General features: G+C 50.5%; 44 protein-coding genes and 1 pseudogene (2 of these 45 cut by a window edge). 9 read left to right on the top strand and 36 right to left on the bottom strand.

Annotated features, from left to right (window positions below):
• The 3 genes and pseudogenes from KXG62_RS05875 to KXG62_RS05865 all read right to left on the bottom strand — a co-directional run.
• Positions 1 to 393, bottom strand: partial view of an ABC transporter substrate-binding protein gene (locus tag KXG62_RS05875; RefSeq protein WP_218090991.1) — the start only. The gene continues 915 nt to the left of window position 1, outside the view; only the first 393 of its 1,308 coding nucleotides appear in the window; the start codon lies at positions 391 to 393; its stop codon lies beyond the left edge, outside the window.
• 377 nt (positions 394 to 770) lie between these two features.
• Positions 771 to 1,805, bottom strand: a pseudogene (locus KXG62_RS05870) (IS630 family transposase).
• A gap of 161 nt (positions 1,806 to 1,966) precedes the next feature.
• Entirely contained in the window at positions 1,967 to 2,875 is a 909-nt protein-coding gene (locus tag KXG62_RS05865) for an aminoglycoside phosphotransferase family protein (protein WP_218090990.1), read from the bottom strand.
• A 1,064-nt stretch (positions 2,876 to 3,939) separates the two neighbouring features.
• Here KXG62_RS05865 and KXG62_RS05860 point away from each other — a divergent pair.
• From KXG62_RS05860 to KXG62_RS05840, 5 genes are all read left to right on the top strand, one after another.
• On the top strand, positions 3,940 to 5,088 hold the full coding sequence (locus KXG62_RS05860) for an ABC transporter substrate-binding protein (protein WP_246627314.1): 1,149 nt from the start codon (positions 3,940 to 3,942) through the stop codon (positions 5,086 to 5,088).
• Between the two features lie 178 nt (positions 5,089 to 5,266).
• A complete protein-coding gene (locus KXG62_RS05855; RefSeq protein ID WP_218090988.1) occupies positions 5,267 to 6,493 on the top strand; it encodes a multidrug effflux MFS transporter in 1,227 nt (408 codons plus the stop codon).
• 647 nt (positions 6,494 to 7,140) lie between these two features.
• The gene (locus tag KXG62_RS05850; RefSeq protein ID WP_218090987.1) at positions 7,141 to 7,296 is read left to right on the top strand and encodes a hypothetical protein; all 156 of its coding nucleotides are present in this window, start codon (positions 7,141 to 7,143) and stop codon (positions 7,294 to 7,296) included.
• Positions 7,293 to 9,257 carry an ATP-dependent DNA helicase gene (locus tag KXG62_RS05845; protein WP_218091038.1) on the top strand — a complete coding sequence of 655 codons (1,965 nt, stop codon included), beginning with the start codon at positions 7,293 to 7,295 and terminating at the stop codon, positions 9,255 to 9,257. Before KXG62_RS05850 ends, KXG62_RS05845 begins: the two co-directional genes overlap by 4 nt.
• 229 nt (positions 9,258 to 9,486) lie before the next feature.
• The gene (locus KXG62_RS05840; protein ID WP_218090986.1) at positions 9,487 to 10,308 is read left to right on the top strand and encodes a sugar phosphate isomerase/epimerase family protein; all 822 of its coding nucleotides are present in this window, start codon (positions 9,487 to 9,489) and stop codon (positions 10,306 to 10,308) included.
• 113 nt (positions 10,309 to 10,421) lie between these two features.
• Here KXG62_RS05840 and KXG62_RS05835 read toward each other — a convergent pair whose 3' ends face one another.
• The 25 genes from KXG62_RS05835 to mdcA form a co-directional block, all read right to left on the bottom strand.
• Positions 10,422 to 11,528, bottom strand: coding sequence for a metallophosphoesterase family protein (locus KXG62_RS05835; RefSeq protein WP_218090985.1), 1,107 nt, complete (start codon positions 11,526 to 11,528; stop codon positions 10,422 to 10,424).
• A 148-nt stretch (positions 11,529 to 11,676) separates the two neighbouring features.
• Positions 11,677 to 12,984: an MFS transporter gene (locus tag KXG62_RS05830; RefSeq protein WP_218090984.1), complete on the bottom strand. Its 1,308-nt coding sequence runs from the start codon at positions 12,982 to 12,984 to the stop codon at positions 11,677 to 11,679.
• A gap of 96 nt (positions 12,985 to 13,080) precedes the next feature.
• Positions 13,081 to 14,469, bottom strand: coding sequence for an aminotransferase-like domain-containing protein (locus KXG62_RS05825; protein WP_218090983.1), 1,389 nt, complete (start codon positions 14,467 to 14,469; stop codon positions 13,081 to 13,083).
• A gap of 295 nt (positions 14,470 to 14,764) precedes the next feature.
• Positions 14,765 to 15,763, bottom strand: coding sequence for a glycoside hydrolase family 130 protein (locus KXG62_RS05820; protein ID WP_218090982.1), 999 nt, complete (start codon positions 15,761 to 15,763; stop codon positions 14,765 to 14,767).
• Between the two features lie 25 nt (positions 15,764 to 15,788).
• Positions 15,789 to 16,412, bottom strand: coding sequence for an SGNH/GDSL hydrolase family protein (locus tag KXG62_RS05815; RefSeq protein WP_218090981.1), 624 nt, complete (start codon positions 16,410 to 16,412; stop codon positions 15,789 to 15,791).
• Entirely contained in the window at positions 16,409 to 17,767 is a 1,359-nt protein-coding gene (locus KXG62_RS05810; RefSeq protein WP_218090980.1) for an FAD-dependent oxidoreductase, read from the bottom strand. The genes KXG62_RS05815 and KXG62_RS05810 overlap by 4 nt, the downstream gene beginning before the upstream one ends.
• Before the next feature lie 29 nt (positions 17,768 to 17,796).
• On the bottom strand, positions 17,797 to 18,630 hold the full coding sequence (locus KXG62_RS05805) for a carbohydrate ABC transporter permease (RefSeq protein WP_246627313.1): 834 nt from the start codon (positions 18,628 to 18,630) through the stop codon (positions 17,797 to 17,799).
• A 66-nt stretch (positions 18,631 to 18,696) separates the two neighbouring features.
• Positions 18,697 to 19,593 (bottom strand): carbohydrate ABC transporter permease, encoded by an 897-nt coding sequence (locus KXG62_RS05800; RefSeq protein ID WP_218090979.1) that lies wholly within the window; start codon positions 19,591 to 19,593, stop codon positions 18,697 to 18,699.
• A 72-nt stretch (positions 19,594 to 19,665) separates the two neighbouring features.
• Positions 19,666 to 21,054 (bottom strand): ABC transporter substrate-binding protein, encoded by a 1,389-nt coding sequence (locus KXG62_RS05795; protein ID WP_218090978.1) that lies wholly within the window; start codon positions 21,052 to 21,054, stop codon positions 19,666 to 19,668.
• Positions 21,055 to 21,159: 105 nt separating this feature from the next.
• Complete coding sequence (locus tag KXG62_RS05790; RefSeq protein WP_218090977.1) at positions 21,160 to 22,788, bottom strand: response regulator transcription factor; 1,629 nt, start codon at positions 22,786 to 22,788, stop codon at positions 21,160 to 21,162.
• Complete coding sequence (locus KXG62_RS05785) at positions 22,785 to 24,545, bottom strand: sensor histidine kinase (RefSeq protein ID WP_218090976.1); 1,761 nt, start codon at positions 24,543 to 24,545, stop codon at positions 22,785 to 22,787. The genes KXG62_RS05790 and KXG62_RS05785 overlap by 4 nt, the downstream gene beginning before the upstream one ends.
• A gap of 176 nt (positions 24,546 to 24,721) precedes the next feature.
• Complete coding sequence (locus tag KXG62_RS05780) at positions 24,722 to 25,714, bottom strand: phage baseplate protein (protein ID WP_218090975.1); 993 nt, start codon at positions 25,712 to 25,714, stop codon at positions 24,722 to 24,724.
• 356 nt (positions 25,715 to 26,070) lie between these two features.
• Positions 26,071 to 27,624, bottom strand: coding sequence for an arylsulfatase (locus tag KXG62_RS05775; protein WP_218090974.1), 1,554 nt, complete (start codon positions 27,622 to 27,624; stop codon positions 26,071 to 26,073).
• A 196-nt stretch (positions 27,625 to 27,820) separates the two neighbouring features.
• Positions 27,821 to 29,452, bottom strand: coding sequence for a GMC family oxidoreductase (locus KXG62_RS05770; RefSeq protein ID WP_218090973.1), 1,632 nt, complete (start codon positions 29,450 to 29,452; stop codon positions 27,821 to 27,823).
• Between the two features lie 137 nt (positions 29,453 to 29,589).
• Positions 29,590 to 30,012: a DUF1259 domain-containing protein gene (locus tag KXG62_RS05765; RefSeq protein WP_218090972.1), complete on the bottom strand. Its 423-nt coding sequence runs from the start codon at positions 30,010 to 30,012 to the stop codon at positions 29,590 to 29,592.
• Positions 30,013 to 30,087: 75 nt separating this feature from the next.
• On the bottom strand, positions 30,088 to 30,507 hold the full coding sequence (locus tag KXG62_RS05760; RefSeq protein ID WP_218090971.1) for a DUF1259 domain-containing protein: 420 nt from the start codon (positions 30,505 to 30,507) through the stop codon (positions 30,088 to 30,090).
• 203 nt (positions 30,508 to 30,710) lie between these two features.
• Positions 30,711 to 32,474: a glycoside hydrolase family 2 protein gene (locus KXG62_RS05755; RefSeq protein ID WP_218090970.1), complete on the bottom strand. Its 1,764-nt coding sequence runs from the start codon at positions 32,472 to 32,474 to the stop codon at positions 30,711 to 30,713.
• A 49-nt stretch (positions 32,475 to 32,523) separates the two neighbouring features.
• The gene (locus tag KXG62_RS05750) at positions 32,524 to 35,091 is read right to left on the bottom strand and encodes a family 43 glycosylhydrolase (protein ID WP_218090969.1); all 2,568 of its coding nucleotides are present in this window, start codon (positions 35,089 to 35,091) and stop codon (positions 32,524 to 32,526) included.
• A gap of 54 nt (positions 35,092 to 35,145) precedes the next feature.
• Positions 35,146 to 36,459: an ABC transporter substrate-binding protein gene (locus KXG62_RS05745; protein WP_218090968.1), complete on the bottom strand. Its 1,314-nt coding sequence runs from the start codon at positions 36,457 to 36,459 to the stop codon at positions 35,146 to 35,148.
• A gap of 387 nt (positions 36,460 to 36,846) precedes the next feature.
• A complete protein-coding gene (gene mdcH / locus KXG62_RS05740; RefSeq protein WP_218090967.1) occupies positions 36,847 to 37,776 on the bottom strand; it encodes a malonate decarboxylase subunit epsilon in 930 nt (309 codons plus the stop codon).
• 24 nt (positions 37,777 to 37,800) lie between these two features.
• A complete protein-coding gene (locus KXG62_RS05735; RefSeq protein ID WP_218090966.1) occupies positions 37,801 to 38,406 on the bottom strand; it encodes a malonate decarboxylase holo-ACP synthase in 606 nt (201 codons plus the stop codon).
• An 11-nt stretch (positions 38,407 to 38,417) separates the two neighbouring features.
• Complete coding sequence (locus KXG62_RS05730) at positions 38,418 to 40,136, bottom strand: biotin-independent malonate decarboxylase subunit beta (RefSeq protein ID WP_218090965.1); 1,719 nt, start codon at positions 40,134 to 40,136, stop codon at positions 38,418 to 38,420.
• Positions 40,136 to 40,426: a malonate decarboxylase subunit delta gene (locus tag KXG62_RS05725; protein WP_218091036.1), complete on the bottom strand. Its 291-nt coding sequence runs from the start codon at positions 40,424 to 40,426 to the stop codon at positions 40,136 to 40,138. Before KXG62_RS05725 ends, KXG62_RS05730 begins: the two co-directional genes overlap by 1 nt.
• Entirely contained in the window at positions 40,401 to 41,294 is an 894-nt protein-coding gene (locus tag KXG62_RS05720) for a triphosphoribosyl-dephospho-CoA synthase (protein ID WP_218090964.1), read from the bottom strand. The genes KXG62_RS05725 and KXG62_RS05720 overlap by 26 nt, the downstream gene beginning before the upstream one ends.
• Positions 41,295 to 41,304: 10 nt before the next feature.
• A complete protein-coding gene (gene mdcA, locus KXG62_RS05715; protein WP_218090963.1) occupies positions 41,305 to 42,957 on the bottom strand; it encodes a malonate decarboxylase subunit alpha in 1,653 nt (550 codons plus the stop codon).
• Between the two features lie 146 nt (positions 42,958 to 43,103).
• Here mdcA and KXG62_RS05710 point away from each other — a divergent pair, with 146 nt between their 5' ends.
• The 3 genes from KXG62_RS05710 (at position 43,104) to KXG62_RS05700 (ending at position 46,203) form a co-directional block, all read left to right on the top strand.
• On the top strand, positions 43,104 to 43,982 hold the full coding sequence (locus KXG62_RS05710; protein ID WP_218090962.1) for a LysR family transcriptional regulator: 879 nt from the start codon (positions 43,104 to 43,106) through the stop codon (positions 43,980 to 43,982).
• Between the two features lie 102 nt (positions 43,983 to 44,084).
• On the top strand, positions 44,085 to 45,473 hold the full coding sequence (locus KXG62_RS05705) for a carboxylesterase/lipase family protein (RefSeq protein ID WP_218090961.1): 1,389 nt from the start codon (positions 44,085 to 44,087) through the stop codon (positions 45,471 to 45,473).
• Positions 45,474 to 45,585: 112 nt separating this feature from the next.
• A complete protein-coding gene (locus KXG62_RS05700) occupies positions 45,586 to 46,203 on the top strand; it encodes a TVP38/TMEM64 family protein (RefSeq protein ID WP_218090960.1) in 618 nt (205 codons plus the stop codon).
• 755 nt (positions 46,204 to 46,958) lie between these two features.
• Here KXG62_RS05700 and KXG62_RS05695 read toward each other — a convergent pair.
• Positions 46,959 to 47,123 (bottom strand): hypothetical protein, encoded by a 165-nt coding sequence (locus tag KXG62_RS05695; RefSeq protein ID WP_218090959.1) that lies wholly within the window; start codon positions 47,121 to 47,123, stop codon positions 46,959 to 46,961.
• Positions 47,124 to 47,451: 328 nt separating this feature from the next.
• Here KXG62_RS05695 and KXG62_RS05690 point away from each other — a divergent pair, with 328 nt between their 5' ends.
• Positions 47,452 to 48,288 carry an AraC family transcriptional regulator gene (locus tag KXG62_RS05690; RefSeq protein ID WP_218090958.1) on the top strand — a complete coding sequence of 279 codons (837 nt, stop codon included), beginning with the start codon at positions 47,452 to 47,454 and terminating at the stop codon, positions 48,286 to 48,288.
• A gap of 10 nt (positions 48,289 to 48,298) precedes the next feature.
• Here the strand turns inward: KXG62_RS05690 and KXG62_RS05685 are convergent, their stop codons facing one another.
• The 7 genes from KXG62_RS05685 to KXG62_RS05655 form a co-directional block, all read right to left on the bottom strand.
• Positions 48,299 to 49,594: a helix-turn-helix transcriptional regulator gene (locus KXG62_RS05685; protein WP_218090957.1), complete on the bottom strand. Its 1,296-nt coding sequence runs from the start codon at positions 49,592 to 49,594 to the stop codon at positions 48,299 to 48,301.
• 148 nt (positions 49,595 to 49,742) lie between these two features.
• Positions 49,743 to 51,173: a LamG-like jellyroll fold domain-containing protein gene (locus KXG62_RS05680; RefSeq protein WP_218090956.1), complete on the bottom strand. Its 1,431-nt coding sequence runs from the start codon at positions 51,171 to 51,173 to the stop codon at positions 49,743 to 49,745.
• Entirely contained in the window at positions 51,170 to 52,975 is a 1,806-nt protein-coding gene (locus KXG62_RS05675; RefSeq protein WP_218090955.1) for a family 43 glycosylhydrolase, read from the bottom strand. Before KXG62_RS05675 ends, KXG62_RS05680 begins: the two co-directional genes overlap by 4 nt.
• A 31-nt stretch (positions 52,976 to 53,006) precedes the next feature.
• Positions 53,007 to 54,332: an ABC transporter substrate-binding protein gene (locus KXG62_RS05670; RefSeq protein ID WP_218090954.1), complete on the bottom strand. Its 1,326-nt coding sequence runs from the start codon at positions 54,330 to 54,332 to the stop codon at positions 53,007 to 53,009.
• Positions 54,333 to 54,360: 28 nt separating this feature from the next.
• Positions 54,361 to 55,926, bottom strand: coding sequence for a LamG-like jellyroll fold domain-containing protein (locus tag KXG62_RS05665; RefSeq protein ID WP_218090953.1), 1,566 nt, complete (start codon positions 55,924 to 55,926; stop codon positions 54,361 to 54,363).
• A gap of 107 nt (positions 55,927 to 56,033) precedes the next feature.
• Complete coding sequence (locus tag KXG62_RS05660) at positions 56,034 to 57,002, bottom strand: glycoside hydrolase family 43 protein (RefSeq protein ID WP_218090952.1); 969 nt, start codon at positions 57,000 to 57,002, stop codon at positions 56,034 to 56,036.
• Between the two features lie 269 nt (positions 57,003 to 57,271).
• On the bottom strand, positions 57,272 to 57,671 hold the final stretch of the coding sequence (locus KXG62_RS05655) for a LamG-like jellyroll fold domain-containing protein (RefSeq protein ID WP_218090951.1). The gene runs 2,537 nt beyond the window's last position; 400 of the gene's 2,937 nt are visible here — the last part of the coding sequence; the start codon falls outside the window, past its right edge; its stop codon occupies positions 57,272 to 57,274.

Genomic DNA, 57,671 nt, shown 5'->3' with positions numbered 1-57,671 from the left:
GAAGCGGTTCAAATCATATTGATGCTTTTTGACGTACGGGTTCAAATCCTCTGCAAGATCCAGATCGATGTAATTATTTCTCAAATTCGGAACGTCGGTCCGAATGATGTCCGGAATCGTTCCCGCCGTCACCAAATCGGCGATCTCTTGACCTTTGCCGTTCGTCTTGTATTCGAAAGTGATATGGGGGAACTTCTTCTGCAGCGCCCCCCGGAACCGGTCGTCAAATTCCTCCGCTTTTACGCCCGCCGCGTAAATCGTCATCGTAAACGGCTCTTTCGGCTTTTCCGCTGCCGTTTCTCCAGGCGTGTTCCCATCCCCTTTGTCCGTGCTGCATCCTTGCAGTACGGAAATTGCCATGCACGTCCCGATCAACCAAACTTTTCTGTTCATCCTGACTACCTCCCAAATTCGTATCGCAGAACCAAGGGACGCCCCGTATTCATAAGCCTGGGACGTACGTGAGTGCAGTGATAAGCAAGTAAGCTGTGTGATCCGCAACAGCCTGAAGGGCAGACGGCTGCAGCGAATATTCGCAGGTTTTTGGGTATGCTCGTTTGTACTGGACAGAAGGATCGTTAGTTGTATCGGAATCGAAGTGGATCGGACAAACAGCTCAGACGGAAAAAAAGTGAAGGAAATTGTATTGACACTCTATAATAACTTGTATGTATCCTGTATTTAATTATAGTATAAAACCATCGTACTGTGACATATCTTTAAATTGTCTTTATTTACATGAAGGTAAAGTATATAAACCGCAATTAATATCATAACCTGACCAGCAATCGGTCAATCGTTTCCATGGGGTTCTGGTTGATTCGCTTCATGAATTTGCCCACGTGAAGCTTAATCTTATAGAACTTTTCAAAAAAGACGTTATTGACCACATCGGCTTTGAGCCACAGCCATAGTCCTTCAACCGGATTCAGGTTTGGGCTATACGGCGGCAGAAAGACCAAGTGCAGACGCGGGTGTTCTTTCAAAAAGGGCTGTAACCCGGTCGCATGATGAATACGGCTGTTGTCCAGCACCATGGCGATCTTTCCATCTGAATAAGCTGACAGCAGATCTTACAGGAAGCGAATGAAGGCCGCTACATCGGCTTTTTCTTCTTCCCGGTGATGAACCTGACCCGTTTCGTAATTCATCGCGCCGAACAACTTGGCTCCTTCATGCTTGCCGTACGTTGGCACTTTACGCTGCTTTCCACGCGGAAACCAGTTGTACTGCAGCGCTTGATAAGAACGAATCATGGATTCGTCCTCAAACAGCAGATGATCGATCGCTTCGGCTTCCACCTGCTTCTTGAGCTGTGCAAAGGTATGCTTGCGAAAGAATGCCTGCGCCTGCTCGTCGGCTTTGGCAAGCGTATAGGTCGCTTTGGTGAAGCTGAAGTTCATTCTTTTGAGCATCGCGCTTATGCCGCGCACACTCATTGTGATGCCAAACTCCCGCTTAATCCACTCCGCCACTAGCGGCAGCGTCCAGGTATAGCGCGCTTCAAAGCCCACATCGGCTGGCTGCTGTTGCTCCAGCATAGCGGCCAATTGATGGCGTTGCTCTTCCGTGAGCTTTGGTGGTTGTCCAGGCGAGGCTCCTCTTTCCAGGCCGGCGAGGCCCTGCTCTTGATAGCTCTGCCAATAGATACTAATGGTTTGACGAAACCGACCGAGCAAATCGCCGATTTCCGTAAATGAGTGTCCTTCCAGACGCAGGCGGACGGCTAGAATCCTTTCATACAGGCGTTTATCTGTTGTATCTTTCATCGCTGCATTCAATCGCTTGATTTCATTGTTCTTCATTTTTATCGCCACCTCGGCTTCGTTGTTACATTTCATTACCCGATTTGGCGATTGATGGAGCATTGTTGGTTTATTAATCGCGTTCTATATAGATAAAAACGCGAAATGATGCCCATTAGGCGGGGCGGTCGGGGTTCAAGCGCAAAGATGGGGCTTCGACTTTATGAGCAAGACTCAATAAAGTCGAGATATATTTGGCAATCGTTCAGTGTCTTTAAGATATCACGTGGATCTTCCTTATTCTCGTACATACAGCAAAGAATCAACACCTGATCAATGAATCCGCCATACGCAATTATTCGCGGACTTTCGTTAAATGCTTTACTGAACATTTTGACCATGGTTGCAAGAGATCGTGCCTTTTCATGTTCTGCGGCCCGTCCTACTTCGTTAACGATGAATCGAGCGCTCTCCAGAAAAGGTGCACCCATTACACCTTTTGGATCAATTGCCTTCCAATGGCCGCGGTTGTCTTGAAGTATATTTTCATGATGTAAATCGCCGTGCAGTAGCTTGGGAAGCCGTCTAAGTACCTGTATTTCTTGTAAGAACTTTTTAGCGAACTCCATATATAGAAGCATTCCCTCATCCAAAGTTCTTCCCCGACGCACGCGAATAAAATGATCATTGACCATTTGGCCGTATGTAGGAAACTCATCTCCAGCCTTTGGAAATACACTCAAATGTAGCATAAGGTTAGCGGCTATGCTAATTCGTTCCTCTTCAGAAGAAATCGTTGATAGATCATTTCCTGGTATAACACGCTCTAAAAGTAGTGTACATAGAGACTCTTCCATGGCATAACAATGACAAATAGCGGGCTCTTTAAATCGAGATATAGCTTTGAACTCAGAGGTGGGACCCATACTAATTTTTAATACAACATCCCCAAAGGACTTGCTGGTTCCGAACAGTACTGCGTTGGAGAAATTGTCTAACAACACCAGGTCGCGGAGACCCCACTTCTCGATACACTGATCGATAATGTCTGGCAACCGTGCAAGCCATTTTTCACCGACTTCGCCATATATCTGTTTGACCTTGATGTAGAAGTCATTTGATAAGTTCATTGTGCCGCCCCCATCTGTAATATAATGGAATTATTACCCGTAATGAAGCCGCTAGTTTTTATTTTCAGCAGCCTTAACCCAAGTGCTCCCGGTGGCTTGTGTTGACCATCTGGTTTTTAGTTGATTGTTGTATAATCGGTATACGTCATCTTTCATTTACTTAATTTCCTATAATAATCTTTTAATAGACCGTGATTCCATACTTGTGCTTCGACATAAGGAATAGCACCTCCAGGAAATTTAGTCTTCTCCACTTCAGCCAAAAAATCCTTATTAAAAATAGTCTTAGCTTCTGTAAGTGTAAAAAGGTGCTGTATCTTTTCTGTAATAATGAGTCAAATAATCATACATTTAGTTTCCTCCAGTTTTAGTTTTATCCGTGTCCTTTGTCACGATAACCACCTTAATGAATTACATAAATGGGTATACAAGTCAATGATTATTTACAGCAAGCTTCTGTGCCGAAGTACGTCGATTAGTGTTTCACTCTGCGTGTTCTTGTTTTACGTGTACAGGCCATTCATTCATGTTCGGGTAAACAAACCAATTGCAGAGAAGACTTTATTTACAGAATGAAGGTTAAGATGGTATAGTTATTTTATGGTAAGCAAATGATCGAATATGGACAAATGATCATGTCAGCGATTACATTTTGCATGCCTGCAGCCAGGGACAGGAGATTGCGGCGGATAAGGGCAAATACGGAGCGGAGGTGAACACGGTGCCTAAGAAGCCTGTCACGATCAGCAAAAACAATCTGGCTGCACCAGTCAAGGCATAGGGAAACATTTCCGATCCGGCGATGGACTCGGGGGGAGCAACGTCATTCGAATATTTAAACAAACATTTATCCGAAAGGAAGATTTCAAGTGAACCCATCTTTGAAAGCGTTTACCGCATTATTACTTACTGCTTCCTTAGCTTTATCGGGGTGCAGTTCAACCAAAAGCCCAAGTTCCGCTGCGCCTGACGATTCCGGAAAAAAAGAAGCAGCTCCTGCTTTCACGGTGCCGACGGATCCCGTCACCCTGAAATTATTAGTTCACGGGGTCAGTTTGTCTGATGTGGATTTTCAGACGTTTTACGTAGAACCGTTAAAGAAAAAATACCCTCACATTACCCTTGAATTACAGACAAAAACCAATGGTACAGCCGCAGCATTGGAGAAGCTGATTGCTGCCAACGATTTGCCGGACATCATTCTGCTCGACAACGACTGGTATATGCCGCTCAAGCAGTTGGGGATACCCGAGGATTTAACGGATCTGATCAAGAAGTTCCAGATTGATCTGACCAAGCTGGATCCGCAGACCGTACAAACCGTCCGAGGGTTGGAGCCGGGGAAATTTCCGTTGATGCCGTACTATCAAAGTGCGGGCGCGATGTTCTACAACAAGGATTTGTTCAACAAGTTTGGTGTGCCGTACCCGAAGGATGACATGCAGTGGCCTGCCGTTATGGAACTCGCCCGCAAAATGACCCGGATGCAAGATGGTGTGCAATATATCGGCGTCGACCTCCGGCTGCCGGATCATCTGGTAAGCCCCTACTCGCAGCCGTTCGTCGATCCGAAGACGAACAAAGCGCTGGTCGATATCCCGCTTTATAAAAGGGTATTGGAACTATTCGATCAAATGTACAATATGCCCGGATTCGTATCAGGGAAAACATATGCGTACGCGCCTGACGGCTTTATAAAAGACAAGATGGTTGCGATGGTTCCGGATTGGTACAGTAAAACTTTAAGCGACCTGGTACAGGCTCAGGCGAATGGTATGGCGCCCGATTGGGACTTGGTGACAAATCCGACGTTCGACGACAGCGCGGGTAAAGGACGACATGCGATTGCCGGAGGGCTGGCCATCTCCAAAACAAGCAAACACAAGGATCAGGCGATGCTGGTGCTTCAGATGATGGCTTCCCGCGAGGAGCAAGTCCTGTTGAGCAGCAATGCCAAAGTGACGATCATGAACGATGACGGGGTTAAGAAGGCGTTCGGCACGGCCATTCCAGCCTTAAAGGACAAAAACACAGCCGCCATATTCAAATATCCGGCTTCTGCGACCCCCCCGGCCAATATCGCCGACAAAGAAGTACAGGCCATTATCCGGGCTATGCGCAAGGATATTGCCATCGACAAGAAGGATATTAATACCGTGCTTCGGGAAGCACAGGAAAAGGCCGATAAGAAGATTGCGGAATTGATGCAATAGAAGTAAGGATGAGATAGCCACCCGCCCTACGGGTGGCTTGATTTTTGTGCACCCGCATGAGCGATCACCTCCAACGTGATTTAACTGTTGTCAAAATGAGTACAGTTGTGATATGGTGTAACAAATATAGAGAAAAGAGTTCCGGATATGGAATGAAGAAATAGGAGAAACTTATACGATGACTCACAAGAACAAACAGACTACTGTTAGACTAGCTTTGCTGCTTGGTTTATTTTCGACACTTGGGCCTTTTACCATCGATATGTATTTGCCCGCTTTTCCTCAAATTGTTGAGCGTTTCGGTACGACCGCTTCCCTCGTCCAGCTCAGCCTGACCACCTGTTTATTGGGACTTGGCGTCGGCCAGCTGGTCATGGGTTCGCTCAGCGACGTCTATGGCAGGCGCAAGCCGCTGCTCATCTCTATGGCAATCTATGTTGTGGCAGCTGTAGCTTGTGCGATCTCACCGAATATTTGGCTGCTGATCCTGTCGCGGCTTGTGCAAGGGTTTGTTGCGTCGGCGGGTATCGTCATCTCCCGTGCCATTGCTCGCGATATGTTTAGTGGGCACGAGCTCACCAAATTTTTCTCGCTTCTCTTGCTTGTCGGAAATTTGGGACCGCTGGTGGCACCGGTAACCGGAAGCGGTGTTCTAGCGCTTACAAGCTGGGTCGGCGTATTTATCGCTTTGGCACTGCTGGGAATGTACCTCCTCGCCATGACCAAATGGAGTCTCCAAGAGACGCTGCCTGTCGAGCGGCGCAGTCCCAGCAATTTTACTCAACAACTGCGAAACTATGGATCGCTTTTGCGTGATCGCTCATTTACGGGCTATATGCTCGCACAGGGAATCATGATCGCGGGGGTATTCGCGTACGTTTCCGGAACTCCTTTTATTTATCAAAATATTTACGGAGTTTCCCCTACGGTATTCGCTCTGTTGTTCGGATCCAATGGCATCTCTCTGATTATCGGCTCGCAATTGGTCGGTCGAATGGCTCACCGTGTGTCGGAGCAGACCTTCCTGCTATTCGGTCTATGGCTTGCCGGTGCGGCCAGCATCGCCGTTTTATTGGTTGCGATGTTCCACGGGCCGCTGTATGCGCTCGTGATTCCGCTCGTTTTCTTCGTAGCGGCCATCGGCATTACATCCACGGCAGCTTTTCCTCTTGCGATGGAGAGCCAGGGCCACATGGCTGGCAGTGCGGCAGCACTGATGGGCGTTATCCCCTTTTTGCTTGGGGCTGTCGTTTCTCCGCTTGTCGGCATTGCGGGGGAAAGCACGGCTGTTCCGCTCGGTGTCATTATTTTGACAACAAGCGCAGCCGCGATGCTGTCCTACTTCCTTTTAGTGAAAAGAAGTTCAATTAAAAATGCAGGAAGCTTTGAGGTAAGGAAGCAGTAGGCATCATTCTGAAACAAGATAAATGAAACGAAACGACCAAACACAGAATCTCGATGTTTGGCCGTTTTTTCATGTGATTCATGGTATAACTCAAAGAGGAGCTGTCCTTGTGACAGTTCCTCTCGATCGCATCAACGCTATTGTGACTTGTATCAAGGAAATGTTTGTGTCAAACTCAATATATTATTCCAAATGAGGGATAGCTCACCCTTACTTTCCCAAGGCTTCTGACGGCCGCTAACATGCATATAACTCACGTAGTCCCCTGAAATATATGCACTGTTTTTCAATGCACGAACCAATGCCTTTGAGGTTGTTGACTTTCCAGCCCCTGCTGGTCCCGACAATATGTAAACGGTTTGCATTCCGGTCCAATCTCCTCGCACCATTCTTTTATTTCTTACTGGGACAATTTTACCATACATTTATAGGCAAAAACGAAAAAGCCGCAACATATGCGACCTCTAAACCGGGCCCCCCACAAAAAAACGCTTAATAAGAGGACCCCATTTTTTGTGTTGTTTTCGTATCCTGTTATCGTTATTATACCATATTCTGGGTGTAAAAAACAGTCTGGTTCTCTGCCGGCTTCTCCTGTAGATTAGGAGGGTATAAATCAAGGGCATCCCATCTAAAGGAGAGGTTTTATGGTCCAACATTCGGAAGTAGGTCCAGCAAGCGGCTCCTTGTTCATCAACGGTGGTTCTGACAAGATGATTTTCAAGAAATTCGTTGAACTGGTCGGTGATCCCAATGCGTCCGTTATTATTTGGAGCGAAAAGGCCGAGGAGGTATTCGAATAAAACAGTATCCCTTCCCTTTTACCCCCTCCCAACCGTTCCTTTCGCAGCTGCGGGACTGGGTTGCGGATGTATTCTACGACATTTTGCCGGAGGCTGGATTTGAAATCCGCGATGAGCAGATCTTCATGGCGTTTCAGCTGGAACGGGCCTTTTCTGAGAAAAAGACGATATTCGCTGAAGCCGGAGTCGGCACGGGAAAGACACTCGTGTACCTGCTCTATGCGATTAACTATGCCTACTATACGAAGAAACCGGCTGTCATCTCCTGCGCCGACGAATCGTTGATCGAGCAGCTTGTGAAGCAGGACGGCGATATCGCCAAACTCTCCTCACACCTCGGCCTGTCGATCGATGCCAGGCTTGCGAAGTCGCCGGAACAATACTTGTGCTTGAATAAATTGCACGACGCCCGGTATTCCGATGCCGAGGCGGACGTCTTCGAATCCATCTACCGCGGGCTTCCTCCGTTCGTACGGACACGTGACTCGCTGCAGCACTTTCATGCGTATGGTGATCGCAAAGATTATTCCGAACTGAACGACGCCCAGTGGAAGAAGATCAATTGGGACATCTTCCAGGACTGCACCATCTGCGATAAAAGACACCGCTGCGGCTTGACACTGTCTCGCATGAATTACCGGCATGCAAGCGATCTGATCGTGTGCTCCCACGACTACTATACAGAGCATCTGTGGACCGCTGACAGCCGCAAACGAGCAGGCCAGCTGCCCTACCTCCCGGATCACAGTGCGATCGTATTCGACGAAGGACATCTACTTGAATTTGCAGCACAAAAGGCACTCACGTATCAGCTGAAGATTAGCCTGTTCGAAGAGATCATCACGAGGGTACTGCAAAGCGGCGTCCGGGAAGCGCTCGCACGGAAGGTCGAACAAACCCTAGAGCAGTGCCAAGCGATGTTCGGGGCGCTCCAGTGTCATGTACAGCCGGTTCCCGGCTCCGACCGGATGACGGTGATGCTGAGCGAGCCGCTGCTGGGGGAGGTCCACAAGTTCCGGTATGAACTGTCACAGCTGGAAGAGCAGCTGGCTGTGGAAGCCGGATTATACTCATTGAGCGAGTACCACCTTCGGCTCGTGGATGAGCATCTGGAGATGCTGCAGAGCGCAATGCGCCATTTTCAGCACACGCCTTCGTTGATCACATGGGCAACCGTGAGCGGCGGCGAGCTCATTCTGTGGATTATGCCACGAGAGGTGAAAGATGTGCTTCAGGAGACCGTGTTCGGTCGGCATCTCCCCATCGTCTTCTCCTCTGCCACTTTATCGGTTGACGGATCTTTCCGCTACATGACGGAAAGTCTCGGGATCGTAAAACCTTTATCTTTTTCCGTTCCGTCGCCGTATGATTACGAACAACAAATGATGGTGTTCGCCCCGAAGCTTCCACTCCATTCGCTTGAAGGGCGAGAAAAGGATAAAATGGATGCTGCCTTTACGTTCCTGAAGCGGACGCAGGGCCGTGCCATGCTGCTATTCCCCTCGAGGGAGGAACTGCAGCAATTCAAGCAGCATGCCCTATGCTATCCCGATTACGGGCTTTATGCCTTCCTGTTCGAAGGCGACAAGGAGATCAGCCATCTCATCGCCTCCTTCCAGCGGGAGCAAGCAGGCGTGCTGTGCGCAGTCAGCCTATGGGAAGGACTTGACATTCCCGGGCCGGCACTGTCGAATGTAACGATCTGGTCCCTGCCCTTCCCGCCCCACGATCCCGTGTTCAACGCTAAACGTAAGGATGCCGTACAACCTTACGAGGAGGTGGATCTGCCGTATATGCTGCTTCGACTTCGCCAAGGTATGGGCCGCTTGATACGCACGAGCAGCGACAAGGGCATCGTCGTCCTCCTGGACGAACGAGTGCATGAGGATCCGCTCCTGAGGGAGCAAATCCAGAAAGTTCTGCCCGATCACGTCTCGCTGCATCTCAACGGCCCCTGTTGATTAGACTTCGATAGCCTGATCGATGCGCTTCAGCCTAGTTGTATTGGGCTATCGTCGTATCCTCCCAATACTTCGCGGTTTTTCGGTCTTCTTTCTCTATTGCCAAGGAATCTGGAAATCGTTGCCGAATATATATACAGGAAACGACAAAATCACCTAGTGAACCGGTACCTATGCTTCAACTCTACACCAAACGAACCTGTTCAGAAATTGAAAGGAGAATTCATCGATGTCATCCTATAAGCTTTGCATTAATACGGGGTTGGGCTTTGATCTTCCTATGGCAGAAAGACTTGCGCTGGTCAAAAAGGCCGGATTTGACGGCTTCTTTTCCGAATGGAGACCCGGAGCTCCGGTGGCCGAGTGGGCCGCGCGGGCCAAGGAACTTGGCTTAATCTACCAATCTATCCATGCGCCCTTCAACAACGTTGACAAGATATGGGAAGAGGGCCCGGACGGTGAAGCCTTTCTGAAAGTACTGATGGATTGCGTGCAGGACTGCGCGGATCATCAGGTGCCGCTTGCCATCGTCCATGCGATCATCGGTTTTGACAAGCATACACCTTCTGACCTGGGCATTGAGCGCTTTGAACGGTTGTGCCGTTTCGCCGATGATCGGAATGTGTACCTGGGTTTTGAAAATACCGAAGGCGAGGAATATCTGGCAAAGATTATGACGGAGCTGAAAGGACATCCTTCTACCCGCTTCTGCTGGGATACCGGTCACGAAATGTGCTATAACCGCTCCAAGGATATGATGGCCCTATACGGCGATCAACTGATCGGCACCCACTTTAATGACAACCTGGGCATTACCGGCAGCGAAATCACCTGGCATGACGATTCCCATCTGCTGCCCTTTGATGGCGTGGCCAACTGGCAGGGCATAATGGATCGTCTGCGCCGCCATCAATTCAAAGGCCCCCTGACCTTTGAGCTGACCCGTACCAACAAGCCCGGCCGCAATACCCACGATCCGTATGCTGCCTGGGATTATGGCACCTTTGTTAACCAGGCCTATGATCGTGCTGTGCGTGTAGCAGCGCTGTAAGGTTATGAAATAATCAGGAATGGGATCAAGTTCTGCGTCTAATGGTTTGTGACGCGAACTTGATCCCCTAAAATACAAAAGCCGCGATGTACGCGGCAATGAAGAAATAAATATCAGTGTTCGAATTGAATCTCTTCCAGAATATTCTTCTTATCGTCCACAAACTGTACCGATATTTGGCTCTCATCCAACGTAATTGCCGCACCGATAAAGCCTGCCTTCCCGTCTTCCCCCTTCGGAAGAGGCTTTGCCCCCACTACGACGGGACATGGTTGACCCAGATGATCCTCGGGACATCCCGGCATCCAGACCGCGGTTCTATGCAGATGACCGCTCATCATAAGATCCGGCTTAATTTCACTCTTCAGGATATCGCACCACTCTTTATAAATATCTTGCTCGATATCAAAGGGAGGCTTCTGCACATAAGTGAATGGCTTGTGTACAACGACAATTTTATATAGGTATTGATTGTATTCCTGTGCCTGTGCCACCTTTTTCAAAAATTGGGTTTGCCGCTTTCTGAATGCATGACAACAGATGGTATTGCCGTATTCTGCATGGGAATCATCCTTGTCCTCACCGCAGTCGAGCACCAGCCCCCAAAGCTTTCCTACATGGAAAGTAAAATAGGAATTTCCGTGCTGTGTAGGGGTATATTCGGCAATGTGTTCAGCGTAGATTCCACGGGTGTCGTGGTTGCCTCTGGAAAAAACACAAGGAATGCGGCCCTGTGTAATTTCAGCACAGATGAGGTAAATGGCGTCAAAGTTTTCAAGCTTTCCACTGTGATCCGGGATATCTCCGTTCAGCACGAGTAAATCGATTTCCCCCTCCTTGGTCTGTGCGGCCAGAATAGGAGACTCTACACGATTGTGTGCATCGGCAATATGAAAAATACGGATCCTGTCCCCCTCAACAGGACGGAAAGAAAACCGATGACGAACAACCTCCTCCGTTATCGGGTGATAGGGCTTGCGTTCGATCATTTTCCGGTAGCAGACGGTATACTCTCTAGCATCGTTCAGCGCCTCACACGGCACACTGATGCGGTGCAGTGTCGTATGAGAACGAAGAATACCGTTAGAATCGTCATAATAGCGTTCTTCTTTTATTTCAACCCACATCAGGCACTCTGCAGAAACAGGTACCATAATCTGGTACTCATCCCCTACGGCAAATACGGTCGGGGCCATACTTAAAAGTTCTGGTAAATTCATGTTATACACTCCCGTCAGTAACTTTACAACATGGTATGAGCTCCAATCCGATCCCTCTCCGTTTCGATTGGACTTGAGCACATTATTTCATAAAATTGGAAAGCTGACAATAAAAAATGACGGACGGGAACCTCTTTTATTCATGCGATCATCCCTTCCTCCGGAACCACAAGACAATCGGTATAAGCAGCAGGGACAGAAATCCCCCAGACAAGGACAGTATCGAATAGCTGGACTGAGCCACAACCATGCCGGACAATGCACCTCCGGATGCCCCGGACAAAGCAATCAGAACGTCCACAGTTCCTTGCGTCTTCGCGCGTATTTGTGGAGGCGTGGCATCCACTATCGCTGCTGTTCCGCTAATTAAACCAAAATTCCATCCCAATCCAAGAAGCGCAAGCGCAAGAACAAGAAGGACCATAGACTCGCCGGGTGCGAATGCAGCGAGTAAGCCTGCCAAGAGCAAGGTAACTCCAGAAGCATAAGACATCGGCAATCGTCCATACTTATCGACGAGTACGCCCGTGAGCAGCGAAGGCAAATACATTGCTGCAACATGGATACCGATTACGACACCCACCTCACCCAGTCCATGTCCGTGATGCTTCATGTGAACCGGTGTCATGGTCATAATGGCAATCATCACAATTTGGGTTAATACCATCACTGACGCACCAACAATGATCCCACGTTTGTTAACACTCGCTTCCAGCGTATCCCGTTGCTGCTCTTTTTTCTGACGATCGTTAATATGCTCCACTTCTGCAATGGCTTTGGCTACGATTAAAGGATCAGGCCTCAGGAAAATGAGCAGTACCAGTCCTGCTAAAATATAGGCGGCAGCGGCCAGCATGAATGGTCCGGACAACGCAGGAGCGCCCATAGAAGCGGCCAGCCGACCCGTAATCGTTACCAGATTCGGTCCTGCAACCGCGCCAAATGTCGTGAAGACCATAGCAATACTGATGGCTTTGGCCCGCTTAGTCGGAAGCGCCAGATCCGTACCGGCGTATCTTGCCTGCAAGTTGGTAGCCGTACCTGCTCCATAAACCAGCAGCGAAACACAGAGCAGCGCAATATTATGAAAGACGGATGCCAGGACGACGCCCACAGCACCAAGGCCGCCTGCTAAAAAACCTGCAGCTAGCCCCGTACGACGCCCCAAGCGTTGGGACAGGCGACCAACGATGAGCGCCGCGGCAGCTGAACCTAACGTAAACAATGCGGTCGGAAGCCCTGTATAGCTGTCTTTTCCGAGCATATCCTGTGCAAGCAGCGCCCCAACCGTGATCCCTGCGGCCAATCCCGCACCGCCAAACATTTGAGAAGCGATCACGATGATCATCGTTCTTTTGTACAACTGACGCTGCTTCTCCGGGGAATCCGCATAGTCCCTCCATGATTCCCTGCTGATATGCGTTTTCTCTTTTGCTGATGCTGTTTGGATCGACATATTTCCATCCCCCCTATACGTACCAAGCTTGAATATGTCCCATCATAACACGCACAACAAAAACCATACAATATTATAATTGTATGGCAAACAATATTATGTAAGCTCGTCTAGCAGATGTCTAAGGATCGCTAAGCCTTCTTCTAACTCTTCAACTGTTGCTGGCGCACAGACGGCAATCCGTACCGCACGCTCCGGAGAACGATTTCCAACTACGAATCGGTCTGCCGCATACACTTGTACTCCATGCTGCGCGGCTAACCTTTCGAACTCCGCACCTGTAATCTTGTTTGGCAGCAGCAGCCAACGGAATATACTTGTTTCAAGCCCTAAACACATGTAGTCTGCCAAATATCGGTTAACGATTTGATTTCTGCGGACAGCCTGTTCGCGATGGCCCTCAATTAGAACTTCGAATTGGCCAGATACGATAGTACGCGCTGCCAATTCGGCAAATAACGGCGAAACGAAAACATTCAAATTATATAGTGCCTTTGAAATTGCCTCTTTGAATTGACTCGGCACGGCTACATAAGCTAACCGTAACCCCGGTGCGATGGACTTGGACAAACTCGCAATGTAGACGGCCTGTTCCGGTGCAAATGATGCGACTGCTGGAGGCGGTTGTTCGATGAGAAGACGATACGAAGCATCTTCAATAATGAACTGATGATACTTTTTGGCAATGGCCGCAATCCTTTGTCGATTCTCAACAGACATGATGCCGGCTGTGGGATTATGATAATCCGGAATTAAGTAAATGCCTTTAATATTGTCGTTTTTACACGCATATTCCAAGGCAGTCGGACTCATTTCGTAGTTTTCTGATTTTATGGGTACGATTTGCACACTGAGCATCGCCGCAACCGTTTTTAAGCCAGGGTACGTATGAGGGTCGGCACAAATGCGATCTCCGGGCTTACATAGACTCGCAAGCGTGGCAGCAATAGCGTTTTGACCGCCATTAGCAAATAAAATTCGATCGGCTGTTGTGACAAGCCCGCCTCTTCGAATGAACGTAGCAGCTGCGTCCTTTTGCCAAAGGCTTTCGCCTGCTCGACCGTAACCAAACCATTTTTCATAATCCGGCTCTTGCAGCATACTTTTCAGTTGCAGCAGCAGTGGCTCGTATGAATCATTATCTGGTAGCGTTGCTCCCATTTCAATTAAATGCTTCGGCTTCGTATCTTCAAGTAAATAAGCATTGGATAAAGCATCATACGATACAAATGTCCCGCTGCCGACCGCTGCACTTAATAAGCCCTTAAGCTCACACATTTTGAACGCTTTTGAAATCGTGCTCAAATTTAAGTCCAAAAAATCGGCCAGTTCCCGCTGTGAGGGGAGTCTTGTTCCAGGTAATAAAACGCCGTTTTTAATATCCTGTTGCAATTGTAATGCGAGTGCTTTATAAATCGGCTTTTCGGTTTTATCGATCGAAGGCTTCCAGCTCATTGGGTAGTTTTCGTAAGAATTAATCGGCATGATCTGCATCCTCTTCATAGGGCTCATTTATAATAAAGCTGCATGCTTTATTATAACCTTCAGCCCCTTTATTGCACTAACCTGAATAGAGCTGAGGTCAGCCAGCCGACTGCTTCCTGCCAGATTGCGATCGGCGTCTTCCTATTACATCAAAAGAAGTCCGGCAAATCGACCGGACTTCCTTTGATATGCATATGGGTAAACCATTGCGTTGCTTTACTGCTTGCTATATTCATCATTCCTGGACCCAGATATCATCGCATGTTTCATAGTCAACAATCGTATAAAAAGACGTCTATTCCAAACATAGGCGAAGCAGATCATCCACGTGCGCTGTCGCCAAGCATTCATAGGCGTCGGCCGCGCCGTAATATATTTTCACCTCGCCGCTCTCTTCCAAGATCATTCCCCCTGGAAAAATGACGTGATTGCGGAAGCCGCCATCCTTCTCGTAATCGGCATCCGGCACCATCAGCGGTTCCTTGTACATCCCGATGATTTTGCCCGGATCGTTCAGATCCAGGAGCATCACGCCTGTGGTGTACCGTTTCTTCCACGTATCTTCCCAGCCGTTTTTGCCGCGCGACGGATCGATATCGACCGCATGGAACAGCGTCAGCCAACCCTTCGGGGTTTTAATCGGCGGAGCGCCCGGACCTAATTTATCGTTCGCGTACTTTACCTGCTCTACTGCAAGCAGCAGGCGGGAATTCCCCCAGTACCGAAGATCGGGCGAATCGGAGATCCAGATATCGAACCGGTCTTTGCCTCCTCTGCTGTACACAGGGAAAGGCCGTTCCAGACGGACGTATTTGTCGCCGACTTTCTCGGGAAACAAGACCATGTTGCGGTTGTCCGGCGTCGTCATGCTGAGCACTTCGAAATGCTCGAAATCATCCGTTACCGCGATGCCTCCGAGTGTCCCGTGCTTCGTGTCGACGGCAAAGCACAAATAGCAGCGTCCGTCGATCACTGTCAGACGGGGATCATACGTACGGATGACCTCGTCATTAGGAATGCCGAAGACAGGCTTCGGGCGCACGTCCCAATGAATGCCGTCCTTGCTGAAGGCAATCCCCATGTTGGTCGTGTTGTGCGGCAGAAGCGTCTGTTTCTCGGGATCGCCGTAATCATTGCGGAAGATCATCACATACTGGCCTTGAAATTTGGTGACGCCGGCGTTGAACACGAGTGCCGGATTATAGGGTACATCGTGCCGGGTTAAGATGGGATTACCCGGGTAACGGATAATCGTCGGACTGGACTTCAGCGCTCCGATGTGTGGGAGAGTCATAAACAATTCCTCCTTGAAATATGGATCACATGCTTCTCAAAAAAGTAGCCGCCAGATCAGCGATTCGCCGATGACCGGCTTCGTTCGGATGAAGCCGGTCGGATGTGAAGACATCCAGCGTCAGCTTGGAGAAGCCGCTTGTCGCGTACAGGTCAAGCACCGGGAGCGCGTACACTTTACCGACGGCAACGACCGCATCGGCATAATCCGCGAGAAGGCGCCCCTCCTCGTTGGCATGATACATGTCATAGCCGTCCTTGTCCCGCTGCAGCGGCGTCCAAAGATTGAGCCTGCTGGCCGGATGCAGCGTCAACAGATGCTCGATCAAGGTTTGGTACGCCCCGTAAAACGTGAACACATCAAACGGCCCGCCTACCGGTTTCAGCTGTCCAAGCGGCTTGTTCAGTCGGTAATCGTTGGTTCCCGCAAATATCGTCACACAGTCGAAACATTCCGTGATCGCTGTACCGACGCGTACGGTCGAACCTGCATCACGGTCGCCTCCCGCAGTCATCGAGCAGCCTCCCCGGCCTTCATTGCGGATGCTCGCGAAGCCGAGCGCCTCCTTCAACAAAGGCTGGAACCCGTTAGCCGCCGTAATGCTGTCCCCGAGCGTGCACCAGCTTCGTCCTCTCCATCTGTCCGTCATCGGACCGCCTCTCTTTCGCCGAGCCATGCGCCCTGCTCGAGCAGCGCGCGCTGCAGCTCTTCGATCCCCACGCCGCGCGAGCCGAGCAAGCCGCCGCGCAGCGCGAGCGCAGCCGCTGTACCCGCAGCCTGGCCCATCGCGAAGCAGTTCGGCATGACCCGCAGAGAGCCCTGTACCGCTCGGTCGGACGATGCGGCCCGCCCGGCTACCCACAGGTTATCGATGCCAACCGGCAGCAGGCAGCGGTAAGGAACGCCATGCGACTGTCCGGGCGGCAGGTGGGTAAATTTCATCGCGCTTTTGCTGTTCGCCAAATGAATATCGATATAGTAGGCGTTACGGGCGATATCGTCAGGGAAACTTGCCGCCGCCATGAAATCGTCCGCGGTCAGAACATAATCGCCCTGGATCCGCCGCGTCTCGCGTATACCGATCTGCTCGCCGGTAGCCGCAAGATGCGCACGCTCGAAACCGGGCACGCGGCTCTTGAAGAACGCCAGCTGCACCTCGACCAGCTTGCGGCCTTCGATGGCGCCGCGCGTCAAGTCTTCCGCCTTCGTGCCGTCGATGCCGAACACATGGCCGAAATTCACGCCCACAAGACTATTCTCGATCCAGGCCAGACCCGAGATCGATTTGCGCCCTTCCGGCAGCACGCCATCGTGAATCGCCTGCTCGACCGCCTTGTGCAGCTGACCGGTATCGCCGGTTTCCGCAACAAATTGCTCGAAGCGAGCGCGGTCCACATTCGCCAGCACGTAGCACATCGTGCCCGGCTGCAGCTCACCCTCGTCGCCGCCCTTTTGAAACGGCACGCCCGCCAGCGCCGCGACATCCGCATCGCCTGTAGCATCGATGACATAGCGGCTGCGTATGATCGAGCGGCCGCTCTTGTTGACGATGCCGACGCCTTCAATGCGCTTGCCTTCGGCATCCAGCAGCACCTGCGGCGCAAACGTGTGGTACAGCAGCTTCACGCCGTGCTCCAGCACCGCATCGTCGTATACCCGCTTCAGCACCTCCGCGTCGATCGGTACCCAGTCGAGCTGCTCCTCGTAGCGGTTGAAGTAATCGGGACTGCATGCCCGCTTCATGCGATCCATCAGCTCCAGCCCAATGCCGCGAACGACGGCCTTTTCTTTGTCGCTGAACGGACAAAAGGCGGGAACGAGAGCCAGCGTCCCCATGCCTCCGAGAAAGCCGCGCTGCTCGAGCAGCATCGTGCGGGCTCCGTTTTTCGCGGCGGCAATGGCCGACGCGATGCCGGCCGAACCGCCTCCAACCACAAGCACGTCCACGTCATTAGACACCGGCACGTCCTCCGCCGGAAGCCGCATATAACTTAGTTGTGTCATTTTTGAACACCGATCCTCTCTTCTTGAAATTATCCCTTAACCGATCCTGCCGTCACCTGCATGAACGTACGGTTTGCCAGCACGTAGATGATCAGGATCGGCACGATGGACAGGCAGGCGCCGGCCATCATCAGGTTCGTCTGCATGGCCGCCGAGGAGCCGTAGCGCAAATTCGCTAGTCCCACGGTCAGCGTCTGAAGCTTCGGATTGGTCATCGTAAATACGAGCGGAAGAATATATTCATTCCACGCATGCCGAAACGCGAACAGCCCTGCTACCCCAAGTCCCGGTGTGAGCAGCGGTAAAATGATACGGAAAAATGTCTTCATGAAATTGGAGCCGTCAATCATCGCCGCTTCATCGAGATCCTTGGGGATCGATTTGAAAAAGCCCATCAGCAAGAAGAAGGTGCTGGCATGCGCGCTGACCAGAATCAGAATAACCCCCCATAGGGACGTGTTCAAGTTCAACTTTACCATCAAATCAAACTGCGGCCGCAGGACAACCGCCCCGACCGAGATAAACATGGTGGACGCCTGCAGCGTGACGAACAGCCGCTTCCCGGGAAAGTCGCGGCGGTCTACGACATAAGCCGCCATGGCTGCAACGAGCAGTGTGCCGATCGTCGAGACAATGCTGACAAATAGGCTGTTCCACGCATACTGCGCAAATTTCACCTGCTTCCAGGCATCCGCATAGTTGGAAAACTTCCAAACCTGGGGCAGCACGCTGTCGCCGGTCATGATTTCCACCGTCGTCTTGACGGAGCCAAGCATCGCCATCAAGACGGGGAAAATGCTCAAAGCGGCTACCGCCAGCAGGAATACCCACAGAAGCAGCCTGCCGAGCGCCTTGCCCGGCATTTGAATGAGCGGCCTCGCTGGGGAGGCTTTCGCTATCGTTTTCATGGTGTTCATCGCTCCCTCCCCCTAATACACCTTATTCATCCGTTTGGACAAATAAAAATACAAACCTGTAATCAGTCCGACAATGACTGCCGTTGCAAACCCGACCGCACTGCCGTATCCAAACTGCTGGACCGCCGGCGTCGATGACGAAACCGGAAACAGCAGCTTGTAGAGGTACAGGTACATGACCTCCGTTTTGCCGACAGGCCCGCCCTCCGTCATCACCATGATGCTTTCATAGCCTTTGAGCGATGCGATGATCGCCAGCATAATGATCATCTGCATCACGGGTCCGAGCATAGGAATCGTGATGTACCACAGCTTCTGGCGGCTGTTCGCGCCGTCAATCGCGGCGCTCTCGTATACGTCGCTCGGGATGCTCTGCAGACCGGCCAGAAACAGCAGCATATAATTGCCGAATGCCCCCCAGGCTGCCACCAAGATGACCGTCAGCATCGCATATTGCGGTCCAAGCCAGTCCATCGGCTGGTCAATCAGATGCAGCTGGAGCAGAATGCGGTTCACCATACCGTTATACGAATTGAAAATAATATAAAATACGATTGCAATTACCGAGGTACTAACCACCGTCGGCATAAAATAAACGGCGCGGAGCCATTGTCTTCCGCGCAGCTTGCCATTCAGCACCACAGCGAGAAGCAGCGACAAAGGCAGCGTAATCAGCAGCTTGCCGCCCATAAAAATAAACGTGTTCGTGACTGCTTCCCAAAACTGCGCATCACCCAGCAGGCGCTGAAAATTATAAAGTCCCGTAAACTTCGGTACGCCGTAGCCCGGATAGTCGTAAAACATATACCTGAGCACCCAAAGGATCGGGTAAATCCCCAGCACGAGCGTCAGCACCAAGCTCGGGAAAAGAAACAGTCCGTTTTCGCCAAAACGTTTCCACTTGTTCATATATGCAGACCCTCCTTTCACAAAAGAGGGAGCCTTCCGCAGACTCCCGTCTCTCATCTATACAGCTGTCCGTTACTTGCCTTGCAGCTTGAGCGGGTCAAAGCTCGGATCCGGCTTCACTTTGACGCTCCCGGCCTGAACCGCTTTATCCAGCGCCGCATTGTAGCGGGTATTCAGATCGGACACCACCTTGCTCAAATCGCCGCCCGTCATCATATACTTCATGAACGCATCCCCGTAGTTCGCGCCTTCCGGCGTCACGGTCGGCGAAACCGGCCAGAGCGAATCGTACTTCGTCACGAGGAAGCCGTCCATTCCCGGCATGTCCGGTTTTTTCGCTTTTGCGGCAATGCTCGGCACAACGGCAATACCGAAGCCTTTTTCATGATAGGTCGTCAGCACGTTGTCAGCATACATGAATTGCAGGAACTTCCAAGCCGCGTCCTTGTTCTGCGAATTGTTGCTGATGCCGAGCCATGTACCCGCCGAGACGATCTCGGAGGTGCCGTTCACTTTGCCGTCGATCGTCGGCGGCAGCGCCCCCGCCCAGTTGACCTTCGTCGGGAACTGATCCTTATACACGCCCGGTTCGGTAGCGAACGACAAGTACATGCCGATTTTACCAGCCGCAAACTGTGCGCGAAGCGGGTCGATATCGAGTGTCTCTACACCCGGAAGCATGCTTTTGTCATCATACATTTGCTTGAAGGCCTGGATCACTTGGCTGGTCGGTCCGAAATCGAACTTGCCGGTTTTGATATCAAACCCAAGCCCCTGATAACCGCTTAACGATAAAATCTCGCGAACGGAGCGCTGCATGGCGCCGAGAGGACTTTTGAAGTTGAGCGCAAAGCCGTAAGCGCCTTCCGCTTTGCCGGCCGCGGTAATTTTCTTCGCCGCGTCGACCATTTCCTGCAGCGTAGCCGGCGGATTCTGAATGCCCGCTTTGGCGAATAAATCCTTATTGTAAACCAAGCGAAGCGTTTGCCCCGTATTCGGCAGCGAATAGATTTTGCCGTCAATCTGGTTGGCGCCTTCAATCAGCGTACCGGCGAACTTTTGCTTCATCGCGCTGTCGGCGTTCAAATAATCCCCGATCGGAGCCAGGTACCCTTTCTTCTGGAAGTCCAGGAAGTTGCCGCTCTTCACGCGAAGAATGTCCGGCGCTTGATTGCCCGCAAAGGCGATGTCGATGCTCTGGTTATAGTTATCGGAAAGCACGTTCAGCTTCACTTCGATGCCGCCGTTCGTTTGATTGAACTGATCCACAAGCGTTTGAATGTACTGCTGGTCGTGGCGGTCATCCGTCCAATAATTCAACGTAATCTTTTTGCCCGAGCCGCTTCCCCCTGCCGGGTTGGGATTTGAAGCGCCGTTATCCGCTCCGCCGTTCGCCCCGCAGGCCGACAGACTGGCGACGACAGCTAAGCCGGTCACCATTGCAGTCATCTTCTTCCACATGATCATTTCCCCTTTTTATCGATAGTTGTTATTCTTGCTGACCTCAGTATAAGCCTAAGCCCATAAAAAAGGAGTGGGGTAAACCCACTCATAAGGGAGGATATTTTATTGCTTCTCTGGCCCGTCTTCTCCAAAATATTGTGCCCGGAAAGCCGTAGGGGTCATACCGGTTACTTTTTTGAACACATCGCTAAAATACCTGCGCTCCTCGTATCCGACCGAAGCGGCAACATCCTGCACGGGCATCCCGTCGATCAGCATCGCCTTGGCGCGCTTGATCCGCTCCTGCGTCAAATATTGAACGAACGTTTGCCCCGTCACCTTTTTGAACAAAATCGTGTAATAGCTGACGCTTAAATGAACCTGTGCGGCGCAATCGGCCAAAGTCACCTCTTCATGAAGACGTTCATTCATATAATCAAGCGACCGGTAGATCATGCTGGCCGTTTCGGATATGGCAGTGCCGTGAATCATTGCAGCTCCGCCTGTGAACAGCCGCTCCAAATGACCTTGCAGCTCGGCGAATGCCAGCTTGCTTTTTTCGCGCGCTTCCTTATACTCGTTCGCCAGACCGGAGCACTCTGCCGGAGACAGCTTCTCGTACATCGTTCGAACGGCCATCGCGGCCAGCTCGTCATATAAATTCAACAAATAATCCGGATCGGGCCTTGGCGTCAGCTGTTCAACCTGCTCGGCCAGCGACCTCAGCAGCTGCTGAACCTTGGAGCTGTTCCCCGAGCGCAGCGCCAGCATCAGCTCCTCCTTCAAGTCGCCGGCTAGTTGCAGCGGCACTTCTCGATTGAGCGTATCCTGATAGCTCATAACGGCATTGCCTTCCGTATAAAGGTGGTGAGCGATCGCAGTTTGCGCCTGCCTGTACGAACGCGGCAGTTCATCTATGCTTTCGGCTATATCCCCTACCCCTATGGAAATGGTAAAACGGGTATATGCGGCGATATGACGGCAGCAAGCTTCGGCCACCTTCACCGAATCGGCTGTTGAAGCGCTGTTGATCACCGCTGCAAAGCGGCTCTCCGCTTCGCGAAAGACAATGCCCGTGGTGAACAGGCCGAGCGTCTCCTCCACGATATTTTGCAGCGAAAAGCGGATCAGCTCAAGCTCATGAAGCGAGTGCGCAGCGCTTTTCTCCTGAAAATGGTCAATCTCCATCAGTAAAATGGCGCACTGTCTAATATTGAGCGGGATTTGCAGGAAATCCCAGCGCGCCTGGGCAGCAGCTTCGCTCGTTTGGTGCCGGGTCAGCATCATGAAGTATTCCTGCCGCAGAGCCGGCATGCTTTCCCGCAGCCGGTGCTCCATCTCGATGACGCGGCTTTTCTGCTGCCGCTCCGTCTTGACTTGCTCGGCTGCCTTGCATACAGCGCGAATGATCTCCTCTTCGGAGAACGGCTTCGTAATAAAGTCAAACGCCCCCAACTGCACCGCCTGCTTCCCGTACTCAAACTCGGCGAATCCCGTCATCAGTAAAATTTTGCAAGGATAATCCAGCCCGAGAATTCGACGCACCATCTCCAGCCCGTCCATCTTCGGCATGCGAATATCGGTCAGAATGACATCCGGACGACATTCGCCGACCTGCTCGAGCCCGTCTTTCCCGTTGGTCGCCGTTCCGGCCAGCTGGATTCCATGTGCCTCCCATTCAATGCTCGCGACACCGTCCACCACGCTCTTGATATCGTCGATGACGAATAACGTTACAGGTTTGTCCATCATTGCGCGTTCCTCTCCTCGATCGGCAGCCTCAGTTCAATCCGGGTACCTTTATTGACTTCGCTGTCCACGCGAACCTCCGACGCGTCCCCGTAAATCAGCTGGAGCCGGCTCGCTATATTATGCAGCGCATAGCCGGATTTGGCGCCGTCCCCCGGCGCTTCAAGCTGCCGGTCACCTGCTTCCATGCCGCAGCCGTTATCCGATACCGTGATGACAAGATCCGTCCCTTCCGCGGCAGCGTGGATGACGATTTTCCCGCCGCTCTCCCAATCGGCAAAGCCATGCAGGATGCTATTCTCGACCAGCGGCTGCAATATCAATCGGGGTACACGGCAGGAAAGCCACTGCTCATCGAATTGAATCTCGTAGTCAAACAAATTTTCGTAGCAATACGACTGCAGATCCAAATACTGCTTGACATGCTCGATTTCTTTCTCGAGCGTCGTCATTTCATTCCCCTTGTTCAGTCCCAGCTGGAACATGCGCGACAAAGACATAATCATATTTTGGGAACTGGCGACTTCGCCGACCTGAAGCTTCCAGTAGATCGTGTTTAACGTATTGTACAGAAAATGCGGGTCCATCTGTGCGGATAAAGATTTGATTTCCGCCGCTCGTTTGCTGCTTTCCGCCTGCTTCACTTCACTTATCAGCATAACGATTTCCTCCAGCATATAATTCAGCGACATCCCGACCTGGGCGAACTCGTCCCGATTGCGGCTGGCATAACGCGCCGTGAAGTCGTTATGCGCGACCTGTTTCATAACGGCCTGCAGCTTGCGGAGCGGATGCAGCAAATATCGAGCCAGCGTATTGGACAACAGCCATGTGAGCAGAAAGCAGCTTACCGCGAAAATGACAACCATCCATTGCAGAAACACCAGATCTTCCAACACGTGATCCTTAGACTGGACGCTGGCTACAAACCAGGAGGGATGAATATGCAGCGGAGAAATATTGACCAGGTACGTCTTATGACGATACACGTATTCTTCATTCCGCACCTCGGTTGCCGCCCCTTGTCCGGCGAAGCTTTCACTCACCACTTGCTCGCCGATGCTCCCGCTTCGGTCAAGCACCGAGTCTCCACTTCGGTCTACTACCAAATAGGCTTGTCCATTATCGGCTTCGTTCTCGATAATTCGCTTTAATCCGTCTTCCCGGATGTTGACGACCATGTACACATTGCTAACCGTCGGATCGACCACGGGGTCCCCTTGGACGGGAAACACGAGCGACAACACCCGGTTTTTGCTCTCAAAAAAAGGATCGGAGTGCCCCTCTACCCAGATGGCATGCTTTTCCCTCTGGATGCGCGCATACATATCACTTTGGTAGAAAGGAGCGTCTTGGGCACGCTTCAAAACCAACGGGTGAAACTCCCCGATGGGCGAGGCGATTAATATCGAATCGATCAGCGGTTCGATTACCCTCGCTTGGGAATATAAGGTATCCATATAGCTCATATGATTGAAATACCGGCTTTTATCCTGCGCCGCAATATCTTTGAGCAGGTTGTGGAATTGCTGTGAAATCATAAATGTCATCATAATGATCGTCAGCTTGTTCAGCTTCTCGTCCAGCACCTTGGCCGACTTGGACACGGAATTTTCCGTCAGCTTCAGTGCGTTGTTCTGTATGATGTTCGCCGCGATATAATATGAGAACACGCCTGTCACCAGTATGCAAAGCAAGTTCAAAGTCACGAAGGAAATCTTCATTTTACTGCTAAACAGCAGCTTGCGTGCGATGCGCATCGTCCTGTCTCCATTCCCAGACCCGCCGCTAAACACGATCCGCGCCGTAATGTCTTCTTTGCATCATCCGTTGCGCGTATAGCAGGGTTTCATGGTTATCATCTTAGCGAAAAAAAAACACACCGTCAAAAGACGATGTGTTGAAAATGTACTCAGGAGGCTGATCCGATTTGCGGTTATTGAAATATGCTCTCGGGAACGTAATAAATTTTCTGAGAAGTTTGCTTATTGCTTGGATCTGCAATGATATTAAAATAAACGTTATTGTCTCTTGTCGCCATTCCTTCGATTTCGTGGGTGCCTACATTTGAAATTTTCACAAGCGTTTTGTAGACTCCTGTGTTGGTCATATAAGCGATCGACGGCGTATCGCCTTCCACGCCGCCTGATGTATATATTGCCGACTGGCCGATCATATCAACGCCTTGGAACGAATCATTCGGTCTTACGATATTGCTGCCCGACTGCGTGAAGCCCTTAATCCATGCGGCTTTAGCCTCTGTACTGTTCATTGCGACCTGCTCATTGTTGTCAAGAAGCTGGTTCAATTTAACCGTGTCGTAAATAGACCAAGTGATCGGCCCTTCTTCCGTTTGTATACGGAAAAGCGTATAGCTGCTGTTGCCGCCGGCAGCCACACGGTAGGGCGAACCTAATGAGGTGCCGTTCTGATTGGCGTAATTCATATAGGTGAACCGGTGCAGATCGGTATAATCATATGTCGCGCCGGGCGTATATTGAACTCTTGCAATCTGGAGCGACCAGCGATAGTCCGTCGAAGTATTCGCTTTGGAACCGATATAAAGATAATCGATGCCATTGTAATTATACATATCCAAGGTTTCGCCATGACCTGCATTCGTGATGGTCATTTCATCCACGTAGGTTGCGTTGTTTCCATTAATGAGTAATCTTGAAAGATGCGTTGTTCCTGAAGACTTCTGCGTTATATAAATATACGTTGTACCGATGTGAAATTGATTAACGCCTCCGACGTGAGTAAGTCCCAACAGATTGTATGCGAGTGTCGCTGAAGTGGTTTTCGTTTGCTGAGGCGTTGCCGCAAATGCGGGAAAAATAGACATTCCCCAAAGAAGTACGGACAGAACAACCGTTGTAAGTAATCTCAATTGCCTTTTCATAAGGCGCAACGCTTGAACTTGATTCATATTACATTCCTCCTTTGTTATGCAAACCTTTCCATCTTGATCCCATACTCGATCTCGATGCTGCTTGGCCCTTAGCCGCGTACGTCACCTCCACCTCGTCGGATGAGCCCGGTCAACAACATAAAAACCCCAACAATAAGAAACGCTCGCAAGCGAGTGAATCCAATTGTTCGGGTTTTCTCAAGGACTCCAACCGTCACATTCGTATTCATATAAAAAATCGATAGTAACCGCTTTCAGGGCGATTACATGCTTACAATAACCGTTTGTTTTCTGAAAGTCAAGCCGTTTTTTTCGAAGAAATTTCCTGTTGTTCGAGGGTGGACGATTCGTCCATCGGACCCGAATTGCCGGTCCTATGCGAAAGCGCGTTTGACAATTTCCAGATCGACAACCTGGCCTTTGCCCTTCTTCCCCTTCACATACTGCTCGTACTCCTCGTGCGGCAGCACGTTTGTCCGCTTACACCACTTTACATACTGATCGTTCAGCCGGTCGACAATGTCGGAATGCTGCGCAGCGATGTTATGAAGCTCCGTTCCGTCCTTCTCCTTGTCGTACAGCTCCCACGGCTCGCCATGGAACTTGACGAGCTTCCATTTCCCTTGTCTTACTCCGCAGTTGCCCTCATGCTCCCAGAACAAGTATTCCTTCTCAAACAACTGGTTCTCGAAAATCGGCAGCATGCTCGTTCCTTCCATCGGCATAATGCTGTTGCCGTTATACGTTTCCGGGTATGCCGCTCCGGCTGCATCGACGATTGTCGCCATCATATCGGGAAGCTGGACGGGCGTTTTCTTGATCGAGCCTTTGTCCTTCAAGCGGGCCGGCCAATGCGCGATGAACGGCGAGGCGATGCCGCCTTCGTGAATGTAATGCTTATACATGCGATACGGCGTATTGGACAAATTCGCCCAGCCGTAACCGTAATGGCCATCCTGCACGGTGAAGCCGGGTGTTCCCGGAACAGCTTCTAGGTTGCGAATTACCGGGAACTCCCCGTTGCCTCCGTTATCCGACAGGAACAATATGAGCGTATTATCCAACTTGCCGTTTGCTTCCAGCGATTGCAGAAGCTTGCCGATATTTTGATCCATGCAGTCGATCATGGCAGCATATACTTCCATCGCCCGCAGCCGCCATTCTTGATGCGCCTCATCGTCCCAGGATCCGGCGGCCGACGTTTCCTTCGGCGACAGCTCCCACGACGGATCGATAAGCCCCATCTCCTTCATCCGCTCGTATTTCTCCTGACGCATCGCGTCCCAGCCGCGGTCGAAACGGCCTTTGTACTTGGCGGTGTCGGATTCTTTGGCATGAAGCGGAAAATGCGGCGCCGTGTAGGTCATATACAGAAAGAACGGCTTGTCCGGCGTTTGCTCGACGTGGCGCTCAAGCAGACTGACTGCGTTTGCCGTCATATGGTCGGTGGAGTAATAATCGTCGCCGATCGCTTCCTCCGGCAGCTCCTCGCCGTTCAGCTTGATGCCTTCCTTCTTGAAATAATCGCCGCCGGGGTAAACATACGCTTGCTCGAAGCCGCGTTCATGCGGGGGCACCACACCGGCATGCCATTTGCCGCACATGTATGTGCCGTAGCCGCTGCTCTTAAGCACCTCGGCAATCGTAACGCTTCGCTCCGTCAACTGCTTCGTATAAGGACCGTACCGGCCTTGAAGATGTGCCATCCCCGCTTGGTGCGGATGAAGCCCGGTCAGCAGCGACGCTCTGGACGGAGAACAGCGCGCCGTATTGTAAAATTCGGTCAAGCGGACGCCGCCCTCCGCGAGTCTGTCAAGATTAGGCGTATCAACAAAGCCGCCGTAGCAGCCGATATCGGAAAATCCCATGTCGTCGGCCAAGATGACAATAACGTTCGGCTGTGCACCGGATCGATTCGATTGGTTCATATGCAACGCCTCCTTAAATTTGAGTCTTGCCGCATTCGGTTGTTTAACCGCATACTCTCATAAGGCTATGTTACCACGACCCTATTGGCTTGAGGATGTGAGAAGAAGCCATTAATTTGTAAATAACGGACATTGAACTACCATCCCGCCGGGCAAGCTGCGTGTCCCCTAATTTCTGAAGCCGCGGTTTAAGCGGCTATTCTACTTCGGATTCGTATAACCTCCTGCTCACCCTGCGCCTCTGCAGCTTACTCCCCTTCAACTGCAATTGCCGGGCAATCGTATAGCCGATTAAGTATGCCGCCGCAGATGTATTCCCGTCTACCGTAAAAGGGATGATCGAAGCATCCGCAACGATAAGGTTCTTTACCCCATGCACGTTTCCACGGCGATCGACAACCCCTCCCTTATTCAAAGGCCCCATACGTAATGAGCCCTGTTGATGATGGTTATGCTCAAAATTTTGTTTGATGTACTGTTCCAATTTTGCGTCGTCATCCATGACTTCGGGTGCCGGCGAAATAAGCCGATAGGATGGGTCAATCAAAGCCAATTCAACGGCGATATTTTTAACGTATGTTCTGAAAATATGTTTGATTTGAGACATGTCTTCCGGATTTTTAAGAAACGCTTCATCAGCCAGCACAATTTTTAGAGGATCGTTGTTTTGTATCTTGATGAATCCCCTGCTGGCCGGGCGTAAGTAAATGATCGCTAGGGTTAAGGTATGATCGGAACCGATGCCGATCAGTTGGACCGCCCGTCGCGAAGGATTGTTCATGGTTGGATCCGGCAAAAAAGCCCCGCCCGCATAAAGCGCATTGAGATCATCGGAGGGTAGAGCTCGATCGTCGGGATTTGCGGTAAAAACAGCGGAGTTAAGCGTGTGGTTCCTTAACCTCTTGCCTACGTTGGGATTATTGAACTTTACAGTGATACCTGCATCCCTAAGTAATTTGGCCGGTCCGATACCGGAGAGCATTAATAACTGTGCGCTATTGATGCCCGCTGAAATAATGACTTTTTTTCGTGCATACGCTCGGTGCAGCTTTCCTTCAAGAAGAAATTCGATTCCTTTGGCGCGTTTTTCGGAAAAGAGTACGCGTAAGACGGTTGATTTATAGAGAACTTTTAATTTTCGACCTTGTACACCGCGGCCGGCGGAGTTTAACACTTTCGTTGAGAGAAATGCTGTTGAAGAACTTTCTCTCGTGCCGTTTGGGTTCTGATATAATTGCCAACGGGTAAAAGGTCCTATGGGGGTTCGGGGATCGTTATAATCGACAATTTTCGCATATCCCGTCGCCTTCTCAATAGCCTCCGTGAGCTTTAGCGCCATCGCCGTCGGATGAACCGGGGCCTGCCTAATGTCAATGGGTCCGCTGTATCCGCGTGCCTGCGCATTATTCGTCTTGCCGTTGTATCGTTCCAGTTTCTTGAACCGGAGAATCGCTCTTCCAGGCGACCAAATCGGCCCCAATAGTTGTTGCCATTCCCTCATAACCGCTGACGTCGGCCTGACATATTGCTCCCCATTGATCGACGACCCGCCGCCCGAAAGACGTCCGGTAGTCCATTCAAACATACGTTCATCCAGTCCTTCTTGCGGGATTCCTTCCCCTTGCCAAAAGTACTGCGGGAAAAACTGCTCTTCCAGCTCCGGGGCGAATGCGGAATCCCTAATCGGGCGGTCTTTATCGTTATTATCGCCGGATTCCAAGATCAGAACCGACGTTTTTTTATCGTCCGTAAGGGTTTTTGCGATTACCGCTCCTGCCGGACCCGTTCCGACGACAATGTAATCATAGGTTTGTTGACGCTTATCCATTGGTGATCTCCTTACATATGGGCTGATATACAATATTGCACTTACCGGTCACATGTGTTTGGACGGTTCAAGGTTTTAGAAAAAATAAAGAGCTGCAGCAATGAACTGCAGCTCCTCGTAGTGACAAAGCGTCTTGATTAACCTAAGAAAGCAATAGAACGTTTTACTTTCGTTGCAAATGCGATGGGATTGTCGATGGACTCCCAGTGAACATACATAAGACGCGGATTCTCATTAAGCCAGTGATTGTGGACTGCCGTAACTTTAATCCCGTTTCTGCGAAGGTTTGACAGCAAACGATTGACTTGGTTTTGGAAAAGCGCCGTTTCCCCTAAACAAAGCGCGCGACCTGATTTGTCGAGCGATTCAAACGAAAACAATTGGTAGCGGACCAATGGAGATGTCGTACGTCTTCCCAAAATAGAGGCGTTAATTCTTCTATTTCTGCTGACGAAGCAAACCGGTCCCTTCGTAATCTCATGCTCTGTTCCACCCAATAGGGTTGAAAATTGATCACATAATTTTTTGAAGCGGGGACTTACTGCCACTTTTTCCGCCATAAGATTTCATCCTTTCATTAGACAAGTGAAATAACAGCAAACAAGTGAAATTACAGCTTCAAACTCAACAACAAATTAACCCAAGAATGCAATCGATTCTTTGGTTCTCTTTGCAAATACAACCGGATTCATGATGGCTTCCCAGTGCATGTACATTAAGCGAGGGTTTTCTTTTAGCCAGTGATTATGAAGCGCCGTCACTTTGATTCCGCGTTTACGGAGATTCGACATCAAGCGATTCACCTGATTTTGATGCACGGCCGTCTCGCCCAAGCACAGTGCGCGCCCCGACTTATCAAGCGATTCAAAGGAGAACATTTGCATTTGAACCAAAGGGGAGCGCGTTCTCCTTCCTAAGATTGTTTCCCTTAAGTTCGTCATTCGCGTGACAAAACAAACCGGACCTTGATCAACTTCCGATTCGCCTCCTAAGATTTTTCCGAATTGCATACAAAGCCTTTTAAATTGTGGACTTACCTTCACCTTTCCTGCCATATGAATCCACCTCCATCGTATTTCAAATTAACGTATGTTAAATGATGGAAAATGAATGAGACAACACCCTATTGTAATAAAAATATGCATTTCGTCTGAGCAACGATGAAGCAGCATACCCGAATCTGTTACGATTTTGGGCAAATAAAAAAGCGCCGGCAGCCGATAAAAAATCGACTCCGACGCTTTTTAAACTCATAATGTTAGGAAAGATTAATCTCCCGAATCTTCTCAATCGGAATCTTCGGCTTGCGATCCTCGGTCAAGAGGCCGTTCACCTCTTGCTGGACATCGGTAATTTGTGTGTAGCAGTAACCGACGATGTAATCCGTCGCTTTAATTGCTTCGTGAATGCCGCGGAAGCGCTCGAGGAACGCTTCTTCCGAAACGACCTGTCCGCCGTAGCCCCAGCCTTTGTCGGACTTGAAGGCGATACCGCCGAATTCACTTACCATAATCGGCTGTCCTTTGTAGCTGTAGCCGTCGGCGAAGGCGTATTTCCATTGGTTGAACGTTTTCTCGTTGTTCACGATTTCGTCCTTGTTCGCATAGCGCTTCAGGAATTGCGCCTTTGTTTCCACATAATCATGCAGCGTCAATATATCGGACACCGTATGTTCCCAGCCGTCGTTCGTAATAACCGGGCGGTTCGGATCGAACGCCTTCGTCAGATGATAGATCGCCTCGGTGAACTTCTGCTGGTTGCGGTCCTTAAAGATGTTCATGATGCCCCATGATTCGTTGAACGGAACCCACGTTATAATCGAAGGATGATTATACTGCTGGCGAACGATCTCCATCCATTCCTCCGTGAAATTTTGCACCGCTTGATCGTTAAATTCGAAGGTCGCGGCCATCTCGGACCATACCAGCACGCCTTTGACATCGCACCAATACAGGTATCGGGCGTCTTCCACCTTCATGTGCTTGCGGACACCGTTATATCCCATTTGCAGCAGGAGGTCAATATCTTCGATCAACGCTTCCTCGGAAGGAGGCGTCAGATGGCTGTCCGTCCAATAGCCTTGATCCAGCATCTGCCGCTGATAGATCGGCACATTGTTCAGCAGCACTTTGCCCTTCTCGATGGATATCTTCCTCATGCCGAAATAGGAGTAGACGTGGTCGATCACGACGTCATCGCGGTACAAAATAAACTCCACATCGTACAGATTCGGATGACCCGGAGCCCAGTAGCACCGCTTCCACGGGCCGTTCATTTCGTGAACGAGATCGACCTCCAGCGTAAGCCAAGGGCGGTCGATCGTCAGGCTCACCTGCTTAACTTGGCGGCCCTTCATGCTGATGACCGTTTCCAGCCGAAGCTTGCTCCCGGCTTGCACGTCGCCTTTGACCTGATAGTCGAAGCGAACGGACGAAGCATCGAGATCTGGCGTGATTTTCACCGCATCGACGTAGTCCCGCTCGACGTATTCCAGCCAAACGGACTGCCAAATGCCTGTCGTCTGCACATAGAAGCATTCGAAGTTGTCGTCCACCCAGCGCTGCTTGCCGCGCGGCTGCGTAGCGTCCTTGCTGTCCTCCACCTTAACGGTAAGCTCGTTTGAGGCCCCGAACGTGACATACGGCGAAATGTCGAATGTAAATGCCGAATAACCGCCCTGATGTCTTCCGACGTATTCCCCGTTCACCCATACTTTCGCGATATAGTCTACCGCTTGAAAATGCAGGAGAATCCGCTTGCCGCGTGCTTCCGCAGGAATATCAAGCTGTCTGTTGTACCAAACGAACGGATGATGGGCTTCTTCGCCGATGCCGCTCGCCTTCGTCTCGTAAGTGAAAGGGACGATAATGCTGCGGTCGCCGCCGAAGTCCCGCGGCCACCCCGCGGCTTCACCTGCGCCTGCATCGTCGAAGCCGAAGCGCCACTCGCCGTTCAGATCGACCCATTGATCTCTCACGAACTGAGGTCTCGGGTAATTTTTCACATATTTCTTGGTTGTCATATCGTTTCTCCCACGCCTAGCGTTATGTTATATATAAATCTTTGATCCGTTAATTGGCTCCGCCTTTAATGCTCAGCCTCTCGAAAAACACAACGGCATTAGCCGATGATCTGACGCCGACTTTACCGGTCGTAAACGCATTGCTGTCCGTATATTGAAGGATAGGTTTCGGGCTGTTGTCCAGATAAACCCGAATCGTGCTTCCTTCCGCTTGAATCTTAATATGGTACTTTTTGTCCTTTTGAAGGCTAAGGTCTGCTTTCTCAACCACAACAGCGTCATAATTTAATTTCTTCAGAGCGACTCTGCTCGGCGAAAAAGAGATATAGTATCCCATTAAGGCGTCCGGTACCTGATCTTTATGTGTCGATTCATTGGAAGCGCGGATTAGAATACCGGCATCATCCTGCAAGGAGGTTTTGGGTAATGTCAGATCCGCTTCGACCGTATAATCGCTCCAGCTTGTATTTCCCGTAAATGCCATACTGCTCACGCCGGGGGCGGAAGTTAAACCTTGATTCGAGACGGACCACTTGCCAATATAGGTCCAATCGCTGTATAAACCGCCGGCCATATCGCCACCCTTGGTCAGATCGATCGTCCGGTCCAGTTTTTCCAGGTTCACTTTGTAAACATCAAAGTCCAGCAGATGGATTTCGCCTCTTTTTACTTTAAGCTTCAACGTGTGCAAATCGGCGCGAAGAGGAAGATTACCGATTCCTTTCATCTTCACCCAGCCGCTCTTTTGATCGTCATCCGCTGGAGGCACGACCATATTGCTTATCCATTGGTCGTCGACATAAACTTCCAGTTCTGCGGCTTCCTTCTGACCCCTTACTCTAACATCGATCCCGTAGGTCGCGTCTTCCTTAACGTTGATGCTGTACTGGAGCCAATCCCCTTTATGATTCAGATTGACTAGGTACGTATTGCCATCCGTTTTATCGATCGCAATATCATCCTCTGGACGGAAAGGATTTGGCATTTCCGGTTTTTGTTTCGTATGGTAGCCTCGCTCTTTGCCTTTCAAATAATGCACGGCCTCGATGCTGCCCGGAACAGGCTTATAGGCTTCGAAATCGCTAGTGCCGTTCACCTCATGACTGAATGCGGTATAATCCGGCAATAAATCGAAATCTTCATACACATAACCGATACTGCCCGCCGTTAAGTCTTTCATTTCTGCATCCAATTTCTGCATCCCGTCAAAATAAACCTTTACTTGCTGCCGATCCTTTTCAATCCGAATCGTATGAAGTTTGGTCAGATCCAGATCTTCAGGCAAAGATGCAGTGGCAATGGAGCGACGTTCTTTATTCTGTACGCCTACAAGCTCAAGCTTCTTTTCAGGCATACGCACGGAGACCATGCCAAAATGGGATTCATTCTCGTAGGAAAATATAACGCCGGCTTGAGGCTTCTTGCTCTCATCTTGCTTGGATTCCAAAGCCGCCTTAAAGTTGAACTCCGCTGTATAGCTTTCCTTCGTTTTCGATTTGCTAACGAGGGTAGTGGTTTTTCCGCTCGTCTGCTTATCAAAGTTTCGTTCCGCCCCTTCCCGCTGAATCCATGTATAGAAAGGTGCCCGCTTCGGCACTTTTTGCGGGAAGTTCGTCGGCCCGAGAACATCCATCTTGTCTCCGTTGAAAACCAATTTGTCCATATTTAAATATCTGTCATGACCGATTCCCGGCGCTACGGGATTTTTGTTATTGTGATACACCATGTAATACGAATCGAGATCGGGCCCCATCACGGTGGAGCTGTGCCCCAAGCCGTGAAAACCGTCATCTGTGTTGATGATAATCGGATTGTTATAAGGCGTGATGAAATTGCCAAGCGGGCCATCCTTTGAGATGGAATAGTTGATCCGGTACCCTTTACTCATAAGATGATTGCCCGTTTGCGTCATAAAATAAGTACCGTTTCGTTTGAGCAGGAAAGGCCCTTCCGTCCAGTGGTTCATGCTTGTGCCCTGCAAAATGTGTTCCTTCCCGAACGTTAGCGGTGTAGGCATCTCCCGCCCGCGAATGCCCTTCGAACCGGCATTATAAAAGTACCACTTGCCGTCATCGTCGATAAATATGGTGCCGTCGATACTCATGCCAACATTATCGGTCTCCAATGTGAAGGGACCTGTGGGACTATCGCTTTTTAAGACATAATGTCCCTTTCCTCCCGGTGAGGTAGCCATATAAAAATAACCGTTCCAGTAAATAACTTCTGGAGCATAGGCCATCTTCAAGCGCTCATCCTTCGCTACGACCCCTTCGTATTTCCAATGGATTAAGTCCTCCGAGCTCCATGCCCGAATGTCGGATAAACCAAAATGCGTACTTGGGTATAAATAGTACATACCGTTATGTTTCATCACAAAAGGATCGCCGGCAGGATAATTCTTTCCGTTGAGAGGATCGTTTTCATATCCTTCTTTCTTCTCTACGGTCAAGCTCATCCAATTTTTATAAGTATCCGAATCCTTCAGTTTCTCAACCATACCGGTTCCCTCCATGCTTATGCCCCCCACATCATTCGGCTCTCGGAAAAACGCAGCAAAAACAACAATAGCCAGAATAGGAATCAACAAACCAAGCAGTTTAAGACGTTTTTTATTCACTCGAATTTCTCCTTACAAAATCAACTTGCCTTGGGTGGAGAGATGCTCGTAAGGTTACTGTAACTTCAACTCAGCAATTTTTTTGTCTGCTTCCTCTTTGGCTTTTTTCAAGGCCGAATTGATATCTGTTTTACCTTCGAATACTTCATTAAACGCTGCGTTAATCGCGCCCGATACCGCACCGTTATATTTGGATTGGTAAATCATATTGGACGGTTGGCTTTTAAAGATGCTTTTCAGGTTTTTGCCTTTAACAAAATCAAGATCTTGCGCGAACTGATCGATAATGCTTTGATTCGTAAGTACAGTTTCTTTACCCATTCTGGCAGCCTTCGCCTGAACTTCATCCGATACGGTCACTTTCAAAACATCCATGACGTCATCGATATGCTTGGTTGTTTTGCTGACGACAAATTGATGGTAATCGACCTGATAGTATTTATTAGGCGCTTCGGCAAAGGACGGTACTTGCACAACATCCCAGTCAAGATCCTTCGTCGCCTGGGCTAAATTTCCGATCATGCCACCTGTCCAGTATGGCGCCATGGCGAGTGTCTTATCCTTTACGAACAGTTGAATATTGCTTGCATTCAACTTGAGCGGCCGATTTTCGGCGATATCATAAAGCGCTTTCCCTTTGGCAAAAACGGCTCCCCAGCGATCTGAAACGATGGCGTTCGACGTTTTCGGATCGACCAATTCGATGGACAGCGAAGATGCAAAGGTCGAAATCCCGCCATGAGTAGCGACCATTCCTCGATACTGCACGCCGTTTTCCATCCGGGCTACCTTTTTGCTGAGCTCAATCGCCTCATCCCAGTTCATGCCGTCCTTCGGATATGCAACGCCAAATCGATCAAAAATACCTTTGTTGTACCATAATGCGAACGATTGGCTCATATACGGCAGGGAATAAATTTCACCTTTCGTGCCGAAGCTTTTGATCGCATTCATAATGGTCGGATTAAACCGGGCCGTATCGATTTGATGTTTCTTCAACTGCTCGGTCAAGTCAAGCGGGATATCCTTATCGAGCATATCTTGAATGTATGGCGTTGCATAAATGATGTCCGGAATTTCCCCAGCGCTTACCAATTCATTCAATCCAAAGTTGGTTTGAAAAGGAACCAGTTCAAAAGAGATATGCGGATACTGCTTCTTCACAGGCTCAGCGATCAGCTGCTGAAAGATATCCTCTGTCATCCCGGGGTTCGTAAAAAGTACTTTTAACGTGACTGGCGTTTTAGGTTTATTGTCATTTGCGTTATTCGGCGCCGACGAATTGCTCCCCCCGTTTGAACAACCTGCCGCAAGAGCCAGCAATAAGGGACTCACCAATAGAAGCTTCCTCGAACGTTTCATATCCATCAACCTCTCCTATAGTTTGGTTATAACCGCTTTCATAAAAATAATACAATATACCTTAAATTATTAATATACTAAATTAGGTATAAAAAACTTCCGATCGACACCTTTTCGCTGAAGATACATTCGTGGTTTAGCGGAAGCTTTTCTTGTGGGCAGAAAGTTTATGAATTGCTTTATCGCTTTAAAGAAGTTAGGTTAACCCGCGCCACTTCGCTTCTCGGTTCATAGGCTCCTTGCATTTGTTGAGAAGAAATGGAGCGTTTGCTTTAGGTACGGAACACGCATCTTTAGCTATTCTACCCGTTAACGGCAAATTCATATTATTTATAATAGATTAAGTATAATATTGGACCACTCAATGATTCAATATCTCCATGCCGCAGATCGTTACGAGCTTTGCTCCTGTTTAATCAGATAAAGCAGCGAATCAACCCCCGTATGGGAAGCGGCAGCCACCCGAGCGGACGGAAAGGAAGATCCGACAAGAGATGACAGCACACGCCCCGGCGGCATCTCAATGAATAATCGAGTGCCGCGTTCAAACAACTGCTTTGTCATATCATGCCATTTGACCGGATTAACCATACTACGGACCAAATCTTCGCGAATCGAGTCCGATGTCCGCAATAATCGAGCGGTTGTATTCGCAATATAAGGTATTTGCGGTTCACTTCGTGTAACACGGCTTATTGCATCCTCCAACTTGCCAGCGACAGTCTCCATTAATGGACAATGCGAGGGGACAGCTACCTGCAGCAGTTCAGCTTTACGCGCCCCTAATCCTTGTGCGGCTGCCAGAACGCGACGAATTCCCGTGATCGTTCCTGCCACGGTGACCTGGTGCGAAGCATTGATGTTGGCAAAATAGACTGGATCTGCCCTGGTTGCGGCCCGATCGATGAGCTGCTGCACTTGCAATGGCCCCAGGCCTACAATGACACCCATTCCATATCCGGACGGATAAGCCTGTTTCATCAAGGACGCTCGAAGTTGAACGAGAAGAAGCGCATCGCCTAAGGTCAATACGCCCGAAATAACTGCAGCTCCAAACGCGCCGACGGAATGGCCGGCCACAAAGGACGGCCCCCCTCCCTGCCTCATAAGCACTCGGGCCATCGCCACGCCTGATACAAGAAGCGCAAGCTGCACGCCGACGGTAGAGGCGAGACCTTCCTCCGTATCATAATCCAGAACGTTGGTATTCAGGACGCATGAAGCTTCCTCTATCGTTTCTTGCACCTCTTGATGGTCCGGCAGTTGATGAAGCATGCCGGGATATTGTGATCCTTGGCCTGGAAAAAGAAACGCCATCGTCATGAATAGGGGCAACCTCCTTAGGTCTCAGGGAGTCCATGGACACTTCACCAGCGCCGGCCCATTCATCGTTCGCAGCAGAATCGTGGACTCCTCCTGCCGTACGAACTCGGATAAAGAGCAAGCGCCGGCCGGCGTTTCGAGCAAAGCGTCGATTTTAACTGAACATTGATGGTTGAAGGTATTCCAAGCCGTAAGCGTCTTCCGTTCCACTCGCTGCGGCAAATAGATCGCCAGATCAATATCGCTCCTGGGATGCACGGTACTGGCACCGCTGGCCAGCTCAAATCCAATACTGCCGGTCGGCCCCCAACGGATGCCGGCTCGGTTATAATAATCGGCGATCACTTCCAATTGGGCGAATGCCTGTGAATCCGCGCCATGCGCATACGCTCGCCACCGTGCTTGGACCGCCAGCTGTACCGGAGTCACAGTCTCTTTCACGCAATGAATGGGAAGATATGCGGCGAAGCGCTGCGTACGGCCCGCTCCGCGCACGCCGACAGGGATACGGCCGTCCTTCACCGGACTTCGGCGGATAACAACCCATGGCGCTCGTTTCAAGGCTTCGCATACCCATTCCGGAACAGCACGCTCGCACTCTAAATCTGCGGACGACTGAATTCTGAGCAAGTCATGAACCTTCAGTTCCATTGTTCAGCGAGTTTCGTGCGAACGAGAATCGATAACGAGCGGGATGTCTGAGCCTGAACGGATTGAAGCCGGCTGCTCAGATCCGCAGGAGATTGGCGCGCGTCGGCAATCGCCGTAAGCAAGGCGCTCTCGATCGCCTCTATGTCGCCGGATGTAGGCAGATCGGGATCGATACCCTCCAGCATCTGATGAAGCGCGCCGAGCGTGGCGAATGATTGCACATCATACGCGGTTGCAGCGATGCTGCACGCGGTTTCATCCAACTCTTCCACCCGCCTTCGGGTGACTCTCGCTGCCGATTGCTTGGACATAACCTGTACGATCACCCCGGCATCGTCCAGCGCGATGATTCGATTAGCCTGTAACCCGTGAGCGAGAAAGGCGCCTGAAATCGCGTGACCGACGACCAAGGCAACAACGGGGTGCCCAGCCAGCCTCGCCGTCGCATAGGCATCGGCAGCAGCGGCGCAGGACTGATGAATGCCGAGCAGTTCTTCCGTATAGCCATAGGCTTGTCCCGGAACGTCCACAATAGCAACAATAGCCCGTTTATCCCTGTCCTTGTCTTCCTCGACAGCCCGCCTAACGCAATCGGCAATCCTCCAGCCTTCGTCCAAGCCCACTTCTCCGTTTCTGGCACGGTAAAACCGATTTCCGGCATCAGGCACAACGGCGATCATCCGCACGCGTTCCTGTCCGAGCCGCGAATCCGCCGACAAGACGGAAGGAGTCCCCGTCGGTACCCGCTCATGTGATTGCGTTAATCGTTCGAAAAAGATACGGCCCCGGCTGTTCTTCATGCCTTCCCCTGCTCCAAGTTCTTGCGCGATTGAAGACAGTACGGAATCGCGCTCCGGATGATCCGAGCGCCCCCATAGACTCCTTAAAGCGTCCGGTGTTAAGCGCTCTTTGGCCTCAATGGTATCCAGCTTGGATAAACGGCATAGAAACCGGTCTACCTGTGAGCTTCTGGATGAATGGGATTCACGGATCCGATAAACGCCGCGGACGGCATCCCTGATTTCCTCCCAATCATCATCCACCAGCCTGTCGGCCAGCCCGATCGCATGACGTTGTTCCCCTCCTGACATCGACCAGATGAGGCGCCTGTTTCTGGAGTCGAGCTCCTCGATTCCCGCCTCCTGTTCAATGACTTCCGGACCGTTCAGCTGCAGCCTGCCCTGCTTGGTCATAATAATGGCGCTGCATAGCCCTGCTGCTATGGACATCCCGCCAAAACAGCCGATCATGCCGGCAATGACGCAAACGACCGGATGATAGCGCCTTAGCGCAACGATCGCCGCATGGATCTCCGCAATGGCTAACAGCCCATAATTTCCTTCTTGTAAACGGACCCCGCCGGTTTCCAAAAGGAGCACCGCGCGGGTAGGAATTCCCGCTTCATTATCGCGCAATGCCAGCTCCAGCGCTCCGGCGATTTTGGCCCCGGATATCTCGCCAATGCCGCCCCCTTGAAATCTGCCGTCAACCGAAACCAAGACTGCCGGCTCTCCGTCGATCGTTCCTTTGGCTGCAACAACACCGTCATCGCTTTGCGGAACAATACCTTGGACAGCAAGGTGAGGAGATTCCATTCGTTGAAACGGGTCCAAAAGCTCCCGAAAGACGCCTTCGTCGAGCACGGCCTTGGCCCTTTCCCTGGCGCTGAGCTCGATAAAGCTGCTTGTGTAGCCGAGCTGCCTACTCATCAATCGATTACCTCCACAACTTGGGCTAAACGCAGGTTTACTACCCCCGGTGTAGCGCCGAAATCATTAATTTGAATTTGTGCGGCAATGTTATTATCTTGGAAGAAACGGTCGAAAATCGCCTGCCATATGGGCCCGAATCCTTCCGTTTGGGTTCTGATGGTGACCTGCGCGATATCGTTTGGAGAGGGCTCTACCAAAATTTCCAAGTCGCCTGAAGCGACAACGCCGACGTACCCTCTCTTCGTCATGCCGCGCCCCGCCTTATACTGAAAGTGCAGCTGTTCGATGGCTTAAACCTCCTCGCATTGGATTCACAATACCTGACGCACTTTGAATTTTATCCAACAATATTACGGCCGCGAGCAAATCCGCGCTTCCCCCTGGCGAAAGACGGCGTTCCAGCATGATTTGTTCAAGCTGCCGGTACGCCTCACGGCCCGATGCCGTGTCCATGCCGCCCGACTCGAGTACATGCCTCGCCCCCTGCTGCGCGGCCTCAAGCGCTTGCGGCCCTCCCCTGTGAAGCAGACAGCTGTCTTGCAGGCTGGCCATGATGGCCAGCAGAGCATGAAGCCGCGCAGTTTGTTCAGGAGTCTTCTTCTCCCTCATCCCCTGCAGCACGGGTAGTCCGATTCGGGTGACATGCGGAAAACACTCCTGCGCTTCCCCTCTTGCGCCTTGTACCCCGTATTTCTGCGCAACCTTCATTCCGTTGGTCGATTGCTGAGGTGCGCAGCGGTCGGGGAACTTCGCGATTGTGCCGGCGACAGCCGCGATTTCCCGCGCAGTCACAGGGGCGCCGTGAACCGCACAACCGGCAAGAAGCAAGCCGAGCGCCCAGATCGCTCCGCGATGCGTGTTCACGCCTTGTGTCACCCGCATCATCTCCTGCTCTCCGAGGCGTCCCAGGAAAGCCAATTCTTCCCTCAATTCCTGGTCCGGGTTACGTCTGTAAGCTGCCTTCCCCATCGCCGCGAAGCATGTACGGAGAGATTCGGCAGACGCCCTCATGAAGGAAATATCCATATTGTCATGACTTCCCGAGGAACGTAAATCAACCAATCCGGGCTTAGGCGTCAGCTCCGCCTCTTCAAGCAGCGCCTGCACAGCCCAATCGGCCAATTGTTTCCCGCAATCGTCGGCATCCGTCCACATTGCGACCACCTCACCAAGTTCGGAATTTTTCCGGTGGATCGTACAACCCGCCGGACCAGTCGATTAAATCCTCGATGCTTTTGGCGGCAAGCAAAGACCTTTTTGCATCGCTTCTCCGGATTTGAAGATCCTCGGGTAATGCAATCAGCCCGTCCTGACGCAGCCTGTCATTCAAGGAACGGTCATGTTCCCGGCCCAGCGGCGTCATGCCCGCGATCGCTCCGAGCGCCATTCTTCTCTCTTCCATATTTTGCGTTTTATATAAGTAAGCGATTCCTTCTTCTGTAATGACATGGGTAACGTCATCACCATAGATCATAACAGGTGCAATCGGGAGGTTGCCTTGCTTGCCCACCTCGATCGCATCAAGAGAATCTACGAAGGCCGGCTGCCCCCCTTTTTGAAAGGTCTCGACCATTTGGACCACAAGCTTCCTCCCTCTTACCGTAGGAGATTGTTGTGTGATCAAATCAAGCCAGGCCGGTGTCGCATGCCGCCTCCCCCTCGGATCACTCCCCATGTTCGGCGCCCCGCCGAAGCCTGCCAACCGGCCGGCTGTAACCGTGGATGAATTGGCATCGCGATCCATTTGCAGCGTAGACCCGATAAACATATCGACACCGTACAACCCTGCCACCTGACAAATCATCCGGTTGGAACGAAGGCTGCCGTCGGGGCCGGTAAAAAAAATGTCCGGCCTTGCGGCCACATACTTCTCCATGCCCACTTCCCCGCCGAAGCAGTGTACCCTTTCCACCCAACCGCTTTCGATTGCCGGAATTAAGGTCGGGTGAGGATTTAATGTCCAATGCTTGCAGATCTTCCCCTTCAGCCCGAGACGTTCTCCATATGTCGGAAGCAGAAGCTCTATCGCAGAGGTATTGAAGCCGATCCCATGGTTCAAAGATTGGACCTGATGCTTTTCATACACGCCTCGGATGGCCATCATCGCCATGAGTATTTGCACTTCCGTAATTTGACGCGGGTCTCGGGTAAATAACGCTTCGAGCTGATACGGCTTTTCCGCTTGCACGACAACATCTACCCAGGAAGCCGGGATGTCCACTCGGGGCAGCTTGTCAACAAGTTCATTGACTTGTACGATCACAATACCGCCCGAGAATGCGGCTGCTTCGATAATCGTAGGTGTTTCCTCCGTATTCGGTCCGGTATAAAGGTTCCCCTCCATATCCGCTTTATCGGCTGCAACCAAGACGACATTCGGAGTCAGATCGACAAACAATCGGCCGTACAGCTCGAGGTACGTGTGAATCGCTCCTAATTCAATCACACCGTCTTCGATCAGCTGCGCAATTCGCAGGCTTTGTGGGCCGGCATATGAAAAATCCAATTTACTGGCTATCCCTTTCTCGAACAAATCCAGGTGCTCCGGTCTTGAGATGCTGCTGATCAGCATATGCAAGCGGTTGATTCGATTACTGGATACCTTAGCCAGCGATTCGGAGAGAAAAGAGGCCTGCTTCTGGTTGTTTCCCTCGAGCACAACCTTGTCCCCTGATGTAATCAGAACCTCCAATGCATCCACGATCCGCTCGGCAGGCAAACATTTTCCTTTTAACCATGATTTTGCTGCTAATAACCTTCGAAACTTTTCGTCGCGGCGCTCCGTCCAACGGCGTGGCGTATCTTCTGTAATCGGCAAACTTGTTCAGCCTCCATATCGGAAATTGGTCTTATGGGGAGAGTGGGGTTAGACTTTGCTCTTTATTTTAATTCCGATTCTTATATAATAAAAATACATATTCCATCATAGTTGATATAACCAATCTAATATAAAGGCGGGATATTATGGAACTACAGCAGTTGATCTACTTCCAGCAGGTGGCGCATTCCGAGAATATAACGCGCTCCGCCGGAGATTTACGCGTTTCCCAGCCTGCCTTGAGCAAAGTGATTCGCAATCTCGAGAAAGAGCTGGGTGCAGACTTATTTGACCGTAAAGGCAAGCGGATCGAATTGAACACAAGGGGGAAAAAATTTCTGAAGCGAGTCGAGGCTGCTCTGAATGAACTGAACGAAGCAAGAAATGAGCTCCACGATGAAGAATGCGAAGTGAAAGGGACCATCCGCTTCTGTTTCGATGTGGCCTCCTCTATTATTCCTAACTTGATAAGGGAGTTCCGCAATCTTTATCCCGATGTTACGTTTCAGCTTTCCCAGCACGAACAAAACACCGCGGCAATAAACTTCGATCTGTGTGTCACCTCGTTGCCGATGGGGCTTCATGGAACAGAAAAGATCGAATTGTTGAACGAAGAAATTGTTATGGCCGTCCCCAAGGATAACCCTTTATCCTCCCTGCCAAGCATTCGATTGGAACAAATCGCGAATGAAGGCTTAATTAGCCTCAGGAGAGGCCATCGTTTGCGGGAAAAGACCGACGCCTTCTGCAAAGTGGCGGGATTTATTCCTCGCATCACATTTGAAAGCGATGATCCGGCAACGGTGCGAGGGCTCATACGTGCGGGGCAAGGCATCGCTTTTATTCCTTCCATCACGTGGAAAGGCATTACGGATGAATCTATAAGGCTGCTGCCAATTGAGCGTCCTTTCTGTTCCAGATCCATAGAGCTGCACTGGAAAAAGGACCACTATCTAGGGCTTGCAGCACGCACGTTCCGCGAGTTTCTAATCGAATATTTTGCGAAGCTGAAACTCGGCATATAGCCTGAAGGTTATTTACAATATACAAAACTATATATTAGGCTGCATGGAAACGGTCCGATATAATAGACTGGATAAAGAACTTTTTAATGGAGGGCAATTCATTTGATTATTAACACCAGCACCGGTCAAGTACGAGGAGTTCAGGAAGGCAATCTTTATATTTTTCGTGGAATTCCGTATGCGGAGGCTCCCATCGCAGAACGGCGATTTTTGCCGCCGCTTCCCAAACAACCTTGGGATGGGATCCTTGAGGCTAGCCGGTTCGGCCCCAAGTCGTACCAGCCGGTTAAGGATCAAAGAGAACAATCCGAGGATTGCTTAAGTCTGAACATCTGGACATCTGGCGTGGAGCAAGCGAACCGTCCAGTTCTTGTCCACATTCATGGCGGCGGATTCGTTAATGGAAGCGGCGCGGAATTTTTTGGTACGACTTTCGCCGAGCGGGATCATATCGTATGCGTTTCGCTTAACTACAGACTCGGGGCATTAGGCTTTCTATATTTGGGGGACCTGTTGGGCGATGCCTATCAGACTTCCGGAAACAACGGGATACTGGACATTGCCGCGGCGCTTACGTGGATCAAAGAAAATATATCACGCTTTGGAGGCGACCCCAACCGCATCACCGTTTCGGGCGTATCGGCCGGAGCCAAGTGCGCAAGTACACTGCTGACGGTATCGGCTGCGCAAGGATTATTCCACCAAATCATTGCCCGGAGCGGCAATACGCAATCCATCCGTGACACACGCACTGCGAACCTGATTACACTTCGGCTTCTGGATCAGCTTGGCATTCCGCATAAGGAAGCGCATCGATTACTGACACTTCCTGCACAAACGATTCTGGAAGCTCAAGATAACAGCCTCCATACGTTTGGTCCTGTTCGCGACGGACGCGCGATCCCAACGGAACCTATTGCCGCGGTTCTCGGCAAGCTTAGCCGCAGCATTCCGCTGCTTTTGGGGACAAATAAGGACGAAGCCGTGTCATTCCTCTCGAACACAATAGGACTGAAAATGCAAAACGAAGATGTGCTGCATTCCTTATTCGGGACCAACAGCGGGCTTGTCCTGGATGCTTATCGCAAAGCGGCTCTCCTGAAGCCTGCCGAAGAAGCTTGGAAAGACACGCTAACCGACTGCTTTTACCGAATTGCGGCGGTTCGCCTCGCGGAGATGGCTGCAGAACAGGGGCAGCCCGTTTGGCTGTACCGTTTCGAGTATGCGGGTGTACAAGGGGCGGTTCACGGGGCGGAGGGTCCGTTTGTCAACGATGCTAACCCGGCGGAAGGAAAAGAGCTTGCGCATCGGATGCATGCGGCATGGGCCGCTTTTATCCGTTCAGGTAAGCCTATGGCGGAGGGACTGCCCGAATGGCCCGCGTTCACCTTGTCCGAACGTTCGACGATGATTCTGGATCAGGAGTGCAGGCTCGAACGGGAACCCGATTTAAGCGATAACCGTTTCCCCATGCAGGTAATACAGTTGTAACTTACACTTTGGAAGCTTGTTGGTCTTGTCCAACAGGCTTTCCTTTTGTGTTACACTAAGGATGATCAACTCGCCAGAAGAAAGACTCAGATTAAGGGAGACATCCTACCGAATGAAGAAATGGTACACCCTCGGCATGTATCTCGTGCTCATACTCATGGTCTATGTGTACAATGATGAAATTTTGCATTGGATGCAGTACGGGGATGCGCCCGTTCTGCTTATTTTTGCGGCTGCGCTCGGCTTTATTATCGTACCGGTCATCCCCTACAAAATCGTTATCGGCATGCTCGGGTATATGTACGGTCCATTGCTTGGCGCTTTCATCAGTTGGACCGCTGCTTCCGTCGCGTCTGTCATTGTTTTCTGGCTGGCACGCTACTTGTTTCAGAAGCAGGGTCGTGCTTACTTGTCCAGGTACGAGAAACTGGAAAAGTTCCAAGCCGCGATTGAAAAAAATCCGTTCCTGATCATTTTATTGGCTCGACTGATCCCGGTTATCCCTCAGGCGGTCGTTAATGTCATTCCTGCCATTACTTCCATTCCGGTCGTTACATTCGCCGTCGCGTCCGCATTGGGCAAAATTCCCGCTATGCTCCTGTATGCGTTCATCGGCAGTAATCTGTTTGCCGGCACCAGCAAGCTCGTTTTGTCCGTCGGCGTGTATGTCCTTTTTTTGGCGATCGTCTACGTCGTCTACCGCTTCTGGCTCAAGAAGCTTTTGCATTAAGCAGCTAGGGTAAATGCCTTATCTTAACGAACCTTGAATTCACAATTGGCTTTTAAATATTTACCGCCGTTTATGAAGACGGCCTGATCCGAATGGGATTCAATCACACCACCAAAGTCAATGATTCGGCCCTCCTTCCAAACAGATACATGAAATCGAAAATATCGAGCATTATCAAATTCAATCTTATGTTTTAAAATACTCCCCTTTATTGGCATAGTGGCTCAGTCCTTTACAGTAATGATATGTTTCTTCTAATTCATAGTGATAATACTAGAAATGGACTGTCGATTGCTTGAGAAACACGCTGCAAATGGTGACTATTATTGTCGATCCGACAAAATTTCCAACAAAAAACGCATCTGCTACGCTCATGCTGCCGTTCACCGTCGCCCCAAGCATGTCAAAGCCTCGTTACCACCCTTGGTCGCATTGTACTCCAGCATATCCCCCCGCCCTTCCGCTCCGTCGGGATAATTATTTCGCAAATAGGACTTTTGTTTAGTATTTGTTTAGAGAAAGATGGTATAATAGAACTATAATGTGACGATTTCCAACAAAATACTACATGATTTTTCACTGAGTCCGGAAGGAGCGCGAAGGATATGCTGAATCTAATCGTCGATAGCGCCATTTGGAAGGCACTTGGATCACTGCTCTTTTTAGCCGTAATCGGGGCAGCACTCTACGTTGTTTATGACGTCCCGTTGGTTCGTAAATAAGGCGCTATTTCCTCGTCCGTAAACACACTGGCGCTATAAATTGAAAAATTTCAGCACGATCCACCCTTTACCGAGTTCAGGCCGATCCGGCACCGAAGGCGATATTGAGTCTGCTTTCGGATTCGGATCACCGCAGCCTGCGGATAAGATAAGGGCAGCCAGTACGATGGCTGTCCATCTGAAAGAAGCAGTATTCATCGCTGTTCCCCCTAAATATGGATTGCAATCCACTCCCCTCCGAAATAGTACAGTTCCGTATCCTGTATCCCCCATGGCATGTTCGCTCCATTTTGGATTCCCAGCCGCAAGTCCCAGCGCTCACCTGCCCGGTTCCGTCCTTCAAGTCGACGAGTACAATCTGCCCTCGCTCCTACTATTTTTTTATACCTCCCTACTTGCCGTACAGGTATAATTAGAATCAGGTTGATTGTGATATGAACTACCGAGCAGGAGGAGATCGTTATACATAGAGGTTGATCGATTGGGAAGGCGGCACGGCTTGCGAGCTAAACGAAGGGATGAATCGATGATGAGACAGACTCAATTGCACTTCAATCCATCGAACATGAGAGTGCCCTTGCACATCCCCATGTTCGGAATTAACCACTGCGATGCTGACTATCACAACATTCGCACCATTTCGGAAATTACGGTCATCGGCTACGTGTTGGCCGGACAAGGTACGATTCGGGTAGATAATCTTAGCTTCCTCGCCCAAGAGAACGATGTGTTCATATTGCCCAAGGGCAGTCATCATGAAGTGACAGCAGATCCCTCTACGAAGGAGGAGTGGACCTACATTTGGTATAACATTCGCGGCAACAGCTCGCGTCTACTGGAAACGTTCCGTCTTCAATCGACGGTTCATATTCCCGATACCGGGATTGAACACTTGTTCCGTAAAGGATTCGAGCTCATGGAGCAGCATGATCTCGACAATGAACAGCTGCATATCCAGCTTGTCTTGATCGGAACCGAGATCATGGCCCATCTGGCCAACATTCTCGAAAAACGAAAGTCTTTATTACCGGTCTCGGTTCAGGAGATAAAGCAATACTTGGATCAAATCGGGACGAGCAAGTTTGATTCCAGTCAAATGAGCAAGTATTTCGCGATGTCGTTCAAGCAGATAAACCGTTTGTTCAAAAAAGAAATCGGAACAACCGTTTACAATTATTTGATGACAAAAAAAATGAAAACAGCCAAGATCCTGCTCGAAGACACGGAGATGTCCATCGATGAAATTTCCTATTTTATCGGATACGCCGATTCCCACAATTTCTCCACCCTCTTTAAAAGAAAAACGGGAGTAACGCCGACGGAGTATAGAAAGAAAAACCCGAGCAGGCAAAGAAGCGACTGAATTTAATCCTTCACCCCTCTCTTGTCAATTTCATCGACTTTCTGTAAGTATGAGGGGTAACGCCCGTGGTGTCTTTGAACACCTTGAAGAAGTAATTGTAGCTGCTAAACCCTGCCTTTTCGTAAATCTCTTTCATCGTATACTCCCCGGATTCAATCCATTGTTGAGCGGCGCGTACCCGTACCTTGTTTACATATTCCGTGAAGCCGCAGCCCGTCTCCTCTTTGAACGATCGACACAGATAGGAAGCGCTTACGCCTGCTTTATCCGCCGCCTGGTCAAGAGAAATAGGATCGTGATAGCACATCTTGATGTACTTTATCGCCAAGCTCACATGATTCGAGTAGTTTACTCCGGGATCCGCGGGAGAAAGCTTCTCAATCAATTGCTTGTACATTTGTTTCAACCAAATCAGAATATCGCTCGCTTGCTTGCATTGTCTGATCTGCTCTCTGGTTAAATCGTCCCCATTGTAAAATGGGTCTTTATTCAGCATAGACTTCACCCAAATTTTTCCTGCGATATGAATCAATTCATTCACAACGAGTTGAAGCGATTCATCCGACAAGCTTCTCTCCTTCAAGTGAAGGAACACATCATCCAAAATCGAATGAGCGCTCTTCGTATCCAGCAGCTTCACGGCCGTCATCAATTTTCTTTCATGCTCAAGACTTAGCGAAGCGATCGGATTACCCCATAAATCATAGCTTCCTCCATGTCCTCTTCCGGAAACGGAACGCTTATTCAACAAGCTGCTTGCCGATTCGTAGCTTTCGGCTGTATGCACTAAATCATGAATGACATCGGCATACGCGTAATCCACGCTAATGTTCAAGTTTACCTCCAATGATTTCTTCATCTTTTGCAACACGCTTTCAGCCTGCTGCAGGATCGAATGGAAGCTGTATTCCTGTGAAAAAAATACGATGGCAAAGCCGCCTTGATCGATATAACTGACAATCCCCTCCTTCCGTTCATTTACGAATCTTTGACACCATGCCATCACGGAGCGGATCATTTGATTTCTCTCTGCAACAGTGAGCCGGGCGGTTAGCATGATGAAGCTTTCTACTTGCAAGGCGGCAACGACCATACTTCGAACAGGCATAGACATGTACTGATGGATGAGCGATTTCATCTGATCCCTATCGTTCTCTTCGCCAAGGATCAAGCTTCTGATCGCATTTTGAACAATCGCCCCGCTGACGCTCTCCCGACGATGTGGCCGCTCCGTTGCCTTCCTCAGATCGATATTCATCTCGCTTCGATCCAACACTTCGTCGTCGACATTAAATATTTTAATCATCGCGAGTGTCTCCGCCCTTCATGTAAGGATGATCATCTCCACTGCTGTATACAAGCCTGGCTGACTGTAAAGATCGTTTTCACCAAAATAAAAGCCGGTTTTCCTGCGCTAAGGATGACCGGCTTTCTGTTTTTGTATTTTGGAAACGTCACTCAACGATTCCCCATCGGAATAAGTAAGACACATCCTCCGCCTGCAGGGAGGTATTGAATATTTCAACATGATCAAGCAGCCCCTCGAACGTGGCGCCGTTCCCCTGCCCGCCGAAAGCGTCCTGTGCGATCCGCCGCCCAAGCCCGCCCGGCACGTGATGCTCGTCGATCCTTGCGAATCCGCCGCGGGCGGAATCGCGCAACTCGCCGTCGAGGTAAAGCTCAAGGCTTCCTTCCGTAAAAACGACCGCCACGTGATGCCAGGAGGCGGTATCCGTAAAGGCTGCCGATACCATAACCGGTGGGGCTCCCCTTCCAGCCGCGGCGGCTTGCAGTCTTCCGTTCTCGATTCTCACGGCAAATCCCGCATCCGCATCGCCTTCAACGTACAGCATTTGCGTTCCCTGGACCTCATCGGCTTTCATCCACATGGATACCGTCCGAAGCGAGAATGCTTCTTGCATGACAGGATCATCAATTATGCAGCCTTCGCCCTCATTGTTGCCGAGACGTTTGATCAATGAATAATGATAAATGAGCTTGATCAGCTCCTCCTCCGTTACATGGAAGAAGGTGGCGTGTCTACGCTGGTAAGGGAAACGGCAATCGGCGGCGGGAAGCTCTTCCGACCAATGGAGCATGTCGGCCGATTCCATGACGCCATACACTCCGTCGGCCCAATAATCGTAGTATAAAAGCCATGCTTGCCGCCCCGGTATGTTCAGCATCTCCGCGCCTTCCGTAACTCCCGGCGTTATCGCCGCAGTGATGCCGGCGTATCCCCCGCCAAGCGAGCCCGACGTAGCGTACCGATTCCGCATCGGACGGACGGATTCATCCTTAAAGAACAAATAATAGCTGTCCTCATGATGCGTAATGTTGGAGTCGATGACCGAATAGCCGGGATCAAACAGCAGCTCCGCCGGTGTAAGCTCATTCCAGTCGTGGGTATAAGCCTTATAAATCCGGTTGTTGTCGGGCTTACTCGAGTTCAGCGTGGACGACCAGTGGATCATGTACCGGCCCGTTTCCTCATCCCAGTTCCATTCCGGCGCCCAGCTGTTCACCGTTTCAGGGAAATTCCCCATCACCGTCAGTGCCTTGGCGTCGGTAAAGGAGATCAAATCCTTCGACCGGGCATAGCCGATCTGTTTGCCTTTATAACGCGAATCCGGAGACGAATGCATCGTATGGACTAAATGGTAAAAGCCGTCAGGTCCTTTATTGATAAAAGGGTCGCGGATGATCCCTCCTCCCACAGGAGTGGCCCATACCGCCTTGTTGTCATTCAATTCGTACCAATGAAGCCCGTCGCGACTGAATGCATAATGAAGCTTGCGCGTCATGTCCGTCTGCTTCGGGCCGGAACGGAAATAAGCCATGAGGTACGCAGGATTGCCGCTCGCCATGAGTTGCTGTTTGTTCATGTTCTAGCATTCCCTCCCAACCGGACTGCTTCATCCGGACGAATGATGACATGATCCGCTTCGATATCCATATGCAATGCGACAATCCCCAGCCTCGCCCGGAACGGGGCCGTCCGGTCGTTGCCGAACAAGGTGCACATTAGCCGGCCGTCGCGGTCTACAAACATCGTCCCGTGTCCTCCATGCGGAACAGCTACATGGCGGTGGCTGTACGGACCGTAAATATGATCCGATACGGCGTACATCAAGTCGTAAGTGCCGTCGACCCGTTCATCGCCATGCCATTCGGCCGCCCCAAGGATATACTTGCCCTTATATTTGACGATAAAAGCCCCTTCATAACCAACCGGGATTCCATCTGCATCCAGCAGTTGACGGGAATCCTCCGCAAAACCGGTCATATTGTGCTTCATCCTCGCGATTTTTCCATTTTGCCATACGAAGTACACTGTGCCGTCATCGTCTTGAAAGAGGCTGGAATCAATGTCCGTGTTCGTCATTCTGCCCATATCGATATACGGACCCTCCGCTTTCCCGGAAACGCTCTTCAGCAGCCCGGTGCTTCCGCCCTTCAAAGAATAGGTCAGCCAAAACGTGTCGTGAACATATATGATTTCGGGAGCCCATAAACAAGGCGAATCATAAATATGGTTTTGCCACGTGCCGTCGATGTGCAAATCCCACGCTTTGACCAGATGCTTCCATTCCTTCAGATCGCCTGAGCTCCATATATGGAGCTCGTCATTGCCGTTCCAAAAGTCGGTGTGCGGCCGGTCGGAAGTGCCCGTTAAGTAATACGTCCCATCGGGTCCCGTATAGACATGAGGATCGCGAAGCGGAAATTGTCCGAGTGGCTGCAGGCCTGCGACCGCTCCTTCTTCAAGGATGAATCCCCGGTCCGGCCGAATGAAGCCGCGTCCGGCCAGCTCCAACGGGAGAATGGCGGGACGGCTCCGAACCGGTGAATAAGCGCCGCAGCCCGAGAAAGCGGCATAGATCGTCCCATCGTTTCCGGCAAATACGGTCGCCTGGCCACCATGCGGAATAACAAGGTAGCGCCTGCTGTAAGGACCGTATATATGGCTGCTGACAGCAACGAAGGTATCGGTGCCTTCGCATCCCATCCGGTTGAACGGCTCTGCGCAGAACAAGTAGTACAGTCCATCGATTTTCTTCATAAAAGCCCCGTGCGTTCCGATTCGCAAGTCCTTGGTAAGCGATGCCTTATCGGAGCGGATCCACTTTTTCCAGGCCGCTGCTTCCAGCAAGCGCGGCTCCTCGGCTAACCCCGACAGATCGTCCTTCATTCTGGCGATGTTTCCGTCTTGGTACAACCAGTACACTGCGCCGTCGTCATCTTCAAATATAGAAGCATCCGTACCATCCGAGGTCATCATGCCGAGTTCATCATAAGGCCCTTCGATACTTCCGGTGACGCTCTTTAGCAATCCGGTTCCACCTTGCTCCAGCGAATAAGTGATCCAGAAGGTTCCGCGCAAATAATGAATCTCCGGACTTGATGCCGCGGCCGCTTCGCGGGAATGGCTCCGTACCGCCGGCACTTGCTGCCATTCCTTCAAATTGCGGGATTTCCAGAGCGGGATACCTGCATGGACGGATTTCTCCTGTGTTGAACGCACCGTACCGGTCATATAGTACCAGCCGTCAGGTCCAAGGCACACGCTGGCGTCCGTCAAAGGGACATCCAGCGCAGCTTGAATCGTCATCGCGTTCTCAGAATATAAGGTGCATGCCGACCACTCCGTTTCAGGATGCGGGGGATTCGGAAGAAAGTTGTCCATCAGGCTAGTCTCCTCATTGATCTATCTTCTTTTACTTTTCTGCCATCTTGAGTTCTGCGATTTTCTTGTCGGCTTCTTCTTTCGCCGTTCTTAACGCTGTATTCATGTCGGCTTTTTCCTCGAATACTGACACGAATGCTTTCCTGATCGCAGCATCCACCGGACCGTTATACTTGGATTGCTCAATCAATGTGGACGGTTCGCTCTTGAATATGCCTTTTAGATTTTTCCCTTTGGCGAATTCCAGATCGGCTGCCCACTGGTCCTTCACCTGGGCATTATTCAATACCGTCAGTTTTCCGTTGCGCGAAGCGATTGTTTGAACCTCCTCGGAGAGCGCAATCTTCAGCACTTCCATGGCCGCATCGGTATGTTTGCTCGTACTGCTGACAAGGAGTTGATGGAAGTCGGCCTGAAGATACTTATTCGGAGCTTCCGGGTGGGACGGCAGCTGCACAACATCCCAATCCAGCCCGTTCGCTTGCGGAAGGAAACTGAACATGCCGATGGAGTAATAGGCCGCCATGGCAATATTCTGGTCTTTAATAAAGGCATTGATCGTGTCGAGCCCTACGGCTTTCGGTTTGTTGTTTGGAATATTGTAAATATTCATCGCTCTTTCGAACATCGTTTTCCAAACGTCCGGAACGTTCGCTTGCTGCGTTTTCTTATCGACTAAATTGATCGAAAGCGGAGAAGCGAATGTCGTAATGCCTCCGTGCGTAACATAAAGTCCGAGATAGTTGACTCCATCTACATTGCTGGATACCTTCTTGGCCAGCTCGGCCGCTTGATCCCAGGTCATTCCATCCGTCGGATAAGGGACTCCGAATTTATCGAAAATCGCTTTGTTATACCATAAGGCGAACGCATTCTGTGTAAACGGTACCCCGTATATTTGTCTATTGTCGCCAAGCTGCTTGATCGAGTCCATGAGAACCGGATTTATTGTCGAGATGTCGATATGATGCTTCTTGAACTGTTCTCTCAGATCGAGCGGATACTGCAAGTCGACTCTCCCGCTTTGCGCCGGTCCCCCGTATATCAAATCGGGTGTATTCCCTGCCGTTATAAGGTCGTTTAAGGTTTGCCCTTGTCCAGGTCTTACAATCTCGAAGGAGATTTGGGGATACTTCTTCTGCACCGGAACCGTAATGTACTTATTCCATTCCTCGTCGGTCATTCCCGGGATCTCGATGAACACTTTCAATGCGGCTGGATCAATTTTGAAGGCGGTTTCGGTTTTCTCTCCCGATTTTTCTCCCGCCGTGTTTTCCGGCTTCGTCCCGGGAGAACCGCATGCCGTTACCATCGTCAATACCATGAAACTTTGAACTGCCAACCATCCCTTTTTCATTTTGAACACCTTCCCATTTTTTTTTATTTTATTTATTGCCCGGATGATGGAAGAGGAACCGCACATCCGCATCCTGCAGTGGTGTATTGTAAATTGTAACCGCGTCCAGCATGCCTTCGAAATAGGCGCCATCCCCTTTGTCGCCGAACGCATCTTCGGAGAACCGCCGTCCGAGACCCCCTTGCTTGTCGCGAACGCCGACTTTAGTAAAGCCTGCTGTCGTTTCATTCACTAATTGGCCGTCTAGGTACAGCTTGAATGCGCCTTCAGCAAATACGACCGCCACATGCCGCCATACACCGGTCTGCTTGAACTCGGCGGAAACTGCAGCCTGCACGCCTCCTTCAGCCACTGACGCTTTCAACTGTCCGTTCTCCAGCTTGATGGCAAGCCCGCTGCCCGCTTCACCTTCGTCGTAGAGTACTTGTGTTTTTCTTACTCCCTTCGCGTTCACTCTCATCGATACCGTTCGAAGCGCGAACGGATCACTTATTTTGCTCTCTGTAAACCGAACGTCAGTCTTTTTCCCGTCGAATTGCAGTGGCCCGGTTTCCTCCTTGCCATAACGGGCTACCACAGAAAAATGCTGGATGAGCTTAGACAACTCTTCCTCCGTAATGGGCAAGAACGTGGCATGTCTGCGTTGGAACGGAAACCGGTAAGACGACTTCGGCAGCTCAGACGACCAGTGGATCATATCGTTCGATTCTTTTATGCCGAATTTGCCGTCGGCCCAGTAGTCGTAATAAAGATACCACTTCTGCTGTCCAGTTAATTTCAGCGTTTCCACCGCTTCCGTCACATTCGGAGTGATCTGCGGGCTCGTATCGCCGTACCCGCCGTCAAGCTGATCGGATACCGCAAACCGGTTCCTCATCGGCCGAAGGTTCTCGTCCTTAAAGAACTGATAGTATTTGCCTTCATGGGATGCAATGTGCGAATCTATAACGCTGTAGCCCGGATCAAACAACAGCTCAGCCGGTGTGAAGGTTTCCCAATCCGTTGTATACGCTTTATATATCCGGTTATTATCCGCCACCTTCGAATCAAGCGTGGAGGACCAATGAACCATATAACGGCTGGTCGCGGCATCCCAATTCCACTCCGGCGCCCACACGTTGGTCGAATTCGGGAAGTTCTCCATCACATTTATAGCTTTTGCATTTGTAAACGTAATCAAATCGTTTGACTTGGCATAACCGAGTTGTTTGCCTTTATGAACGGACCCCGCAGATGAATTCATCGTGTGCACCAAATGATAAGATCCGTCAGGTCCTTTACTTAGAAAGGGATCTCGAATGATGCCGCCACCGACAGAGGTCTTCCAAACCGCCTTGTTGTCGTTCAGTTCATACCAATGAAGTCCGTCGCGGCTGAAAGCATAATGCAGCCGCAGGTCCATCTGTGTTTGATTCGGCCCTGACCGAAAGTAAGCCATCAAGTAGGCGGGACTGCCGGAGGCTTCTTCCGGCCGCAAACCGGAAGCTTGCCCCGCATCCGCTCCCCTGTCTCCGTTGTTGATACAGCCGGCTAAGACGATAGAAATCATTGCGGGAAGAAGCACCAAAAATACGAACCATTTCCTCTTTAACATGTTTGCACCACAACCAATTCCAGTTTATTGGCCCTGCGCCAAGTACCCGTCATCTCTTGCTTTGGGCGGTCTGATATACACCCCCAGCCCGCCAAAGGCGGCTGCCATCACTTCCGGCCGTTCGAAGGGATCGCCTGTTCGGTAAGGGTTGGACCCTCCACATAAATGGTGCCGTCCTCCCGGAAACCCATCCGGTCCATGCACACTTGGCGGTTGCCGCCGCCTTGGGCCGGATCCGTGTGGGTGTGATACACCATGAATAACTCGGTCCCGTCGGGCGAAGCAATAATGCTATGGTGGCCCGGTCCGGATATATCATCGCTCTGGCTCGTAAGAACAGGATTGTTTTCATATTTGCTATAAGGCCCCAGCGGCTTCTCGGAAACCGCATAGCCGACCGAATAATGGCGGTCGCCGAAGTAGTTAGCGGAATAGGTCAGATAGTACGTTCCGTTTCTCTTCAGTACGAAAGGTCCCTCATTCCATAGATACCCTCGATCGAGAGATTTCATCTCCCACTCCTGGTCCGGCTTGGTCAAGCAAACGGCGTCTCCCGTGACGGTAATCATGTCGTCTCCCAGCTCGATACCGTATAAATGGCTTTCATGACGGCCGTTCACGATATTTTCCGAGCAGTCTCTGGAATAGTACATGTACATTTTACCGCTGTCGTCGAACAAAATATTGGCGTCAATCGCCGCATAACCGAAATCGAACATCGGTTGGTCGTACACATCGATGAATGGACCCGCCGGCCGGTCCGCGACCGCGACACCGATTCGCAGGCTGTCCTTTTCTTTCCATCGAGCCGTATAGTACATATAAAATTTACCGTCGCGCTCTACGACCTCAGGTGCCCAAAATTGCCTAAAACCCCAAGATTGTTCGTTTTTCTCATATACAAACCCTTCCTCTTGCCAATGAACCAGATCGTCCGAGGACCATGCTTTGAAGCCCTGCTCGATGGCCGACGTCGGATAACAATAATACTTGCCGTCGGATGCCTTCAAAATATACGGATCGCCAATTTTTTGGATGGGAAGCGGGTTTTTGTAATAGCCAGATTGGGTTGACATACGGGTGTTCTCTCCTTTGAGTATAACTTTACATTTATGCAGTATTTAATTCAATAATTATTGCATACGTTCCTCTTTTTATGAACTATAGTTCGCTGAATTACGGCTCACGGCTTCACCACCCGACGGTCTGTTCAAATCACTTATCTCTATCATAATTCGCTCAACCTGCGTTAGTAATATTAAAAATGGAATAAATACTATGCAATAGGGACATCAACGTCCGAAAAGCACCCCCTTACGGAGTGCACTTCGAACGCATTGCTCTTTTAATGACCTGATGCCAAATACGAAATGTCTCCAGCCTCCAAAGGTATGTTATAGATCCGGACTTCGTCGATTTTCCCGTTAAAATAATCGCCGCTGCCCGATCCGCCGAAGGCATCCAGACCGCTGCGCCTTCCTAAAGCGCCGAAATCGGGATGCATGCTGACACGGGAATAGCTTGCGGTAGACGAATGTTTGAGCTGTCCGTCAAGATACAGGCTGATCACGCCTTCGTTGAATACGACAGCTACATGATGCCAGGAAGCGGTATCCGTCAATGGAGTCGTCACGGTAGTCTGGACACTGTTCTCCCTGACGGCGGCTTTCAAATTCCCATTTTCGATTCGAATGGCCATACCGGATGCGCTTCCGCCTTGATCGTATAACACGTTAGTACCGTTT

Origin of the sequence: Paenibacillus solanacearum, from assembly GCF_910593845.1 — a bacterium.
Classification (GTDB): domain Bacteria; phylum Bacillota; class Bacilli; order Paenibacillales; family NBRC-103111; genus Paenibacillus_G; species Paenibacillus_G solanacearum.
The sequence above is the reverse complement of the archived record's forward strand: the minus strand, read 5'-3'. Positions and strand labels throughout refer to the sequence as shown.

What these genes read in the sequence shown, in the direction of transcription:
- KXG62_RS05695 (WP_218090959.1), bottom strand. Translation starts at nt 47,123, where the DNA reads ATGAATACTGCTTCTTTCAGATGGACAGCCATCGTACTGGCTGCCCTT.
- KXG62_RS05720 (WP_218090964.1), bottom strand. Translation starts at nt 41,294, where the DNA reads ATGTGGACGGATGCCGACGATTGCGGGAAACAATTGGCCGATTGGGCT.
- KXG62_RS05730 (WP_218090965.1), bottom strand. Translation starts at nt 40,136, where the DNA reads ATGAGTAGGCAGCTCGGCTACACAAGCAGCTTTATCGAGCTCAGCGCC.
- KXG62_RS05825 (WP_218090983.1), bottom strand. Translation starts at nt 14,469, where the DNA reads ATGCCGATTAATTCTTACGAAAACTACCCAATGAGCTGGAAGCCTTCG.
- KXG62_RS05765 (WP_218090972.1), bottom strand. Translation starts at nt 30,012, where the DNA reads ATGGCGGAAAAAGTGGCAGTAAGTCCCCGCTTCAAAAAATTATGTGAT.
- KXG62_RS05745 (WP_218090968.1), bottom strand. Translation starts at nt 36,459, where the DNA reads ATGGATATGAAACGTTCGAGGAAGCTTCTATTGGTGAGTCCCTTATTG.
- KXG62_RS05700 (WP_218090960.1), top strand. Translation starts at nt 45,586, where the DNA reads ATGAAGAAATGGTACACCCTCGGCATGTATCTCGTGCTCATACTCATG.
- KXG62_RS05850 (WP_218090987.1), top strand. Translation starts at nt 7,141, where the DNA reads ATGGTCCAACATTCGGAAGTAGGTCCAGCAAGCGGCTCCTTGTTCATC.
- KXG62_RS05795 (WP_218090978.1), bottom strand. Translation starts at nt 21,054, where the DNA reads ATGTGGAAGAAGATGACTGCAATGGTGACCGGCTTAGCTGTCGTCGCC.
- KXG62_RS05755 (WP_218090970.1), bottom strand. Translation starts at nt 32,474, where the DNA reads ATGACAACCAAGAAATATGTGAAAAATTACCCGAGACCTCAGTTCGTG.
- KXG62_RS05785 (WP_218090976.1), bottom strand. Translation starts at nt 24,545, where the DNA reads ATGCGCATCGCACGCAAGCTGCTGTTTAGCAGTAAAATGAAGATTTCC.
- KXG62_RS05840 (WP_218090986.1), top strand. Translation starts at nt 9,487, where the DNA reads ATGTCATCCTATAAGCTTTGCATTAATACGGGGTTGGGCTTTGATCTT.
- KXG62_RS05770 (WP_218090973.1), bottom strand. Translation starts at nt 29,452, where the DNA reads ATGGATAAGCGTCAACAAACCTATGATTACATTGTCGTCGGAACGGGT.
- KXG62_RS05865 (WP_218090990.1), bottom strand. Translation starts at nt 2,875, where the DNA reads ATGAACTTATCAAATGACTTCTACATCAAGGTCAAACAGATATATGGC.
- KXG62_RS05820 (WP_218090982.1), bottom strand. Translation starts at nt 15,763, where the DNA reads ATGACTCTCCCACACATCGGAGCGCTGAAGTCCAGTCCGACGATTATC.
- KXG62_RS05685 (WP_218090957.1), bottom strand. Translation starts at nt 49,594, where the DNA reads ATGATTAAAATATTTAATGTCGACGACGAAGTGTTGGATCGAAGCGAG.
- KXG62_RS05780 (WP_218090975.1), bottom strand. Translation starts at nt 25,714, where the DNA reads ATGAATCAAGTTCAAGCGTTGCGCCTTATGAAAAGGCAATTGAGATTA.
- KXG62_RS05670 (WP_218090954.1), bottom strand. Translation starts at nt 54,332, where the DNA reads ATGAAAAAGGGATGGTTGGCAGTTCAAAGTTTCATGGTATTGACGATG.
- KXG62_RS05855 (WP_218090988.1), top strand. Translation starts at nt 5,267, where the DNA reads ATGACTCACAAGAACAAACAGACTACTGTTAGACTAGCTTTGCTGCTT.
- KXG62_RS05790 (WP_218090977.1), bottom strand. Translation starts at nt 22,788, where the DNA reads ATGATGGACAAACCTGTAACGTTATTCGTCATCGACGATATCAAGAGC.
- KXG62_RS05835 (WP_218090985.1), bottom strand. Translation starts at nt 11,528, where the DNA reads ATGAATTTACCAGAACTTTTAAGTATGGCCCCGACCGTATTTGCCGTA.
- KXG62_RS05660 (WP_218090952.1), bottom strand. Translation starts at nt 57,002, where the DNA reads ATGTCAACCCAATCTGGCTATTACAAAAACCCGCTTCCCATCCAAAAA.
- KXG62_RS05760 (WP_218090971.1), bottom strand. Translation starts at nt 30,507, where the DNA reads ATGGCAGGAAAGGTGAAGGTAAGTCCACAATTTAAAAGGCTTTGTATG.
- KXG62_RS05675 (WP_218090955.1), bottom strand. Translation starts at nt 52,975, where the DNA reads ATGGACAACTTTCTTCCGAATCCCCCGCATCCTGAAACGGAGTGGTCG.
- KXG62_RS05680 (WP_218090956.1), bottom strand. Translation starts at nt 51,173, where the DNA reads ATGAACAAACAGCAACTCATGGCGAGCGGCAATCCTGCGTACCTCATG.
- KXG62_RS05710 (WP_218090962.1), top strand. Translation starts at nt 43,104, where the DNA reads ATGGAACTACAGCAGTTGATCTACTTCCAGCAGGTGGCGCATTCCGAG.
- KXG62_RS05805 (WP_246627313.1), bottom strand. Translation starts at nt 18,630, where the DNA reads ATGCCGGGCAAGGCGCTCGGCAGGCTGCTTCTGTGGGTATTCCTGCTG.
- mdcH (WP_218090967.1), bottom strand. Translation starts at nt 37,776, where the DNA reads ATGACGATGGCGTTTCTTTTTCCAGGCCAAGGATCACAATATCCCGGC.
- KXG62_RS05665 (WP_218090953.1), bottom strand. Translation starts at nt 55,926, where the DNA reads ATGTTAAAGAGGAAATGGTTCGTATTTTTGGTGCTTCTTCCCGCAATG.
- KXG62_RS05690 (WP_218090958.1), top strand. Translation starts at nt 47,452, where the DNA reads ATGATGAGACAGACTCAATTGCACTTCAATCCATCGAACATGAGAGTG.
- KXG62_RS05815 (WP_218090981.1), bottom strand. Translation starts at nt 16,412, where the DNA reads ATGACGGACAGATGGAGAGGACGAAGCTGGTGCACGCTCGGGGACAGC.
- KXG62_RS05830 (WP_218090984.1), bottom strand. Translation starts at nt 12,984, where the DNA reads ATGTCGATCCAAACAGCATCAGCAAAAGAGAAAACGCATATCAGCAGG.
- KXG62_RS05775 (WP_218090974.1), bottom strand. Translation starts at nt 27,624, where the DNA reads ATGAACCAATCGAATCGATCCGGTGCACAGCCGAACGTTATTGTCATC.
- KXG62_RS05800 (WP_218090979.1), bottom strand. Translation starts at nt 19,593, where the DNA reads ATGAACAAGTGGAAACGTTTTGGCGAAAACGGACTGTTTCTTTTCCCG.
- KXG62_RS05810 (WP_218090980.1), bottom strand. Translation starts at nt 17,767, where the DNA reads ATGACACAACTAAGTTATATGCGGCTTCCGGCGGAGGACGTGCCGGTG.